This is a genomic window from Bacteroides sp. AM54-2NS, assembly GCF_003602935.1.
GTDB lineage: Bacteria > Bacteroidota > Bacteroidia > Bacteroidales > Bacteroidaceae > Bacteroides > Bacteroides xylanisolvens.
In genome coordinates, this window is record NZ_QTMZ01000040.1 from 1 (window position 1) to 54273 (window position 54273).

Genomic DNA, 54273 nt, shown 5'->3' on the forward strand with positions numbered 1-54273 from the left:
AATTATGCCCTTTCAGGGCGCAAATTCAGATTGTCGTTTTTACGTAGGGCGTTGCCCTACGCTATATAATTAAGCCCTTTCAGGGCACTCCGCAAAATTATCATTTACCTCATTCTTGTACAGCAACAATCTTCGAAAAAGAATGGGTAAGATAACATCCGTTCGATAAAAATCAGCAGATTTGTCAGCAATCAAACCTAATATGTCAGCAATCTGACCATCGTTTTAGCCGGATATTAGCATCTTTGCACCAAGCTCTACAAGTATAAAGCACATATTACGTTTAACCTTTAAAATGCTAAAACGATGAAAAAAGTAGCACTATTCCTATTTTTATCCGTTTGCTTCGCGCAACAATCCTGCTCGTCGGATTCTGTTGGAACGGAACCGGAAGAAAATCCACAAGACATTCTTTTTAAAGACGATTTCAACTTTTTCGACGAAAAGTATGGACGAAAGAAACTCATGAACCCGGTTGGACCAATCAAGAGCTACAGGCATACGATGCCGCTCATGTATCGGTAGGAAAAGACGGGGATAAATCGGTTCTGATTCTTACCGCCGAACGCAAAGGGAATAAAATCTATTCAGGCAGGATCAATTCAAAAGGGAAAAAGAGTTTCAAGTATCGCAAGATAGAAGCAAGTATCAAGCTTCCCAAGACTAACGGCGGACTATGGCCTGCTTTCTGGATGATGGGAGACAACGACAAACAGTGGCCGGCATGCGGGGAGATTGATATTATGGAAATGGGAGAACAGAGCGGAATGGCTGCGGGCGATTCGGAAAAACAAGTGAACACCGCCATTCACTATGGCCCTAGCGCAGCGGCTCACGAACAGCAATACTACAAAGCCAATGTTGCCAACAGCCTGCAAGACGGCAATTATCACACCTACTCTCTGGATTGGGATGAAAACAACCTGACAATATCCATCGACAACGTCAAGTTTCATACGTTCGACATTAGCTCGAACACCTACTTTCATGACAACTTCTACATCCTGTTCAACCTCGCCGTGGGAGGTGCGTTTACAGGAATTACCGATATTAATAAACTGACGGGCCTGAAAGACGGTCAGAAAGTGAAGATGTACATCGACTGGATGAAAATATTATAGGAATCTTAAATATATATGCTATGAATATGGAAAAATGTAAGTATCTACTGTTTTGCGGAACACTCGCTCTTTGGATGGCGGGAGGTTTCCAGCAAGTGTATGCAGCAACGGAACCAAGTTCCCAGGCTATTCAACAACAAAGCAACAAGGTAACCGGAAAAGTGAGCGATGCCACAGGTCCTATCATTGGGGCTTCCGTAGTGGAGAAAGGAACTGCCAACGGAACGATTACCGATCTGGATGGAAATTTCAGTTTGAATGTAAAAGCGGGAGCTACGCTCGTTGTCAGCTACGTGGGTTATAAATCCGAAGAAGTAAAAGCGGGAAGAGGTCCTTTGAACATCACCTTGAAAGAGGATGCCAAAGCATTGGATGAAGTGGTAGTCACCGCCCTTGGCATCAAGAGAGAGCGCAAAGCGTTGGGCTACGGCATTGATGAAGTGAAAGGTGAAGCCTTGACCAAAGCGAAAGAGACGAATCTTATCAACTCCATGGCAGGACGTGTGCCGGGCTTGGTAGTCAGCCAGACCGCCGGTGGTCCTTCCGGTTCTACGCGCGTTATTCTGCGAGGCAGTACCGAAATGACCGGCAATAACCAGCCTCTTTATGTAGTGGACGGTGTACCTTTGGACAACACTAATTTCGGCAGTGCCGGCACAAACGGAGGCTTCGACTTGGGCGACGGTATTTCGAGCATCAATGCCGATGACGTAGAAAACATGTCGGTATTGAAAGGCCCTGCGGCATCCGCACTTTATGGTAGCCGTGCCAGCCACGGTGTTATCTTGATTACAACCAAGCGAGCCAACAAGGATAAAATCAGCGTGGAATATAACGGAACACTGACTTTCGATACCCAACTTGCCAAATGGGACGAAGTTCAACAGATATACGGTATGGGAAGCAATGGTACTTATAGCTATGATGCCATATCCAACACAAACAAAAGTTGGGGCCCAAAAGCGGACGGTTCAAACATGCTGAAGTATTTCGACGGCGTGGAACGCCCTTTCCTCATTGTCCCCGACAATACGTCCAACTTCTTCCGCACGGGTATCACCGCCACCAACTCCGCCATCATAGGTGTGAACAGCGGAAAAACCGGAATTCGCTTTACCTATACGGATATGCGCAATAAAGACATTGTTCCCCAGACACACATGAGCCGTGACATTTTCAACCTGCGCGCCAATACGTCTGCAGGAAAGGTAGACTTGGATTTCAGCGTCAACTATACACGGGAAGACGTGAAGAACCGTCCGGCATTGGGCGACAGCAAGTCCAATATCGGTAAAAACCTGATGACCCTTGCCACCACCTACGACCAGGAATGGTTGCAAACCTATCAGACTGCCGACGGCGAATATTCCAACTGGAACGGCATGGATCCCTACAACGTGAATCCGTACTGGGATATCTATAAGAACTTCAATAAATCCAAGAAAGACTTGTTCCGCATGAACGGCAAGGCCGTATGGAACATCGACCCACATCTGAAACTTCAAGCAACGCTGGGTGCCGAACTCAACTGGTTCACGTTCGATGATTACAAAGCACCTACCACTCCCGGATTCGAAGCCGGAAGACTTCAAAACAGTGCTTTCCGCAACCGCATGTACAACTTTGAAGTGTTGGCTCTCTACAACAACCATTGGGGTGATTTCGATTTCAACGCTACGTTAGGCGGCAATGTATATAAGGTAAACAACCAGACCACCGTTACCACCGCTCAAGACATGAAGATACGCGATGTCCCTTCATTGACGAGCTTCAACGAGATCAGTGTAGTGCCCGGCAGTTACCGCAAGCAGATTAATTCGGTTTACGGAGCAGTGAACGTGGGATGGAAACACATGCTTTACCTCGATGCTACGTTGCGTGGCGACCAATCGTCTACCCTTCCCACTGGCAACAACATGTATGTGTATCCTTCTTTCTCCGGTAGCTTTGTATTCTCCGAGCTGACAAAACTGGGCGACCTCCTGCCTTACGGAAAGGTGCGTATGTCATGGGCCCAAGTAGGTAGCGATACCGATCCTTATCAATTGGGACTCGTCTATACGAAATCCAAATATGCTTATCCCGGATATACCATCGGATATATCGATAACGGAACCATCCCCAACAAAGACTTGAAACCAACCAAAACAAACTCCGTGGAAATGGGATTGGAATTGAAATTCCTGAAGAACCGTATCGGACTGGATTTCACCTACTATTCTCAAATCAGTAAAAACCAGATTATGGGAATGGCAAGTTCCTGGACAACCGGTTATAACTATCGCTTGATTAATGCCGGCAAGATAGAAAACAAAGGTATTGAGATTGCCCTTAGCACACGACCGATTCAAACACGCGATTTTTCCTGGGACATTAATCTGAACTTCTCCAAGAACAGCAACAAAGTAAAAGAACTGGATGGCGAATCGGATATGTTTGAACTGGAAAAAGCATCTTGGCTCGACGTTCAGGTGGCCGCTAAGGTAGGCGAGAACTTTGGTTCTATTGTAGGCCCGGACTTCCAACGGAACGAAAAGGGAGATATTCTGATTGACCCGCAAACCGGTCTGCCGCAATATGACAAGAGCAACCACGTATTGGGTAATGCCTCTTGGGACTGGACAGGTGGATTACTCACCAACTTTACCTACAAGAATCTTTCGCTGGTAGCGGTATTCGATGTGAAAGTAGGTGCCGACCTCTATTCGATGTCTGCCCGTGCTGCTTATGAATCGGGTAAAAGTCCGGAGACATTGGCAGGACGCGACGCCTGGTATCGCTCGGAAGAAGAAAGATTGGCAGCCGGCATTGCAAAAGGAGCCGATAACTGGAAGCCGACAGGCGGATTCGTTGCTCCGGGTGTCATCGACAACGGTGATGGAACGTATCGCCCCAACGACATCTACATCAATCCGGAAGACTACTGGATGAGCGTTTGCCGTAATGCACCTTCTATGTTTATTTACGACAACTCATACGTGAAATGCCGTGAGCTAACGTTGAGTTACAATGTACCCAAATCCTGGCTGAAGAATGTAATAAGCGGACTGACCGTTTCGTTCGTTGCCCGCAATCCGTTCATCGTATGGAAGAATATCCCGAATATCGACCCGGATTCCAACTACAACAATACCACCGGTATGGGACTTGAATACGGTTCGTTGCCTTCACGCAGAAGCTATGGTTTTAATGTAAATGTGAAATTCTAAAAAGATATATCATGAGACAATCTAAATACATCACAATCATCACGATGGCATGTGCCCTGTTTTTCGCTTCTTGCAGCGATGAATACATGGAAAACATGAATACCGACCCTTCCAAGGCCGCTACCATCGACCCGAATGCGCAGCTCACCACTGCCCAACTGCAAACGTACGGAGACCTTAGTATGATGGAAATCTACCGTAACTACCATTATGCATTCACCCAACAACTGATGGGATGTTGGAACACCACCAACTACGGCGGACGCCATACGCTAGACAATAATGAAATGAGCCGTATCTGGACATCGTTCTACACTCAATCCCTGAAGAATATCATTGATGCTCAATATCGCACAGCCGAAGATGCAGAGAAAGTGAACATCAACTCTGTGCTCCGCATTTATCGGGTTTATCTTATGTCTATCATCACCGACACTTACGGAGACGCTCCTTTCAGTGAAGCCGGCCTGGGATTCCTCGAAGGAAAGTTCAATCCGAAGTATGACAAACAGGAAGATATTTACAACGCTTTCTTTCTGGAGCTGGAAGATGCCGTCAATAAAATCGATCCGACCAAAGATAAAGTGACAGGTGACCTCATCTATGCCGGTGATGTAACTAAATGGCAACAACTGGCAAACTCGCTTCGCCTACGTTTTGCCATGCGAATCTCCAATGTCAATCCTACAAAGGCACAAACGGAATTTGAAAATGCTTTAGCTGCCAATGGGGGTGTGATAACGGACGCCTCAAGCGATGCGCTCATCAAATACATGACAATCGCATTTAGTTTCGGACAAGAAGCTTACTCTGATTATCGCGGAAATTCATTGTCACAGTTATTGTTCGGCAACGACCCCGCTAATAATCCAAGTTACCTCTGCTCCACTTTCTTTAATCAGCTACGCCAATCCGGTGACCCTCGTACATTCAAAATTTCCCGTTGTTATTATGACGGGCTGATGAGTGCCACCAGTCCCGACAATCGTGTCGACATCACCCAGGAGATGATTGAAAAAGGGATTGATTTCAGTCCGCGCAACCCGGGTGCCTACTCGTGGGAGCCATGGCCTACAGGATACGACAGCGATATTTGTAAGGAATTAGCCGTTAACAACCCTTCTGTTACAGCAACCATGCTCGTGAAGTGGAACCCAAACTTGCCAATAATTTCCTAAAAAGCGACAATCCGGGCGTAGTGATGACCTCTGCAGAAGTGAAGTTCCTGATGGCAGAAGCTACTGTGAAAAAATGGAATGTCGGCAGTGTGTCGGCAGAAGATCTTTACAAGCAAGGAGTGCGTGCAGCTATGGATTTCCTGACAGACAACTACGGTTGCACGGCTACTACTGATGCAGAGTTTGATGCATTCATTCAAGGTAGAGGGACGTTCGGACATACGGACAATCAGAAACTTGAAGCTATCAATACACAGGCCTGGATTCTTCACTTCACCAATCCTGCCGAATGTTGGGCAAACGTGCGTCGTTCCGGTTATCCGAAGTTGAAATCACCGGCAGAATATGGGTTCGGACAATATCTCACCGGTGGAACGGAAATTCCGGTACGTCTCTGCTATCCTGTATTGGAATCTTCCTATAATAAGAAAAGCTACAATGAAGCCATCGAGCGCATGGGAGGAACAGACAATTGGCACAGCCTTCTGTGGTGGGATACTGAAAACTAACTATTAAACAATCATCCATTATGAAAAAGATATATATTGCACTATTTGCCCTACTCGCTGTAGGCTCCACATTTACTGCATGCACCGAGGAAGAACCGTTCGCTACGGTGACGGAAAATGATGATCCGCATATCCTTGCTCCGGTATTCCCTGACAGGACGAACGGCCAATTGGCAACATTCGCCAACATCAGCCGGGATGCGAACTTATCCATCGCGCTGACCGTGACTCCGAAAGATTACACCACAGTAACCTGGTTCATTGATGGACAGGAAGTAGAATCGGGTACCGACTCCGACAAAGAAATCAACCGTAGTCTGAAAGCCGGTACGTATAATTTGAAAATAGAAGTGGAAACTGTGAAAGGGAAGAAGACTTCCCGTGAAGGATTAGTGGTGGTCAACCCATTGGCTGATGACCCTCAATCTAAAGAAGTAGCCTTTGAGAGAATTGTATCTCCCGGTAAGACTGCCCGTTTATATGGCAGTAATCTACAAAACGTAACAGCTATCCTCTTGGGAGGAAACACGATCACCGATCCTACTTATGTTGAATCGGAAGACGAGAACTATCTGGAATACATCGTTCCGACAGGCGTAAGCGAAGGCGATTACCGTATCGTTCTGCAAGATGCCGCCGGCAATGAATATGGAGCCGACATGGTGAAAGTGACCAATGCTTCCCTTGTCATTTCGGGGGCTAACCGGGCTACTGCCAACGTGGACTGGACCATTTCCGGTATCAATCTTGAAAATATCGCTTCTCTAACTATCGGCGGACAGACGGTGTCTCAATTCAGCAATCAATCTTCTACGGAAGTTACGCTGACTTGTCCGGAGTTGTCTGATGGAAGCTATACGATGACAGGCAAAACTCGTAGCGGAGAGGCTGTGCAGTTCTTAAACGATAATGCTACGACTACCGAGCAGACTGTTATTATATCTACTGAAATAACGCTTTGGTCAGGACATCATTACGTTTCATGGGATATGCCGGAAGGTGATCCCAACAGAACTTTTAATTTGATTCCGATGGATGCGTTTACCGGTATTACAGCCGGATCGACACTAAAAGTTGTCTACTCCATAGACCTACTGCCGAATATCATCAGATGCGACTTGCTACCGGCAATTGGTCGTACTTCACAGACCCGATAAACTTCTCGGAAAACGGTGAATACGCACTGACACTGACCCAAGACATGCTGAATATGATTCAAGCTGAAAACGGATTCATCTGTGTAGGACATGGCTATTATGTAGATTTGGTAACCGTGAAATAATGTTCCTAAGTAAGTTTAAAAATCATTCATACCATAAGTATCTGTCATTCTTCGGGTTAAATCCATCTGAATGACAGATTACATAAACGATGCTACTTAAAAACAAATCATAATGAAACTAAGAAATATTATATTAATGACCGCATCTATCGCAATGACTGCCTGTTCCAAACAGGCAGTTCCCACTGCCATTCCTGAAGACGCAAAAATAGAACAACAAGTGGAAGAGCTTCTATCAAAAATGGATCTTGACGCCAAGATAGGGCAAATGACCGAGCTTGCTATTGATGTATTAGGAGAGACGATAAATGGAGAATTCCAATTGGACGAGGCAAAACTCCACAAAGCGATTGCTGAATACAAGGTAGGTTCGTTTCTCAATGCTCCCGGCCCGGTAGCACAAAACCCTGAAAAGTGGAACGAGATTATCGGTCGAATACAAGAACTGTCGATGACGGAGATTGGTATTCCATGTATCTACGGCCTGGATCAGAATCATGGTACTACCTATACATTGGGCGGCACGCTCTTTCCTCAAAATATCAATATGGGTGCTGCCTTCAATCCGGATTTGACATACGAAGCGGCACGTGTAACAGCTTATGAGACAAGGGCTAGCAATTGTCCCTGGACATACTCCCCCACCGTCGATATGGCACGTGATCCCCGTTGGCCACGTGTATGGGAAAATTATGGAGAAGACTGTTTAGTCAATGCCATTATGGGCAGCACTGCTGTCCGAGGCTTCCAAGGAGATGATCCTAACCATATTCCCGCCGACCGAATCGCCACCTCCGTGAAACATTACATGGGATACAGCATGCCACGTACCGGTAAAGACCGCACACCGGCTTATATATCGGTTTCCGAACTGCGTGAGAAATGTTTTGCACCGTTCAAGGCTTGTGTGGAAGCAGGTGCACTGACTATAATGGTCAACAGTGGTTCCATCAACGGAAAGCCTGTGCACGCCGACCGCGAACTCCTTACACAATGGCTGAAAGAAGACTTAGGATGGGACGGAATGTTAATCACCGACTGGGCGGACATCAACAATCTTTATACCCGCGAACATGTGGCGGCGGACAAGAAAGAAGCCATCGAAATAGCAATCAATGCAGGTATAGACATGGCTATGGAACCGTATGATCTCAATTATTGTACACTACTAAAAGAGTTAGTGCAAGAGAAGAAAATACCCATGAGCCGTATTGACGATGCCGTCCGCCGGGTGCTTAGACTTAAATTCCGTCTGGGTCTGTTCGATCATCCGAACACTTTATTGAAAGATTATCCTCTCTTCGGCAGCAAGGAGCATGCACTTATCGCACTTCATGCAGCCGAAGAATCGGAAATATTGCTAAAAAATAAAGATAATATTCTTCCGCTTCCTCAAGGAAAAAAGATATTGGTAACCGGTCCGAACGCCAACTCCATGCGTTGCTTGAACGGCGGTTGGAGCTATTCGTGGCAAGGACATCTGACCGATAGATTTGCCGACAAATATAACACCATTTACGAAGCAATCTGCAACAAATTCGGAGCCGATCATGTCCGTTTGGAACAAGGCGTAACCTACAAACCCGAAGGGGCTTACATGGAAGAAAATGAACCGGAGATTGAGAAAGCTGTGACCGCCGCCCGCAACGTGGATATTATTATCGCCTGCATCGGTGAAAATTCGTATTGCGAAACACCCGGTAATCTTTCAGAACTTGCTATCTCCGCCAACCAAAGCAAACTGGTAAAGGCACTTTCCGCTACGGGAAAACCGATCATCCTGATACTCAATGAGGGTCGTCCCCGCATTATCAACGACTTGGAGCCATTGGCTGATGCTATTATTGACATTCTATTACCCGGAAACTATGGTGGTGATGCATTAGCGAACATTCTGGCAGGAGACGTGAACCCCAGTGCCAAGATGCCTTACACATATCCGCGACACGAAGCAGCACTGACTACCTACGATTATCGGGTGAGTGAAGAGATGGACAAAATGGAAGGAGCTTATGACTACAATGCAGTAGTCTCCGTTCAATGGCCTTTCGGATACGGATTGAGCTACACCACTTTCGAATACAGCAACTTCCAAACGGACAAATCTTCGTTTACCACAGGAGATGATTTGCACTTTTCCATAGACGTAACCAATACCGGTAAATATGCCGGAAAAGAAGTTGTCATGCTATTCAGCAGTGATCTTGTGGCCTCGCTTACTCCCGAAAACCGCCGGTTACGAGCCTTCAAAAAGGTGGAACTGCAACCGGGCGAAACCCAAACTGTCACTCTATCCGTCAAAGGCAGTGACTTGGCTTTTGTCAATTCCGACGGGCAATGGGTACTGGAACAAGGAGATTTCCGTATGCAATGCGGAAATCAAGTATTGACTATTACTTATAAGTAGGTATTTATAAATAAATGCGCATTATTAATGCATACACTCCCGACAATAACTCTATGAGACACTGCGTTACTTTGTGGTGAACTCAAATTATCATCTAACCGGCTGAACAGCCTCAAACGGCTGTTCAACCAAACTTAAACAACCGCTCCTCTTGATCCAAACGACCGTATGTCTACAACAAAAAGACAAACGTTTGAGTCCAAAGGAGCGGTTGTTTTTATCTGGAGGAAAGCGGCATTATTACAAAGGATATTCCTCAAAAGCATACAAAATGGTAGATAAATAACGTTCGCCTGTATCGGGTAATAATGCAACAATCATTTTCCCGGCATTTTCCGGTCGCTTCGCCAGTTCCGTAGCAGCATATACAGCCGCTCCTGAAGATATGCCTACCAACAAACCTTCCTGTTTGGCTAATTCACGACTCGTACGAATGGCATCGTCATTCTGCACCTGAATAATCTCATCTACGATAGAAGCCTTGTACGTTTTAGGAACAAACCCTGCACCGATTCCCTGAATCTTATGCGGACCTGGTTTACCTCCCGATAGTACCGGAGAATCAGAAGGTTCTACTGCCACAATCTTTATACTCGGATCACGCATCTTCAGCGCTTCACCTACACCGCTAACTGTCCCGCCAGTACCTACTCCGGCCACAAAGATATCGACTTTCCCCTCGGTATCTCTCCATATTTCCAGACCAGTAGTCCGTAAATGCATGGCGGGGTTAGCAGGATTCTCAAATTGTTGTAAGATGACAGCTCCCGGAGTGACCGCTTTCAGTTCTTCAGCTTTGGCAATGGCTCCTTTCATACCATCTGCACCAGGAGTCAATACTAATTCCGCACCTAAAGCTTTCAGAAGATTACGCCGTTCGATACTCATGGTATCGGGCATCGTCAGAATCAGTTTATAGCCTTTAGCTGCCGAAACAAAAGCCAATCCCACGCCGGTATTCCCGCTGGTCGGTTCAATGATAGTCGCTCCGGGATGCAAAATTCCTTTCGTTTCTGCATCCTCAATCATAGCCAATGCTATGCGGTCCTTCACGCTTCCTGCCGGATTGAAAGATTCAATCTTTACAATCAGACGAGCTTTCAGGTCGTTACTTGTATTATAGTTACTAAGTTCCAATAACGGAGTATTACCTACCAAATCCGTCAATTTTCTTGCTATCTTTTCCATATATATCTGTTTTAAATTTCTCTTGTTTTAATATATGACAAAGATAGTGCGGATTCTGTTCAGGGTAAATACCATATATGTGGTAAATTCATACCACATATATCTGACTTCTTGCCAGAACAATATATCATTTGAATCTCTTCACATAATCTGCAATCAGACAACATGCCGGACCGAGTACCTGACCATGATCGAATCCTTGCATTTCATACAAAGTCACCTTCTTGTTACCTATACTTTTCAAGACAGCTTCCAGCAACGCATTTTCTTCATATCTTGCCGCCATCTCCAGATGCTTGTCCCCCGTAATCAACACGAGAGGAGCAGTTTCCTTGCGGGCCTTATTTACCGGAGCATACTCATCAACCACCGGAATACCGTCAGGCAAACCGCGTTCCTTACGAATAGTGAAATGTGTCACCGTCTGACCACTCACCGGAAGATAAGCAGCTACACTATCGGCATCTGCTCCGTATGCTGCCAAGTACTTTTTATCCATTGCCAGAATCAATGAAAGATAACCTCCCGCAGAATGACCGGAAACGAAAATGTAATCCTTACGACCGCCATACTTCTCAATATTCTTGAAAACCCATGCCACAGCTTCAGCCGCATCTTCGATGTAAGCCGGATTCTTTACTTTCGGACTCAAACGGTAATTCACCGCCACTACTGCAAACCCTTGTTCTCTCAATTCTTTGGGAATAAATTTATTTCCACCTTCCATACCACCGCCATGAAACCAAACGATAGTTGAGAAATCCTTCTTGTTTTCAGGATAATAAATATCCAGTTTACAACGCTCCTGACGATAGGTGTCCGTTTCGGAACCAGAGACATAAGATATATCTTTATCGGTGCGATAAACATTTTGTGCTTGAGCAATGCAAGTAACAAGCAAAAAGAGAAGAGAAAAAATCTTTTTCATGGTTTTATTTATTTTATATTCATCTATTAGTACTATTCTTAAAAATTACTTTAGAGTTAATGATGTCATGTTCATCAATATATAATTCAGGATTCTCACCCGAGCTTTCCACCAAAGCTTCAATTGTGATACACTCATCCGGCAACCACTGTTTAAAATGTAACATATTATCTCTCAACTCTACCATATTATTGTCCGTAGCTGATAATTGAATCATCTTTTTTACATTTTTCGTATATAATGGAAGTCCGCCCCCTTTAGCCACTAAAGAAGATTGGGCACCTTCACCAATAATATTTCTATTTCCCGTATTCTCTAACGTATAACATATTCTCCAAAGATTTTCAACCGGTATCGTATCTTCATACTGTACAAAGACAGTAATTCCAGGTATTTTAGGTTTTTGCGTCAGCAATGTACTCTCTGTACAGCAGATTGTCACTCTGACTTTTTCCTTCGAGAAATATGAAAGCAAAGTAACTACTCCTCCTAAAATTGTGACTATTGTAACTATAACTTCTATCATACACCTGTGTCTTTTTTTTCATAATTACTATTCTTTAGTCAGCTCCCTCAATCGCCATGCACAATCTTTAAATTGCTTATCAATACACTTTAACCGCTCTTCCAATTCATCTATTCTTTGTAAAGCAACTTTTACATCAATCTCCTTTCTCTCAATCTTATCCTCTACATACTTAATTACTTTCAAATCGTACTTGTTATGCCGTATCTCATCCTGCGTAGCGATATAGAACGAACAACCTTTTTTTTCTCTCCCCATCTCTTCTCCGGCAAGAAACTTTTTATATGTATTCGAAAGCTGTTCCAGCATTTTATCAGAAAGTTTACAAAGTCCTTTATTCGAAATATACCCCTTCCGTGCGTCAACAAATAAAGTTTGCGTCCTCATTCTTTCCTTTCTGAATACAAGAATTGCCGTAGAGATAGCCGCTCCATAAAATAGATTCGGCGGCAATTCAATAACTGCCTCAAGTAAATTATGTTCAATAATCTGCTCTCGTATCTTACTTTCAGTATTTCGGAACAAAACGCCTACCGGTACTACTACAACAGCTTGTCCGTCATTCCGCAAACTTGCCAAAATATGACTTATATACGCCCATGTAACCTGACTTTTAGGAGGAATGCCATATTTAAAGCGTTTGTAAAAATCACTATAAGCCTCTTCGGCTGCCCACTTATCCGCAAATGGAGGCACAGAGACAACAATATCAAACTTTCTTAGCCCTCCATGATCCAACAATTTAGGATTACTAAGACTATCTCCCCAAAGAAAAGTCGCACCCTTGAAGCCATTCAGCATCAGATTCATTTTTGTCAATGCATACAAATTCCAATTCACTTCTTGCCCATAGAGCTCAGTACCTCTGATCCCCATTTTTTTACCGACCTCAACCAACAGAGTACCACTACCGGATGCCGGATCGCACAAACAAGCATTTTTTCTATCGCCATCTATTAGTTTCGTGATCAAACTAACTACCTCTGTAGGAGTAAGCACATTATTTATCTTTTTACCTGCTTCTTCAGCAAATATATATAACAACTGATTATATAAATCACCAACGTCTATCAACTGCCCGGTAGCATTAGTCAGCCTGATTTCTTGAAAAAGCAAAAGAAGCTCACGCAACTTGATCGATCTCGCGTTCATATCTCCTAATATATTACTTTCGAAATCAATAGCTTTATTGATTTCATAACCTTCAGTAACCAAAGCGTTCACCTGCTCCAGTTCATAAAGAGCCATATTTATCAATCTGCCAAGTTCCGGTGAATCAAGTTCTTTACATAGATAATCGAAAGAACTGCGCTCGGACACTAACAAACGTAAAGCAGGGCTATTATCATCTTGTTGAAAAGAATTATTTGATTTATAGTACTCACTTGCAGATTTCAAAAATAGCAGAGCCAATACATAATCCCTGCACTGATCGGCAGAAATCGTTCCACCCAAAATTTGCCGTGCTTTACTTACGATATAATATGCTTTCTCTTTCATAATACAATCATTTTAAAGAATCCATCAACAACTGATCTTGCAAACTCTGTTTAAGTATATCAATTTCACTACGAATACATTCACCTTCTTTTCTCAACCGATCCATTTCTACAACAAGCTTTTGTACTTCTATAGATGGTATATCAAGCTGTATTTCCCCCATTACCGATTGAGGAATCACCTGAATACCTGTACCTACTGCTGCATTCTTCAACATACCAAGAATGGACGATGTATTTAAAAAACAACAAAGGAATTCCGGTAATATGTTACTAATGACGGGACGTATGATAATAAAAGATGAAGATGCTATAGTACTTCGTTCTGTCCCTTCATACTGTATGCAATAATTGGAGCCTCCTTTAGCCGCAAACAACAAATCTCCGTTTTTCAACCAATGCTTATCATTTATTCCTGTATTTATTACCGTAGCTATTTGAGTATAATCAAGTTTATTCTCCGAATTAACATCCTTTACCTGCAAATACCTGACCTCACCTTGTGAATCAGTTTTCATGTATATGCCGGATTGCATTATAGCTATATCCTTTAATGTTACTTTCTTATTCATTACCTTACCATTTCAAATAAAGACTCTACTTAAACAATCTGCCATGAATATCAGTAATACTATTTCTTGGCTATTACCTCAATTTTATAGATTGACCGCACAAATATATAGCTTTTTCTGATATTACCAAGCAATAGAAAGAAAATAAATCATAATCGACAAAACATATCTTACCTCCTCCATCTTTTCAGGTTTCGTCAAGTAGAAATCCTACTAAATACAAATCACGCAACTTGATATAAAATCAGAAGAACATAAATTACCTGCTTTTGACAAAACATACATCAATACCCCATTCAAATATCCCACCGTCTTCCCCTAGCATATTTAGTTTTAATATGCCTATAATAAACGACAATCTCCCACCCGAAAATATACCTCAAAGTATATTCCGGACAGGAGACCACCATAATAGACAAAACGAACTGTTTGTCCTTTTCTAAGGTTTTCTTTAAAATCCCTCTCTAAAGTTTCTTGATAGAGAAATCGGCAAAACGAATTTCTTCGTCACGCAACTGGTCTTGCCAGGTCCTATCTTCACCCAAATAGCGGTAGATACCCCATTTGGGACGAAGTCCCGTACAATCCGTACGCCACATATCCATCTTTTCAGAACTAAATTCCAAGAGAACTTTTCCGTCTTTTATGCGTGTGATGACTACTTCATACGAACCGTTCTCACCGAAACAGGCTTTTTCTTCTACTTCCACCCAGTTGCCGAGGAAGCCAGCAAGGTCTGTACTGGCAAGGGTAGTAGTGCTTCCGCCACGTTTGTCATAACGTACGCGCAGTTGTTGACCGCCTTTACTGCCGCTGTTGGAATAAGCAGTCAGGGTAATGAGTGGAGAACCGACGTCTGCCGTGCCCGATGAATTATCAATACCCTTCAACTGGTGGAGATGGGAGAATTTGGCTGTCGTCTGGAATCCTGTCGGCAAACAGAATTTCCAGCGAAACACCATAGTCTCTCCCTTTTGTCCGACAAGGCTTTTCGGAGACTTATTATCCGTCTTTATCTCATTACGCTGGCGGTCGGTGATGTTTGTCAGTCCGCGGTCATCATCTATCTCGGCATGAATAAAGAAAGCAAATACGTACTTATTTAGCTGGTTGTCATGCACCTGCTGAATATGTTGGAAGTGCTCTGTCTTATGTTCGCGCGAGGAGTCGGGAGCTTCGTGGTTATAGCCCGAACGTTTAATCAAGTCATACGTTTTTGCGCTATTACCGTCAGCGGTTAATGTGCCATCCACCGGTTGTTCCGGTTTCAGTTGTTCTTTCTCATCTATCACTTCCGACGAACTGTTGGAGCAGGCGATAAAGGCGAAAAGAGCTAAGAATAAAATTCCTTTTCTCATTTGGATTTATTTAATATGGTTAGTCAGGAAATCTACCGACTTGAAGAAAATCTCTTCCATCTTGTCCGAAGTCTTCGAACTTACGTTATGGTCATAGTATTCATACTTCAACAAGTCGCAGACTCCCCCTCTTTTCTTTAAAGCCGATGCGAACATTTCGCTCTGTTCACACTCTACCGTAACATCACACGTGCCACATACCAGCATGGAAGCAGGAACGTCCTTCTTTGGAATCAGATTTATGGGAGAGGCTTCACGAAGCACTTTCGGCTCTCTGTCACAGAAGTATGCAATACGCTGAGGGTCTTTTGTTTTCATGGTGATGGCAGCCTTTTCCAAGTTATATATTCCGGAATAGCCTACGAAAGCCTTTGTACCGGGAACAGTCATCGCAGCTACTGCTGCCAAGTGCGCACCGGCAGAAGTACCCAGGAAACCGAAGCAATCAGGGTTAATGTTCAGTTCTGCGGCATGCTCCTGTACATACTTCACTGCGTCCAGAATATCCTGGATAGAGACTTTCACCGTTGCATCGGATTGAGGTGCCAATGTATAAGAGACACGTACGCCTGTTATGCCTTTCTGTTTCGCCAAGTATTGGGATAAAGACCGGGACGAGCCGTTATTACCGCGCGCCCATCCACCACCGTGGATATAAACGACAAACGGGGCAGGCTTCTCTGTCTCAGCAAAGTCTACCGTGAGTATCAATTCGTAATCCTTATGTTTCTTGTAGACGATGTCCTTTGTAGTCACTCCTTTATAATCCTTGCTTTTCAAGCGGTCTGCCTGATAGGTATAGGGAACCATCACATCGGGAATGGTGTTCACATCAATAAACTTCGCATATTTCTTTGCATACAACAAGGCATAAGAACCGTCGTCGTTCCGCGTCATCTTCATGCCATAGCGGTTGGAGAACTGCTGTGGTTGAGATTCCTGCGCAAGGCAGAGAAGCGGCAGCATACACAAACAAAAAATCAGTTTCAGTTTCATGTTATCACTTTATATTAGGTACAGATAATCTTATTTCTTCTTCAAATTTTATTTCTTCTTTAAAACCAGATAAGGTATTGTTTCCACATCGGACGTACTGTATTTCAAACCGATGCGCTTTGCCGTATCGACATACTTCTGATTACCCAATGCCGTTCCCGCTTCATAAAGAAGAATGGCGGCACGGGACTGGTCGAAAGGTTTAATCTGTTTAAATTTCCAGTCTTCGGGATTCAGATAAAACGGATACAGATAATCTACCGCCTGCGAAGCCACTTTTCCGTTGGAAGCAGGGGTACTCCATAGATTGATGCCTATCTGGCTGGTAATTTGGTTGGCTTCCATTAAGGCTTCCAGAGCGAAAGTGGAATAATGCAGGGAGAGAGTCCGTTTCAGTTCCTGGGGTAACGAGCCGTCGTCGGCAATCTGTGCACCCATCTTGGGGAGAATACTTTGTTCCGCCACTTCGCGGATACGGTCGGTACGGTCCAAGTAAGCCAGTACCATCAAGTGGATGGCTTCGTACCACAAGCCATGATTGTTGGCGGCATGAGATTCCCTTTGCCCTTGCGTGCTGTTCTCCATCCAGTAACAGAAGGCGGTAGCCCAATCATCGAGTTTTTTCTTATCCGAGGGAGTCCAGCTTTTCGAGCCTTCTATCAGTTTGGCAACACCCAACGCACGGCTGAAACGGCGCGAGTCTATGAAGCCCGAACCTCTCATTTTCTTCATACCCGGCACGGCTTGGGCATAAGTCATATTCGGGTTCATACCCAGTTTCGGGTCTGTGAACCATGTCCGCAAGTGGTTGGCGCATGCTTTGGCGTAGACTTCTTTTCCTGTGATATAATAGAGTACTCCCAGGCAGTAAGCGGCATCACCGAAACGGTTGGCATTCTCACGTTCGGGGTATTCGTAGACTTCGGGATTTCGTTCACCGTCTTTCCGGATATAGGGAAGTCCGTCTATTTTTGTAGAATCAGGCCACCAATAGGGAGATAAGGTCATATAATCCCTGGGATCTTTACTGGGGGGAAGTTTTTTCTTGGCAGTCACCGATAGAGGAGTCATCTTTATATATTTCTCTGCCACCTTTTCCTGAAGTTCAATGTATCGGGTGACTTCCTTCTCACCTTTCTGATAGTCGTTTTTTAGCTGTTCAAGCAAAGTCGCATTAAACGGGCCTAAGGGGGCGGCATTCAGTATCCCCCAACAGAGGCATACAGCCCATATAGCAAAGATTCGTCTCATAAATATTTTCTTTAAAGTAGGTAAGTATGTCATTCGGAGCGAAGCGGAGAACCTGCTTCTGGTATCTGCCAAGGGGCAGGTTCTTCACTACGTTCGGAATGACGGTATCAGCTTTCTTCTTTAAGAGAAGAAACAGCCACCGTTAATGTCAATGTTCGTACCTGTCAGGTAAGAAGATTCGGAGCAAGCGAGGAAGCAAACCAGGTCGGCAACTTCATCGGCAGTTCCTTCACGACGCAATGCGTAGGAAGCCTTCATACGTTCGCGGTTTTCCGGCGTATTGAAACGGTCGTGGAAAGAAGTGGCAATCGTGCCTGGACAGATAGCGTTGCAACGGATTCCCTGAGGGCCGAGTTCCTTCGCCATGGAACGGGTAAATGTCATTACCGCACCTTTCGCGGTTGCATACATGGAAGCTCCATTGCCACCGCCGTCGCGGGCAGCCAATGAAGAGAAGTTGACGATAGAACCGCCTGCCGGCATCATCGGAACCACTTCACGGGTACAGAGGAATACGGAACGCATATTGACATCCATCAGGAAGTCATACCAGTCTTCGTCCTGTTCGGTGATTTTCTTACGGCCTACAATGCCGCCTACTACATTCACCAATACATCTACCTTGTCGCCGAATGCCTTGTTACACTCTGCAAAAAGATTCTTTACCGCAGCAGCCTTTGTCATATCACCCTGAACTGCGATTGCTTCGCCACCGACATTTTTAATCAGTGCCAATGTTTCCTGTGCATCGGCTTCATTGTCGAAATAGTTCAGGCAAACTTTTGCACCTTCTGCTGCCAATTTCACTGATATTGCACGACCAAGGTCGCGTGCGCCACCTGTTACGATAGCTACTTTTCCTTCTAATTTCATAATTGTCTTGTTTTTAAAATACGTTTATTTTTTTATTTGTTTAATCTCTCCTACTGTCAGGAAGATGGAACACAGCGATAGCGGCACCAAAGCTCCCAACAGACTGAATAATAATATCCAATTCGTAATATAACTGGCAAAAAGGATTGCCAGGATAGTACCTAATACGGCCGAAGCACCGCCCAGTCCTGCCAGCGAGCCGACAGATTTGCCGCTGTGCAGGTCGCTCGGGATAGTCTGCAAGTTCGTCATAAAGAACTGGAATCCACCCAGTACCAATGCCATGAAAACGATAGCGACCGGAGCCGTAGTAGACATGATAGCTGCCAAGATAGACGGGATGATGATAATCCCACCAAGCAGCATTGCCGCCTTACGGGCATAGTTCACCGTATGTCCCCGGTTTATCAGCCAACCGGAATACCAGCCGCCGGCAATACTTCCCAATGCCGCACCTACATACGGAACCCAAGCGGAGAATGCCACCTCTTTGATATTCAAGTGGAACACATCTGCCAGATATAACGGCAGGAATGTCACGAACATCCACCAGATAGGGTCGAGGAAGAACCGTCCCAAAATGACAGACCAGTTCTTTTTCACCCGGAGCAGTTCGCCCCAGCTTTTTCCTTTATCCTCGGTTTTCAGCTCCTGTTCGGGCTGACCGCTCAAGATATAGGTACGTTCTTCTTCTGTAATCCAGGGATGCTTCTTCGGCCCTTCCTTATTGATAATCAACCAGGGAATCAACCAAATCAGTCCTAATCCGCCGACTACAATAAAAGTCAGTTTCCAGCCGAAAGCAATGAAGAGCATCAGGATAATAATCGGTGCAAGGATTGAACCGATGGATGCTGCCGCCCCGAACAAACCCTGTGCGAAAGCGCGTTCCTTCTGCGGGAACCATTCGGCGTTGCTTTTCGTCGTACCGGGCCACGGACCGGCTTCCCCCAATCCGAGCATCATCCGGAAGAAGGTCAGCGAGAAGATTCCCCGTGAAAGGGATGCTAATGCATCTGCCGCCCCCCAGACGAGCACGCTCCAGAAGAAACCTTTCCGGCATCCAATCTTGTCGTACAGTTTCCCGGAGACAAGCTGGCTGATACCGTATGCTATCATAAAGAAGATAGTTATCAGACCAAGAATATCTTTCGCTTTCTGCGAAGCATCCGGGTCGTTGCGGTCTATCAAGCCGAGGTCGATAGCGATACCTTCGCGATTGGTTACGAACGTAACGCCGTTCTTCTCCTTCATCTGTACGTTGGCTACGCTGACAGAATCCCGGTTGCCATTAGCGGCTGTCAGGATATACTGCTCTCCTGCCAGGACGGCATGATTACCTTTATCTGCCGACGCATCCGCTTCGGAAACCAAGTGATAGTCGATATTAGCCACCCACATATAGTTGAGCGTACCTCTATCCAAATAGTTGATGATGGTTATCAGCATAATTAACCCGATAACCATCCATCGGAGTCCTTTTACCTTCATACGTTTACAGGTTTAAGAAGTCTGCACGCACAGGGCTGAACGTATCAATCAGGATACCGGCTTCGAGGCAAACACAACCATGCAGCTCGTCGGGCGCTACATAGTAGCCGTCTCCGGCAGAAAGGATTTCTTTCTTATCGCCAATGGTTAGTTCAAACTTGCCACTTACTACGTAAGTCGCCTGGCTGTGGTAGTGCTCATGCATACTCCCTACTGCACCTTTGTCAAATTTCACTTTGACCATCATCAACTGACCGTCATACGCCATAATCTGGCGATTTACACCCGGAGCAGGATTTTCCCACTTCAAATCTTTCTCAAACTGATAAGTTTCACTACATGTTTTCATATTTCTGTCTATTAATGGTTTATTATATTCTCGATTCATTTATAACTCATCTTTCATTAGTTATCTCATCCCATATTAACATCCTGTAATCAAGTTGTTAATTCACTGTATTTCAGAAGTTAATTCACCGTTCGTCAAGTGTTAACTGTTAAGTTGTCAAGTGTTAACAGTTGAGCCGATAAGTATTAATACTTGAGAAGACAGGTATTAATACCTGAGAAACGGAAAACTAATCATCATTTCATAAATACTCCGCAACGACCGTTCCAAGCATACATAGTGCCTTCGACCGTCAGGCGGTGCCCTTTCTCTTTGTCGGCATCGGTATTGCTCAAGCAAAGCATTACGGAATGCCCGCCTTTATAGGTTGCTTTCACCACTGTATAGGAAGCCGTATCCATCACGACTTTCACCTCTTCGCAAGATGAGGTCAGGTTACTGGAAGTTTCCATTACCACATCATATTCTCCATGCGTTTCGATGGAAGTGGCGAATGTATGGTTCTTCCGTGCTTTTTCCCTTATCAGGAAAGCGGTTTCGTTTCTCAAGTTGAAATCAGGGTCATTGGCACCCAGACGAAGCATCTTCATCTCTGTTTGCGCAGTAGTAGCTATACTAATAGTATAGAAACGATCCTTATTAACAAAGGTGAAGCTTGATGTATTTCGGCTCTTGTTCTGTCCCCAGGCTTCCAGCCAAAGATGCTGATAGCCGTCTTTCGTGCCAAGAGTTTTCAGTTCGTTAGTTGCTTTGGCGTAAGGGAAGTTCAGGGAAACGAAGTGCCCGTTATACCAGATAGGGTAATCGTATTGGTGCTCTTTGTCCGCATTTGCTTGCAGCACATCCAAGATTAACGGGAATTGCAGGAAAGGGGTAGTCACGTAAGCCAGTGTACGTTTCATCTCTATTCCGGGATAGGCATTGGTGTCTTTCGCCACCATTACCTGAAAATGTCCGCCGTTGAAATCATGGTAAATAATATCTGAATGATAACGGGAAGAGACTTTTATATCTCCGGCAAAGTGGGATGTTTCGTCCACGACCAATGTATTGTGCGCAATAGTCTGTTTGGCAAACGATTGGTTTTCACGGGTATAATGACCTTTGTACTTGGCTTCGATATTCAAGAAGCGGGAAGCACCGTAGTCGGGCAGAATCTCGTTCCCATTGTCGTAATAAGCCATTGTCAGTTTATCAAAATGTCCATGGCTCAAGCCGTGTGAGGTAGCTTTCAGTGTCAAGGCGCTGTTCAGATTAGAATCTGTGGAGCGGATTACGGCTACACCGCCTTCATCCCCCTTGCGCCCGTCACGAAATACACTGCTACGATAGATAATCGGAGCAGCTTCTCCGCGGGCAATATCACGGGCTACTTTAAAACCGCCGCTAGTAGGGAGATAAGTATGCTGGTACTTATTTGCAACGGACAGCAGTGATTTGTCCGAAGGATTAACATTATACAATATGTCTACCGCATATACCAGTTCCTGTGCGGAAAGCCCTTTCAGCAAGGCATCATTAATATGGAAGAATTCGCCTTCATAAGAAAGTTGTATCAATGTGGAGAGGGCTTTTGAAAGAATGCTATCCCGGTAATTGAAGATTTTCAAGTCCGGCAGTTTATTCTCGATGCATTGGGCGAAGATGACGAAAGGCCAGATGGCATAACGTTGATAGTAGGCTCCTTCCGTGAAGTAACCGTCGGGAGAGAACAGGTAATCCATCTGGCGGATAAAGCCGCCCCGTTTGCCTGTTCCGTCAGAACCGTAAAGTGCCTTCTTTACGTAATCTTCACGATTCATCGCAAAGCCAATCATACCGACGGCGGCCGTAGCCCATGTAGCATGGTTGTGCATTTTATTGAATGTCTTGTTATTTGCATGGTTGTCTCCCATACCGTCCATGATGAAGTCCGCCATCGGAACGAAAAGATTCTTCTCGATAGTGGCACGCTGTTTGGATGAGAGTGTGTTATAGATACAGTCATAAGCAACCGCTGTATGCACCAGCCATACACTTTCATTCAGTGTCTGCCAAAACAGACGTCCCGGGACGGGGGAAAGTTGCAGGGGGTGGAACCCTAAAGTAGGGTATAGTTTTGCATAGGCTTCCAACATATCGCCCACGTAGGCGGCATATTTCTTATCCCCTGTCAACTGATAGGCAACTCCACAATGGAACATGGCATAGTAATTGGATTTATGCTGTTCGTGTACCACACCGCCACCGCCATCTACGGGAACCGGTACGGAAACAGGAGAGTTTACTGCTGCATCGGCTGCGGCCAACACTTCCGAAAGAGATTTGTCGAATGCGGGTACTGTCCCCTTTCCTGCCCTCATCTCGTTCACTTCTTCCTGTGTGAAAAGAAGGGACGGATGTTGGGCAAATGAAAAGAGGTATCCACCTAAAACCATGAATATGCAAATAATAAGTTTTCTCATCTTACATCATTTTCTATTTCAATAATAGTATCGTATGACAACTGTTCTACTTCTTTTTCAAGCCGATAGAGAGTTTTTCCAGTTCGCTACCCTCAACCGGAGTATAATCGTATGCTTCGGCATTGATATATGCGGGACGGAAATTGTACATCTTTCCCTGTATTGCCTGGGAAGTGGTAGTCATCATTCTACCGGAATTCCACAGATTACAGTTTGCAATGCGTACTTTCTCCCAGGTCGCCTCATCCAGGCGGATAGTTGCCCCGCCGCGTCCGCTATTATCAAAATTGCAGTTCTCTACTGTCAGTACTTGCGGGCCAATCAGGCGCATGACACTTCCACGTTCTTTGTTGCAACAGTCTACAAAGGTACAATGTCTGATAGTAATATAAGGGCCTGCCGTACTTTCATCGCTTCCGCCACGATAAATATTAATAGGTAAACCCAACAGACGGTAGAAGGAACAGTTTTCAATCAACATGTCGTCGGCATTATAGCGACCTATATCATCTTTCTCTGCCGCATAGTTGATAGCATCTCCTGATAAATCGCGGAAAAGACAGTTGCGGATGGTAACGCTTTCGGCAAAAGTAGCTTTTGTTCCTTTAATGGCAAAGAATCCGCCTTCTCCGAAGTTCTGGAATTCGCAGCGTCTACTATCAGTGTATAAGGTTGTATCATATCAAAGGCAGTAGAAATTCCTGCTTTAGCCAAAGCCTTTCCGGGCTCTAATACGCCATCGAATGTTATATTCTCAATGACCATTTTGCCGCCATCGGCAATAGTTACCATATTATCCGGCTTATCTCCGTTGAAACGGACAAGCGGCTTGTTGGCTGCATCGGCTGCACGGATAGTCAACGGTTTGTCAATGAACATAGCACGTTGGATAGGATATGTGCCTTTCGCCAAAATAATGACGCCACCCGGTTCTGCCGAATGAATGACTTCGGACAAGTTCGTTCCCGGAGACACATTGTATTCCTTATGAACATTCGCTGCTGGGTGTGCCACTTGGTTCTTAAACCAGGAAGCGCCTTTATCCTTACGTATCGCAGCATCGTCGGGCAACTGGGGAGCTTTTACTTTTTCCGTAGTAAATCCCGGAGCCGAGTAGTTCTTTGCCAATTGCACTTTGTTATCTTTGAACTGGATACCCGCTACGTCGTCAACGGCTATATAAGGCTGGTCGAGTCCTTTATTGATGATGATATTATCCGTGAATGAGACTTTTTCCGGTGCAAGAGTACGTTCCATATCCTTGCCTGTACCAAATTCTATATTCGTGCAATCTACGAATGTGTTACGGTACATCTTGACATCAACAACTTGACAATATCTATTAGGTAACGAATTGGGTACGGCATCCATAACTCCCAAAGCTGAGAAGAAACGGGTACCTGCCAAGCCGACCAATACATTATCGTAAATCTGATGTCCGGCATTGACGACACGGATACCGCCGGTATTACGACGTCCGTTACCGATAAACAAGTTATCATTCACAGTATTACGGTCACCATGACGCAGTGCTACCACTCCTTCACATTCCAACAGCGTATTGTTGCGGATGATGTTATCACTGGATTTAATAGAAATTACTTCCACTTCACCGGAGCAACGTTCGAACAAGTTGTTCTCAATCACCGTATTTGAAGAACTGTAAGCTTGCTGGGAAGTTCCTACGCGCATTGTTTCGGCACCGTTCGAGCCATACACGGGTCTTTCTCCAAAGTAGTTATGGTCAATCCGGTGATGATTCTCCAGACAACGTTCGTCGTTGAGGATGACAATCAGTGTCACCCCCAAGTTAAGTTTTCCTGTCAACGAACAATGGTCTACTCTGTTGTGACGACCATAAAGCAATATATAGCTGTAAGCCTGGTCCCGGCGGGACGGATTAAATTTGTCTATCACACAATTCGTCAGACGACAGTGATTAGCCAGTTCTTGTCCGTTACGGAATTCTATTACGGAACCTTTGGGAGCATATCCGTCAGTGAAATGCAATCCGCTGACAGATAGCCACTCGCCCGCTATCCGCAAGATGGAGCCACCTTCTATCTTTACTTTTCCGGGGTTCAGGGCTTCTATCGTAATAGGAGATTTCTCCGTTCCTTTGCCTATCCATTTCAACTGCATATCTTTGTATTGGCCGTCCTTGATGTAAATCCGGTCGCCGGGTTGGGCAGTTTTTAAATAGGAAGCTACTTCGGGAAGCGCTACATCGTATCTTTTTGCAAAAGTGATTGACGGTAGCCCGACAAGTAGGAGCGCTATAATTGCCTTATGTATATTTCGTGTCATCATTAATTATTGAACTTTTGAGTAATCGTAATCTTGTTTCTGCCAGTACATATCGAATTCAATAGAACTGGACGAAGGTGCATTCGTGTTATTATACAACTTAAAGTCAACTGTTTTTATGTGTAAAACTCCGATACGTTTTATATTATCAGCAACATTATCGACTGATCCTTTTACATTATAATAGAATACAAGCAAAACAGCATCTACATTGGCAACCTTTTCTTCACCTACCTTAAATATATCTGGTGCCCAAACATCTGTATTAGGCGAAGCTTTGCACTTGCAATACTAAAACCACGACAAGTTTTAGCTTCCACATCTATTGGGAAAGTAGTCTCATCAATCTTTGATAATGTACCGTTCTTCACTTCATCAATCAGAGTTTTATAGCCTGATTTAGATGGGTCAAGCCATAAGAAAGTTAATGCCGGTGTACCATAACAATCTATTTTTCCTCCTGTCACTTGCGAACTGGAATTTGTTGTAGAATAGAAGTTTCTCAATTGTGTTTTTGAGTTTGCCGGACTATTAATCTGTAATTGCCCTGCAGAAGCTCCTGAGAAGAAAAAATAGGGATTTACTGAATTATATTCGCTCTCTGAAACCGCCGGTTTATTATTAGCAGAACAAGTAGCAGCTTTATATTTCATAGAAACCGGATCTACTACAGTACTCCAATCACTATTTGCATAGACCAATCCCGTTTCTGGAGAGAAGAAAGAAGATAGCTGTCCCTCAATACGTCCCTGACCATATACTTTTCTATTCTCCCAGAAATAAATGAAAGGCACTTTCACCACAAACACATCCGTCAAGGTGTGCACTTCGCGTCCGTCGAAATAGGAAATCTTCAGTACCACCGTATTATCTCCATCTACATAATTCTCAGATGAAGGTACAACAAACTTTAATTCAGTTTCAGTCTGCAACGTAATAGTACACTCAATATCACCTAACAGCACTTTATCAATCTTATTTAGATATGCTCCCTCCAGCACTACCATATCTCCCACGTTGATTGGTTCAAATACAGTAGTTGTAACCTCCGGCTGATAACGTTTCACCGTGAACTTGGGTGCAGACGAACTTGACGTCTCCACTTCTTTTGTTCCATTAAAATATTTAAATGTTACAATAGCCTTGTCGCTTTCCACATAAGGAACCTTTACTACTATCTCATTCTCACTTTGTGAGATGATCTCTGCCTCATTTCCTTCTGTCCCCCCTTCGGCAGTGAAAAGAACAGCACTCACCACATTCATGGAACTACCGGAAAGCAACAAATTATTGCCCATTTCAACTTCTGAGGCATTCCCGCCTGTGAAACGACAGGAGCCGGATATTCAAGGATAAAATCTCCTTCGGACACACCCTCACCTATCGAATTTACCAATACAATTTTACCACTGCGTGCCTGATTTGTCACTTTCAAGGACAAACGCCGGTTGGACACTTTCTGTAGGATAACGGCTTTTCCACCACCGATAGTAGCACTTACCACATCATCCAAATATTCTCCGGTAACAACAATCTCACTACCTATGCTTCCACTCTCGGGCGAGAAAGAAAGAATTTCCGGTGAACTAACCGCCACATCCTTCATCGATGTAGAATCACAACCACACAAAAAGAATAAACAGACAAACAATGATGCCAGACTCCATTTTCTATATTGTTTCATATTCGTAAGCATTTAAAAGATTAATAACCCGTATTCTGTGCTATCTCTGGATTAATGTCAATCACACTCACCGGAATAGGCAGAAATGTTTGCCAATCTTCTATATCATTCACCGTATAAGAATATTCCGTATAAAGAAGCTCGCTGTTCAAGTAGTTGTTTACTGTCTGAGTAGCGATACCCCAACGAAGAAGATCAAACCAACGCTGGTTCTCAAAAGCCAGTTCAAGCCTGCGCTCATTACGTACAGCCTTTCTAAAATCATAAAGACCTGGCAGGTCGGTCAGTGTATATGTAGAAACACCGGCACGTTCACAAACCATATTCAAATACTTCAGATTGTCTGCCGAAGGCCCCGAGATTTCATTTGTCAATTCAGCATAAAGTAAAGCAATATCAGCCACACGAATCACAGGCCAGTCACTTTCGCCATCATACTGTGTAGTTACAGGATTTACATACTTCTTACAGTAACGGCAATTACCTTCCGTCACCCACGTCTGAGTAGTTGTATTGAAATATTTCTGGGCGATATTCACATCCAGACGTTTATCAGCACCCGCACCTCTTTGCTCGTAAGCTGCAATAATATTGTCAGTAGGAGTATTATAACCGGAAGAAGTACCGATAATCACATTTGCACCATTATTGACCGGAGCAAACATATTGCCGAACGGCGAACCGATACCGGCATTTCCCGAAAGGTAACGAACTGCAAAGATTATCTCCTTATTCATCTCATTGCCAATATCAAAAACCTTATCATAAGCCACAAGATCACTACCCGATTGCGGATTTCCCACAGATTCACTTTCGAGTACTTCCTTACACAGTCGGGCGGCACGGGCATATTTCTCGTCACCCGCCCGGTAGTGCGTAGCATATACTTTGGCAAGCAACGCTTTTGCCGCGTTCAGGTCAGCACGTCCCAAGTCACCGTCCGCCATCTTACCGGGCAACAGTTCATTATTGACAATATTCTCCAAATCTCCTTCAATAAGCGCATATACTTCATCCACCGTAGAGCGTTGCATATCACGGGCCACTTCAGAAGGAACCTTGGAAGTAACGATAAATACCGGCCCCCATAAACGGACCAGATTGAAATACTCCAATGAACGAAGAAAAAGTACTTCTCCCTCATATTGGTTCCGCAATGTCTCGTCCGTCACTACATCAAGGTAAGATATAACATTGTTTACCCGTGCAATTGTGGCATAACAGGCATTCCAGTACGTTTCCACCCATTCGTTTTCCGGTACGATAGTACCCTGGTCGAGCTGTTCCACCAGTCGTGTAGTATTCGAAGAAGAACCTGCAGCATACATACGTCCGTTATCCGAGCGCAATTCTGTCATGGCCCATTCGTAATACATCACATCATGCAGGGAATTATAACAACCCAGCACCAGATTATTTACCGACGAAGCATCTTTCACATACTTATCTGCCGCCACTTCCGAATAAGGATATTGATCCAAATCACAAGCGGAAAATACCATGACGATTAACAATAATCCTATATAATTTATTTTTTTCATCGTTTTCCTCCATTAAAAATTAATATCAAAACCGGCAGAAATGGTAGAAGTCAACGGGAACCCACCACGCTGATACCCCGAAATCATTGCACTGGAATAATTACCGGATGTCATACGCGACTCCGGATTAATGCCTTTGTAGCCACTTCCCCAAATATAGAGCAAGTTACTGCCCGACACATAAAAACGTACACCTGATAACTTAATCTTACGGGCAGCAGTTGCCGGCAAGGTATATCCCACTGTAAAGTTACGCAGACAAGCATAAGAAGCATTTTGCAAAGGATAATCAGTAAGCATGAGGTCATGTCCCGTTTTCACATTCTGATAAGGCGTTTTTCCGTCACCCGGATGTTCTGCGCTTACCCAACGGTTCTTTGTGTACTTCTTGTTCCACTTCTTTGTTTCATTATAATATACATCACCATTAAGCACTGTGATGCCCTGTACACCCTGAATAAGGAATGAGATGTCGAAATCTTTAATTTGGAAAGTATTGGTGATGCCCCATGTGAAATCCGGGTAAGGAGTGCCCAACGCAACCCGGTCTTCAGGAGTCAAAGAGCCGTCATTATTGGTATCGACAATGCGTATCCCCCCCGGTGCATCGTCTGAAAAATGAAGATTAGCTGCAATCTCTTCCGCACTATTCCATACACCACACGTTTTGTATCCATAGAATTGAATCAACGGCTCACCCACTTTAGCAAGATAACCCTCATTTCTTTCACCCAAAGAAATCATTTGTTGTTCACCGCCTAACTCCAATAATTTATTACGCGAAAGTGAGAAATTTATATTAGTATCCCATGAAAACTTACGGCTTTTCATATTATGCGTATCAAGCTGGATTTCCAAACCTGAGTTACGGACTTTTCCTATATTATTCCAATAGTGTGTGTAACCGGTAAACGATTGCGTCGGTTGTTCGAACAATAACGCACGCGTCACTGAATAGTAAGCATCTATCGCCAGATTGATACGGTTGTTGAAAAGTCCCAAATCCAGACCATAGTTAAACTCATCAGTCTGCTCCCATGTTATATTAGAATTAGCCAGCGAAGAAGAGATATTCGCAGAACCATTAACCAATGAACCCGTACCTTTGCCGGTCACGTAATTCGCACTGTTCAATACCTCGAGGGCTGCATTATAACTGATACGGTTATTTCCTGTCACACCATACGATGCACGAAGTTTCAAGTTAGAAATAGCCTTGATACCCTTCATGAATTTCTCTTCACTCACGCGCCAACCCAGTGATACGGAAGGGAACCAGGCATTACGGTTTCCTTTGGAAAAGAGCGATGAACGGTCCAGACGTAGAGAGGTAGACAACAAATAGCGCCCCAGATAACTATAATTGACACGTCCCAGATAAGATTCCAATACAACATCCGGATATCTGAAAGTTCCCGTACCCGCCGTATTTCCATTACCCTCACTAGCCAACTCGTAAACAGTGGCGGCATTCAAAGTATGAATGTCATCCGTAGCAAATCCCGTCGCAGCCATAGCCACCCGCTGATTCCGTGTCTTTTCTACAGTATATCCCAATAAAGCGTCAAGACTATGGTCTTTATTCTTTCCAAAGTCCAAATGGTAACTCAAGGTATTCTCACTCAACAAATCAATATAAAGTGCACTGGAATAAGTAGCGCGGCTTGCTTCCTTGTCTTTCGTAGCGTCCTTATTTGCATAATAATAAGAAGGGGCAAAACGAACATTCAAGCCGTTGGATGTCTTAAACTGTAATCCTTTACAAAGATCAAGCGTGAGATACATGCTGGCCAATCCTTGCATAGTCTCGCTCCAACGAAAAGTATTAGTCATTACGCTCGCCGGATTATTATTGGCAGAGCTAAATGGAGACGATTTTTCCAATACCCGGTTACCGTCGGCATCCAACAACGGATTTCCATCGGCATCCACGGCAGTCGGTGTCATAATATTGTTAAAATGGCTACCTCTTGCAAATCCGGTATATCCGGTCAGGTCTGTACTATACGCATTGTGATAGACCGGTAAAAAAGAGGGAGTACGATAGAAATCAATAAAGTTATTTTTCGGACGTTCCGTCTTGCTATATGTACCGGATATATTAACACCCACCGTAGCTATCTTTGAGAGTTTGGTATCCACTTTAGTACGGAAATTCAGTTTGTCCAGTGAATTGTTGAGCATCACCCCCTGGTCTTTAGTATAGGCCGCTGAAATAAAATATTTCGTCTCTTTGCGTCCGCCCGAAACACTCATCTGCACATTCGTGATACCTGCCATATCACGCAAGCCCTCTTTCTGCCAGTCGGTAGTCCCCATCTGGCTTTCCAAATAAGCAGCCCCGCGAGCAGCACTCGGTACTTTCGGACCACCTAAGGCAGCTTCTTCTTCCAATAAGCCCAACCATTCGGAAGAAGTCATCATATCATGCAACTGATAAGCGTATTTAAATCCCTGATAGAACTTAAAAGAATATTTCGGTTTGTCCGGCGTACCGCTCTTTGTCGTCACCATAATCACTCCATTGGCAGCACGTGAACCATAAATAGCAGCCGAAGCCGCATCTTTCAAAATTTCAATAGACTTCACATCCGCAGCATTGATAGACGACAAACCACCGGATACGGGAAATCCATCTATGATAACCAACGGTTCACTATCTGCGGAAATGGAACCCGTACCGCGTACCCGGATAGAAGGAGTCACACCCACTTCCGATGTCTCATTAGAAACCGTCAATCCAGTCATAGCACCTTGCAAGGCAGTAGTGACATCACTCACCGGAGCATTAATCAGCTTCTCACCTTCCAACTTTGAAATCGAACCTGTCAAATGAGATTTCGCCTGTGTACCGTAACCGATTACCACAACATCATCCAACATCTTCGAATCTTCTTCCAACGTCACATTCACAACTGTACGTTTGCCAACCGCTTCCGCCTTATCAACGTAACCGATATACGAATAAACCAAAATTGTCTTGGAATTAGGAACCTTAATGGAGTATTTACCTTCAGCGTCCGTCACAGTACCGGTAGGAACGGCAGCGTCTTTCACTGTCACCGAAGCTCCAATCAACGGACCCTGTTCATCTATCACCTTACCAGTAACTACATGCTGGGAGTAAACGTTCAATGTCCCTACCAACAACAGGAACATCATCACGACTTTTTTAAAAATACAGGAGTTGTTCATAGATTAGTGTTTTAATTTCTGTGACAAACGTAACGATTAAAATTGGTAAACCAAAATTTTGGTCTACCAATTAATATTATTAATAATTAGATATAAGCCGCTTATAAATAACACGTTACGCGTACCTCTATATAAAAGGACAGGAGAATATTTTTACTAGAAAGCTTTACTTTGAAAGATAATATTTGTACTTTTACAGCCGAAACGGAAAAGGTCATCTTTTTAAAATATTTATATCTTATGAAAGACGAAATCAATTCGCAACCAGTTAAGCATGTAATAGAACACATAAAAAAACAAATATCAGAACGTCAGATTTTACCGGGAGAGCGTCTCCCTTCTGAGCGTAAATTATCCGAACTTTTGAAAGTCAGTCGGTCACATGTTCGCGAGGCATTGCAGAAACTGGAATTATACGGTATTGTAAAAACATATCCTCAGAGTGGAACAGTGGTATCCGAATTCTCCAAAGACCAGTTGGATACTATGATTACCGATGCATTGAAAATCAGCAGATATGATTTTTCAAGCTTGGTTTATGTACGTGTACTTCTGGAAATAGAGGTCTGCAAATTATGCGCAGTAAACCGCACAGAAGAGGATTTGAAGAATATCGAAAACACGCTTGTCGAACTGGAAGAAAAGTTTGATACAGACCTTCGTGTCGAAAAAGATTTTGCCTTTCACCAGGCCATTGCGCAAGGCGGACATAATCCGGTTATCAGTTCACTCCTGCTTATTATTACTCCCGATATTTTAAAATATTATCAAAAATACAAAGTTTGTGCTGTTCCTCAAAAAACGGTTCATGCAGAACATAGGGAAATGTTACAGAAGATAAAAGATAGGGACAAAGAAGGAATGAAAGAACTGGTGATCCGCCACTTGGCCAATCTGATTGATTTTGCTAAAATGTCCGCGAAAGGCGATATCCCGGAATTCGAATACGGACATATCTAAGATACGTAAAAGAATAGATTTAATTAGCTGTATGCGAGAAACTATCCAGTCTCTTGTATACAGCTAATCCTATTTAATAAGCAATGTTCTATTTTTAATATTATACAAGGAAATGGCCAATTAGAAAATAACGAACCGGAAAATAAACTGCATAAATAAATGCATGAGCATACAAAAAGATGCCTAATATTGCATAAAAGCAAACAGGATATGCATCTTTCTCTATTCAGAAACCGCTCATTGCTTTAAAACCAACGAAGTGTTCCTCGGTGTGCATCGACTTGTTCCTCACCGAGGAAGCTATCGTTCCCCGGTGAAGAAGATAAAAATGAACTATTAAGAAACATTTTTTCTCTAGTTTACCATAATATATCGGAAAGGAAAAAACAATAAAATGATTAGTTATTCGGGCATCTGTTCTCCAAATAACAAAAATAATTAAAAATCTATCGCAGCTTGATAGCCATATTTTCGAAACAGCAGAAATAGAGAATCGCGTAATTACAAATGCAGGACATTTTCCTGCTTTTCTTTACCAAACTGCAATTCACGTCCTTCTTCCAATGATTAAATATTCCTTTTTTAAGAATCATCGTTTTTTAAGAGGCTACTGATTCCTTCAGAAGGCTCTTTCAACTTTTATCCTTCAATAGCTCTTTTGTCTTATCCGCCAAAAACAGGGGGATATTAATCAAATTACCATCTTGTTTCAAATTCAGCATTGAATAGCGAATCAGGTAAGCGGGTTGGAAAAGCTTCTCATAATGAATCACACTTTTGATATCAGAAATGTGATAACTTACACATTTCTGATATGAGTTTCGTGCGAATCTACACATTATCCATATAAAACGAAAGAAAAACTCTGAATATTAGCTTGCCAACAGCTCCCTGTTTATTTAAAAGTAATCATCAACTGTTCATCAACACCTTTATCAGGTATTCTCACACTACAGACACCAGTTTCTTTATCCCAACTCCATAATACAGATTCCGTGTCATTCTCTAAATCTTCTTCCAAGCGTTCCGGTTTAGTTTTCTTTATCTTCTTTCCTTTGACAGTTATCTCTTTCGGAGCTTTCGCAGAATAAATACGGAACAACAGATTTCTCGGACCGGGAACAGTGTATCCTTTTCCTTCACGGGCAGAGACTGTCAGTTCATATCCATTTGCCAGAGTGCTGCAAATAATCGGTGTTTTGACAAATTCATCACGCTGATATCCTAAGTCTTCTCCTTCATCTTCGTAAAGAGTAAAGGCTGCCTGTGCATCTTCCTGTGCGGGGAAGATTTCAAAAGTAAGTGGATATACCGGTTTCTCATGGGTGTAGTTCATCACCGGCATGGTGGGGATGATGGAACCTTGCTTCACAAACATGGGAATAGAGGACAAGGGAGCGTCAACGGTAGTCCATTGCTCTCCGGTGTAGACCGTCTGCTTGTTGTTGTAGTCTATCCATGTGCCTTCGGGAAGGTATACGTTCTTTGTGCGGACACCTTTCTTCACCACGGGAGCTACCAGTAATTCACGACCGAACATGAATTGGGCATCCGTAGAAAAAGTTTCCATATCCATTGGATATTCCAGAAACAGAGGCCGCATGATAGGCAATCCTGTATCATACGCTTCGCGGGCGTAAGTGTAGATATACGGTAACAAACGATATTTCAGTTCGATAGCCGCTTTCGCGTTCTTTTCCGCTTCCGGCCCGAAAAGCCACGGTTCCACCGGGTTATCTCCCTCATGGTGGATACGGCTCAAAGGATTAAATGCTCCGAATTGAATCCAACGGGTATAGAGTTCCGCCATAGCCGGATAATCCTCAATGTCTCCACAGTAACCGGTAATATCACAAGAAGAAAACGGGATTAATCCCAATCCGGCGGAAAGCATTACGGGAATCTGATTGGCTAATTGCCCCCAACCTTGCAGTACATCGTCTCCGTTTCCGCTATCACCCGTCCAGCCAAACGTATAACGTTGCAATCCGGCATAAGCAGCACGAGTCATTTGAAAAACACGACGGTCCGGATTCCTCTTTTCAAATTGCTCCTTTACCACTTTGTCCCAGGTCAGACCATAGACGTTATGGATTTCATCGTGCATACCGAGATGGTGCTTCATCACCAGGCGCTCCGTCTGCTCTTCGTTACTCCAGGCAGGTTCGCCCATGTCTGTCCAGAAGCCGGAGACACCATCGTCAATAGGTTTCTGCTGATAAGTTCCCCACCAGTCGGCTACGGTAGGCAGGGTGAAATCTACCACTCCGCAGTTCCCACCCCACGGCCAGGCATATCGTAGCTTTTACCGTTCGTATTGTCCTTTACAAAATAGCCCAGACGGTCTGCTTCTTCCCATTGTTTTTTGTTGGCTTGTGCAATTACCGGGTCTTGAGATACGACTACCTTAAAACCCATCTCTTTCAAATCCGAAAGCATCTTTTTGGGGTTTTCATAGTTTCCTTTGCGCCATTCGAAATCCTGCAAATATTCTGTCCAGCCGATATCCTGATAGATAATATCACAAGGGATTCCCCGTTTCCGGTAGCCTTCGGCTATCTCACGACTTAGCTTTTCACTTGTCAACAGACCGCGGCATTGAGCAAAACCCAACGCCCATTTCGGCGGCATGATAGGTTTTCCAGTCAGTCCGACGTATTGGCTGATGATTTCTTTATAGTCTTTACCGAAGATAAAGTAATATACCATTTCCCCGTTCGGAGCTTCAAAGCTGTAATAATCACGGCTCTCTGTTCCGAATTTGAATTCCGTCTTATAGGTGTTATCAAGGAAAATACCATACCGGTAATTGCTCATAAAGAAAGGAATACTCTTGTAAAGAGGATCTTCTACCACACTATAACAAGGTTTGTCACTATTCCACATCTTATAAGACTCGCCACGACGGTCCATCTTTCCCGCTTTCTCACCAAGTCCGAAGAAGTGCTCGTCACGACGAAGCACTTTATATTCCACCTTCTTCGTTCCTTCACTGACATGGCCTTTATCGGCATAATCACTAAACAGGAGTTTCTGATATTTATCGAATATCTGAAGACTCATCGGAGATTTATTCACCCGGATACGCAACTTCGGAGTAAATATCTCATAACAGGCCGCCTGTTCATCCACATGAATAGTTCCTACCTCTTCCAGTTCTTCATTAATCACTGCAAACGAAGTATTTCTTCGTTGCAATTGCCCATCGGGTGAGAACCAGATTTTCACGACGGAAGAGCTGCAAAGTTGCAATTGCAAGGCGGCACTGTCCGCCAGGTGAAAAGTCACCTGACGTCCCTGCTGTGTAAAAGAAGTGCATGTACGTGTCGTATTTTCCGCCCAAACCCATGTTGGAAATACCAAGCACAATACCCATAATCTATATCTAATCATCATACCTATCATTTTAGTTATTCTGTAGCAACCGCTTTATTCAGCCACAATCATCGTCCAATATTTCAGGGAAGGCAATGTAAATGAGACGACCCCGTTCTCCTGTGTAAAGGCCAATTCCTGCAAAGCTCCTCCGTGTACATCCGGCGACGCTACCCACAGCTTATTCACCTTTGCCGACAGATTCATTTGCAAAGCTGCTTTTGTAATCAGAGCCGGTTCCGGCATCGTACCGTCCACATCTCTCCAGCTAAGACTGTTCGCTTGCGAGAAATTAAGAAGATGTATCACTTGCTTGCCACCTACCTGCTTGGCATAAGTAGTAACTGATCCCTGTTGAGGAGGCCAACTATTTAATCTCATTGCGCCATTGGTACAATTCATGGAAACACTATTCTCCGTACCACCGTCACGAAGCAGGTTTTGATAAGAAGTCAGGAAGTCATAGTAACGAACCATCGCTGTTTTCAATTCTTCGCTCATTGTCAGGTTCTCATTCGGAAAGTACTCTTTGCACAACATGTGATCGCCTCCCAACTCCAGGTGCGAACCACCCAAAGCAAACATGACAGCATCTGTCAATAAGATACCCGGCGTATTAAATTCTCCCCGGTTATCCGCTTTATTATAATTCATATAAGCTGCAAAAACCGTATTCAACTCATAATTGCCATAGACTCCATTTTCATAAAGAATGGCTTTCAGATTGGTAAAATCAGCCTCATCCGCCCACACCTCATTATAGAAGAAATCAACTTTACCTGTCTCCCCTATCTGACGGGCACCGTAACGGCTGACCGCATTCATCACCAAACTCTTGTCCGGATGAGCCTGCTTCGTCGCTTCAATAAAAGAAGCATATCCCTCACGCAGATTGACCGGAATACCGTTGTAATTGTAAAGCGTGCTGCGTCGTCCCAACTGGTCTATCTGATAGCCGTCGAAGGCAAAGTTCGCGTATACATCATCATTCCTTTCGTTCAAATATTTCTGCCATTCCTTATTAGAAGGGTCGACCAGATAAATATTACTTTTCCATCCGCCCGGCAAATCATGACTGTCTTTAGTAGTATGAGAAGCATCCTTAAACAAATACCATTCCTCCTTCACCCCGTCCGTAGCAGCATCCTTCAACGCCCCGAAACAAAGATTGTAAAACATAGACTTCATACCGAAACGATGCTGCGCTTCAATGTAATTTTTCACCGAACTTGTATAAACCTCCCGGTTAGCGATGTCCATATATACTTCGTCCAACTGTGTGCGTGTACCGCCCAACGGCCAGTGATGTTTATTATGCCAGTCCTGAAACTGTACCCAATTGATGTGATGACGATTCAGATACGCCATCTCTTCCTGTGTCTTTTCAGCCGTCTTCTCCTGACTGAAATCAGCGACAAAACCATAACGCGGAAAACGTGACGGATCACTGGATACATCTACCGCAATCGTACCGACAATCACATCCGTACCATTCTCCTGACGGTACAGTTCCGCCATATATCCTTTGAAATCAGTAGTAGGCGGTTGCCATGTCCAACTGGTACCATTTACCGACTTTTCTCCGACAACCTCCCCTAAAAGACGATAACGAACTTTAGTTCCGGCAGGCAACGCATCTTCTGCTGTAAACACCACTTTCTCCCCCGGTTTATAGAAAGCCTTATCTGTAGACAGTTCCACACTTAAATCCGATGTTACCGGAGTCACTTCGGTGACACCGCCCGAAGCTCCTCCATTTTCTTGGTTCGCCCCATGATCGTCACTGCAAGCCATACACAGGAAAGCAGCCACCAAATATATTATTTTCTTCATCTTGAATTCTTGTTTTATTGTTTCACAATCGAAATCGTCTCTTTCAACTGGTCAATCGTAATCCGATAAGAACCGGCTTCCTGAATATTCCACTTATTATCCAAACTACCCAAATCTGCATCCGGATACATACTGCTCAACTCCGCATCCGACTTGGTAACGAACAATGCCGTCTCTACTTCACCCGTCGGAGCCTTATTGCTCTTATCCGCCATAAACCAGTCTCCATTCCAGTCTGACTGTTTATCGCAGGATATCTTCATCTCACCTGCCTTCAGCGTGCCACTCCAGGTAAATATATAAGGATTGTCGGCACTCTTAGTCATCGGAGTAGCATTGTCCAGACTCCATCCGTTCGGAGTTGCCTCACCCACCAGATACAATCCTTCATAAGGAGTGAACAGACGCATCAACATCTTTTCTTTTCCCTTTCCTGTGTAGAACCATACTTTATAAGGCTTGCCACATTCGGCTTCCTTCATCTGCCATTTATTATCCTCACCTCCAAGCACTACTGATGTCGAAGTGTACGGAGCATTAGCCATGGTAGGATGGAAGAAAGCATCCGCCTGACCGAAATCCGTCACAGAAGCGAACTTAAAATCTCCGTCTGCTTTCCAGGGAATCACGGCTCCATAATGGAACAGATCCATCTGGACAGCATCTTTAGACAATGCCTCAAATCCCCAACCACCATTACCGGTAAACGAACCGACAATGAAAAATTCTTCAAATCTCCAGCCAATATCTTCTGTTTCGGTAAGTGTTAATGTCAGGTCGAGCAGGTTTGCTTTTACGATATAAGTTGCTTTTTCACTGATTGTGAACTGTTCGTCCGGTTGGTCATCCGATGTACGGTAGGTCAGTTTGAATCCTTCTTCGGCTGTAGCATCGCGGTTGTACGATGGCAGGAATTCTCCTAAGGTCGTTATAAACTTAAACGATCCGGCATTCAGCTTTCCCATCCATGTAAATTGTCCGTTATCCGTACGTTCCATTGCCGTTGCGTTATCGGCGCTCCATCCGTTCGGAGCAGCATCACCAATCAGGTAAAGCGTGGTAGTAACCGGCTGGTAGGTAGTCACTGTAAAGGCAGTCGTCGCAATCTGCTTCTGATCTTCCATTCCGGCAACGACGGCTGTGATACGTGCTTCCAACTCCGCTTTCACGGCATAACCGATACCGAACTGCGTATGCAGAAATTGGTTAAGTTCTTCCACTTTCTTAGTCCATTGATACGTTCCCGTACCCAAATCTACCGAATAAGGATTCGCAAAGTCCGTTCCGGCTTTCGCCAGTTCCAGCGTATAAGAGATACGGTTACCGCTTCCATAATTCGTTCCGGTAGTCCATGAAAGCGCCAGCGCCTCCTGACTATGGTTCTTTTCGTTCAACACCAACTCCTGCTGATTCACCGAAAGGGTGAGGGTATCATGTCCTTTATCTGTCTCCATATAATCCTCGGTACAAGCAACCATCGTTCCACCGATGAAAAGAGAGCATAACAACTGATATATATATTTCTTCATCATATTATTTGTCTAAATGAATGATTATAAAACGGATTAATAACCGGGATTTTGAGTCATCAGGTGATTGGAGTCCATCTCCGTCTGCGGAATAGGCAACAGGAGACGTTCTTTGGTCACATTATTCTTACCGATAGATTTCAGGAATGTCAATGCATAATTTCCATTATCAACCCGGATCATATCGAACCAGCGATGTCCCTCAAAAGCAAGTTCCATCCGACGTTCGTGAATAATCTTTTCTCTCATTTCGGTCTGCGTCAGAGTAGTCGGCAGCTCTGTCAGTCCGGCACGCTTACGAACGATATTCAATGGTTCGGCAGCCTGATCCGGATGTCCCTGCTCATTCAAAGCTTCCGCTTTCTTCAGTAAGACATCCGCATAACGGTATACTACAAAGTTGTTGGGGTTGGTATTATACTCCGGAGAGACGGTTTTCGACACAAGGAACTTACGTACGTTATAACCCGTATTCGACCAGGAACGTCTGTATTCCATACCGTCAAAAGCAGGACAACCCTGATACAACACAGTGATGTCTTTCCGCAAATCACCGTCTTCGTATTGCTTGAAGAACTCTTCCGTAGGCAGGTTCCATCCATAAGCACCGGCTACCATACCCGAATTACGAGGCCCCATGAAGGTAGACAGCCAGGATGACTGGTTATCACCGCCCCAGAAGTCATATTCCGTACTACCGGAGTATTGCACTTCGAAGAGAGATTCTGCACCATTATTGATCGTAGCATTAAAGTTATCGGCATAATTGCATTGAGTCAGATCATATCCCATTGCAGCAATGTTATTGCACAAGGTCACTACTTCATTGTAATAGTCACGATGATTAGGAGCCAGTGTCAGGTAAATATCCGCCAGCATAGCCATTGCAGCCTCTTTGCAGGCACGTCCCCTGTTGGCATCTCCATAACTGCTTTTCGGAGGAAGCATAGTCACTGCATTCTTGCAGTCGGAAAGGATTTGAGCATATACCTCATCTACCGTATTACGGGCAATATCCGCAGATTCTCCCGGTTCAAACGGTTCCAAGCGCAAAGGCACCCCTCCGTACAAACGAACCAGAATATAATAATAATGTGCACGCAGGAAATAAGCCTCACCCATGCACCGGGTCTTTATCTCATCGGAGATAGATGCTGAAGGCAGATTGGAAAGCACGATGTTGCAACGTCCGATCCCAACCCACGGAGAACGCCATACATACAAAGCAAAGCCGTTGTCGCTCTGGGCTATGAAGTTGGAAGCCTGAACAGTCTCCAAACCGTCAGTACCTCCTCCGGCTCCTACTTCACTGTTGCCTGCGATGATGTCGAGGCTCCAAATACGCTGGTTATACATATTAGATGACTGAAGAGTCTTGTAGCAGGCAGTAGTCAATGCCACAGCAATCTCGTTCGTCACTTCCGATTCGGGATCGACGCCATATTTGGGATATTTATCCAAGAAATCGTTGCACGATGTCAATGCCAGCACGGCAGACATAAATACCAAAGTTATTATCTTTTTCATATTCTTTCTCCTGATTTAAAAGTTAAAGTTCAAGCCCATACTGAAGGTACGTGAAATCGGGTAACGGCTGCTGTCGATGCCATTAATATCAACTTCCGGGTCGAAGCCGGAATATCCGGTGATAGTTGCCACATTCTCGCAAGAGAAAGAGATGCGGGCATTTTCCAGTTGAATCTTTTGCATCCACTTTTTGGGCAGTGTATACGAAAGCGTGATGTTCTTCAGACGGAGATAGGAACCGTTTTCCACAAACCTGTCGGATACACGGCAGTTCTGGTTCGGGTCTCCCCAAATGGCGCGGGGCATAGAGTTGCTGGTTCCTTCACCCGTCCAGCGGTTCAATACGGCTGTGGTCTGGTTGTAAGCGGCTGCCATTCCTTCGTTGTCAACATTGTTGGCGTTATAAATCTTGTTTCCCGATACGCCTTGCAGGAAAACGGAGAGTTCCCATCCCTTATAAGAGAAATTATTGCTTAAAGAGAAGAACCAGTTCGGATTCGGGTTACCGATAACGGTACGGTCTTCATCGTTGATGACTCCATCGTTATTCAAATCCCGGAAACGGATATCCCCCGGAGCGGCTCCCGGTTGGGTGGCGTGGCGGTTTACTTCCTCCCAGTTTTGGAAAAGCCCGTCGGTCACGTATCCGTAGAATACATTGATCGGATAACCGGCTCTAAGCATAGTCACGTATGAGTTACCCATCTGATTGATAAACATCGGAGTTTCGCTGTTCAGGTCCAGAATTTCATTCTTGTTATAGGTAGCCGTTAAAGCAGATTCCCAAGAAAAAAGACCTTTCAGGTTGATGGTGCGCAGGGTCATTTCCACCCCTTTGTTGCGCATCTTGCCGGCATTGGTAAAGGTTTCAGTAGTATCTTCAAAACCGGAGGTGATAGGGATGGAAGCTTTCACCAACATGTCTGCCGTCTTTTTGATGTAGGCATCCAGCGAAAGGTTGACACGTGAATTGAACAGGCTCATATCCACACCGAAGTTGGTCTGGCGTACTTCTTCCCAATGAATATTCGGATTGGAAAGGGTGGTAGATACCAAAGCGGTGGAGTTGTTGTTGCCGAAAGGATAGACTCCTGTATTATAGGAAGCCACAAAACCGTAGTTACCAATTTCCTGATTACCGGTCACACCGTATCCGATACGCAGTTTGAGGTCATTCACCGGAGAGTTGTCTTTCGGGAACCATTCTTCCTGCGAAATACGCCATGCCAGAGAAACGGAAGGGAATGTTCCCCAACGGTTGTTCTTACCGAAGCGGGAAGAACCGTCACGGCGCACAGTGGCTGTAAGCAGGTATTTATCTTCGTAAGAATAGTTGAGACGTGCCATCAGAGAAAGCAGTGCCCAGTCGCTCTGGCTGCCACCGATGCTGTACATCTTCTCGCCGTTGTCCATCTCATGGATATTATCAAACATGAAGATATTCTTTTGAGCATTCAGGTAATCATAGTTGTTCCACTGGGCGGAAGAACCTGCCATCACCCCTACACGATGTTTTTGGGCGAAAGTATGGTCGAATACAAAATAATTATCCCACAGGTAGGTAAATGATTTGTTGTCACTCTTATAGCGGGAAGATTCTTCTACCGGATTCGGTTTCCAGTCGTAAGCCGGAGTAAAGTTGTCTACAAACCAGAATTTGGCGTCATAACCGAAGGTGCTTTTCAACTTCAACCATTTGGTAAAGGCAATCTCTCCGGTGATATTTGCCAGAAAGTTATATCCTTTCGTCTCGTTCGTCATCATGTACAACGTACCGATCGGATTGCGGACACTTCCATACCATTGCGCTTCCTGTCCGGGACCGCTCCAGCTACCGTCTTCATTCTTCACCGGCTGGGTGGGGAGTGCTTTCATCGCATCTCCGATGCTGTAAGTTCCTCCTTCTTTCACGTCCGTACTGAATGTCAGATTAGTAGTGAACTTCAACCATTTATTGACCTGGGCATCACTATTTGCCTGAAAGTTGAAACGACGGTAATTAACGCTTTCCACGATACCGGACTGGTCGAGGAAACCACCGGATACATAGTAATGTGCCTTTTCCGTACCACCGGAATAGCTAACCGAATAACTTTGTTTCACTCCCGTACGTAGCATCTCATCCAGCCAGTTCGTTCCTGTTCCCAATAAAGAAGGGTCTGCCCAATAAGGGTTTGTATTATCATCATTATTAGACAGCATATCATTGCTCAAAGCGGCATATTGCGCAGCATTCAGCATATCGGGTACTTTAGTAGCGTTCTGAATAGCCCAGTTTGCGTTTACCGTTACTTTTCCGGCACCTTCGGCACCACGTTTGCTGGTAATCATCACCACACCGTTGGCACCACGCGAACCATAGATAGCTGTTGCCGAAGCATCTTTCAATACGTCTACCCGTTCCACATCAGCCATATTTAAGGAAGACAATCCCAAGTCGGTAGGAATTCCGTCAATGACAATCAGCGGGTTACTGTTATTGATCGTACCCAAACCACGGATTTTAATGGTGACATTATCACCCGGCTTACCGGCATCGATTATCTGCACGCCGGATACTTTTCCCTGCATTGCCTGACCGATATTAGCTACCGGAGAGTCTTTGATGTCCTTCACTCCGACAGAAGATACGGCACCAGTCAAATCGCTCTTTTTCATTGTTCCGTAACCTACTACAACAACTTCGTCCAATACTTCCGTATCTTCCTGCAAGGTTACTTTCAACGAGTTTTTCCCGTTCACCGGAACAGTCTGCGTTTTATAGCCGACAAAAGAGATAGTCAGCGTGCTGTTAGCCGGAACGCTTAATGAGAAATTACCGTCTACATCGGTTATCGTACCATTCGTTGTACGTCCTTCCACCACACTGGCACCGATCACCGGTTCACCTGTGGCATCTACTACATGTCCTTTTATTGAAATCTGTTGTGCGAATGCACTAAGAGATAGGAACAAGCCCCACATTATTAATAAGAGGCGGCGTTCAAAGCCTTTCGACTTCATACTCTGTTTCATGTACATTAATTTAAAGTTAATATTAGGGTTACTTTTGTTTTCGTTCTCTGTGTCATTGCTGAAATGACCGTGAAACAAAAGTATCCACATTTCATACTGCTTCTTTGAGCAGATAGCAAAAATATAGTGATTTACACAGTATCTCACAGCATAAACCACTAAATATAAGAACGTTATAAAATAGAAGTCAGACTAAAAAAGTAGTGGTTTTCTTATTCTTCCACCTTCCCTATTTGCATTACTTTAGTCTCAAATTCATCTCTTTCTCCCAAAGCTTTGTTACGGACACGGGTCCGGTAATTATAAATGGTAGTCACGGAATAACGGAGGAATTGCGCTATCTTGGTACTGTCCGTAATCCCCAGCCGGATAAGGGCAAAGATACGGAGTTCGGTGTTCAACAGTTCTCCCGGTTTGGGTTGCATGGGTTCTGTGAGCAGCGCATTAAATTCCTCCACAAAATTGGGGAAGAGTTGCAGGAAAGTCATGTCGAAGTTTGCATAAAACTCTTTCAGTTCTTCGTCAAGGAATTGAGAAGATTTAATGGCTTTATATAGTTCTTCCACTCTTCCGGCAGCAGCAATTTTATTCAGGGAACGACGGTATAAATCCATCTTGTCGAGATAGGTGGAGCATTGATCCATGTATCGGCCGATATATTCCTCCTTGATATAATTGGCTTCCGAAAGCGTATGGTTCATCTCTTTCAGTTGCGAGTTAGAATCGTGAAGTTCTTCGTTCAGTTCTTGCAACAACGTATTGGTATCAACCACTTCGCGACGTGCGGCAGCAACCTTTTTCATCTGCTTGTAAACGAAGAAAATGGCAACCAACAAAAATACGGAAAGCAAACTGATACAAATCAATGATACTTTCATCTCCTGTTGCTGCCGTTTGGTTTTCAATTGGTAAGCCTGGTCAATGATAGGAAAGACTTGCGAGATTTCTAACGTACGAAGGCGGGCATTACAAAGAGTGGCATCCTCTAAGGAGCATTTCAGGTAATTGTAAGCACGGTCAATATCCCCTTCATCGTAGACAAGGGAAGCGAGTTTGCGCAAAGATACATATTCCTTTACCGCCGATTTCAGGTCGGCAATGGCCGAAAGGGCCAGGTAATGTTTTTGCCCCTGCTTGTCGCCTTTCAACCGGTAACCCTCGGAGAGAGTATAAGTAAGCATTGCTTTTGAATGGTCATCCAAAGAAGGTTTGTTGTAATATTCCATCAGCATACGGATGGCTTCATCGTATTGAGCATGTACGATGCACTTATCCGCCATCACCAATACGTGTCCCAAAGAGTCGGAAGCGTTGACCTGCAGAAGAGAGTCACGATACAGATCCGTCATTCGATAATACTCTTTCTTGACTTTCTCCGTAACGGCATAATCTCCCATCAATCCATAAATAGTGCGATACAGATGATAATAGTAACCATAGAGATAATCGGGCAGCGTTTTCTTATCAATCTGCCCCAATAGTTCCAACGCTTCTTTATACATTCCGGTAGTTCCCATCACTTCCGCCATATTCATGGCAGCATCATCCAGATAATCCAGTTTATCCATGCGATGCGCCAGTTCCTCTTTCCGTTGAGCATAGACAAAAGACGAATCCAGATTATAAGCCCGGTATTCATCGAAAAGACGTCCGCAAAAACCATATCGTTGTTCATCGGAAGTAGCCTCCGCCAACAATTTCTTCAGGTCAGCGATACGCGCCTCCTTTTCCGCTCCATAGGTCTGACGATTTTTAATGATACCATCAATCTCACGAAGTAACGCATCGGTACTCTTATTATCTTTTGCATAAAGCAGACCGGAAAGGACGATTGTCACAAAAATCAGAATCACTTTTTTCATAGTGCCGTATGTATTATAGTTGCAAAGATAAAAGTCTTTCAGAAACTTCCGGCTTTCAGGAGAAAATTACTGCAGACGGAATGAACAATCTTGTATTAAAACAGGAAGCATTACAAATTTATTATGAACATAATTTTTATATTTATAATAATGTTATCGTTGGAACAACCATCAATATACAGATAAATTCAAAAGTATGTATTCACAGCAAATTCAAACTGTTCTATAAATATTTTCTTAAATGGATATATATTATTTTGTTCATAGAAAACTAACATAGCTTTCTTATAGTCGATAGAATCAACTGAACGAAATGATAAAGGACAATAACCGTTGGCTATAAGTATTGCATTACTTGTTATACGGGCAGTACGTTTATTACCATCAGCAAATGGCTGAATGTAAGATAACAGAACTAAAGCTAGGAAAGCTTTATCAAAGATACTCTGCTTATTATTAATTAATTGACAAGTGTCTTCCATAGCTTCTCTTATTTGATATTCATTATCAAGTGGACGATAATTCGTACCCGTAATACCAACACGCCGAGAACGAATATGACGCTCAACTCCCAGTTCTTTAATAAGGATACTATGAATGTCTTCAATCTTTCTTATTGATAAATACTGAAGATAATCAGGATTATCTAAAATAAAATCAAGAGCTTCCTTGTGATTTAGTGACTTATTAGTTGTCAATAAGCTGCAACGAGTTCCTGCCGAACTTAATGATGCGGGCGTAAACCGCGGAGTAAACTATGAAAACCAGATGGTTTGCATGGAATGGGACAAAGCGACGGGCAAACTAATGTTACGCCAACAACGTCCATTACCTCTGGCCCCCCAAACGGACGCTATCTTCCGTTCGGTAAAGGATAATTTTATCTCTCCGCTGATTGCCGCATTCAAGATCGAAGCAGTCAATGCAGATTCTACGGCATTAGTAATCAAGGTGAATGATATTTATGATGGTACGGAAACCAGTATCAATAACGTATTTACCAATATTAATCTGGGTACTTCGGCTATCAAGAATTTATCACGTATTCTATCCATCAAATCCTTTTCAAACAATGTCGTGGCAACTTCCGAGTTGACTACCCGGGTAACGGAAGGTACTACTACTGTTTATGTAACGGTGGAAGTTAGTTCTTCTATTCTCTTATTGCCCGAGAAGCCGATGATGGGACGATTCGACAATCAGAAGGTCGGTTATTTCACGAATCCGTTATTAAGTTTCAGTGATGCGCAGCAGCGTACGGATAAGACACAGTATATCACCCGCTGGCGTATGGAACCCAAACCGGAAGATCGGGAGGCTTATCTGAAAGGTCAGATGGTGGAACCTGCCAAACCGATTGTCTTCTACATTGATAATTCAACTCCTTACCAATGGCGTTCGTACATTAAGAAAGGTATCGAGGACTGGCAGATTGCCTTTGAAAAGGCTGGTTTCAAGAATGCGATTATCGCCAAAGAAATCACGGACAGTATGCATGTAGACATGGATGATGTCAACTACTCCGTACTGACTTATGCTGCTTCGGAAAAGAAAAATGCAATGGGACCTTCTCTGTTAGATCCCCGTTCCGGAGAAATCCTGGAAGCTGATATTATGTGGTGGCACAATGTGCTTTCTATGGTACGTGAATGGATTACTGTCCAGACCGGAACAGTGTGTCCGGAAGCACGTAATGTACAATTGCCTGATGCTTTGATGGGAGATGCCATTCGATTCGTCGCCTGTCATGAGGTAGGCCACTCTTTAGGACTCCGCCACAATATGATGGGTTCATGGGCTTTCCCGACAGATTCATTACGTTCCGAAGCATTCACTTCCAGAATGAACTCAACCGCTTCATCCATCATGGATTATGCACGATTCAATTATATCGCACAGCCTGGAGATGGCGTGAAAGTTCTTTCTCCGCATATCGGTCCATACGATATGTTTGCTATCGAATATGGATATCGTTGGTACGGAAAGAGTACTCCGGAAGAAGAAAAGGATATTTTATTCGATTTCTTGAGCAAACATACTGATCGGCTTTATAAATATAGTGAAGCACAGGATGTCCGCGATGCGGTAGATCCACGTGCACAGAACGAAGATTTAGGTGATGATCCGGTTCGCTCTTCTTTACTTGGCATTGAGAATCTGAAACGTATCGTTCCACAAATTCTTCAATGGACTACTACCGGTGAGAAGGGACAAACTTATGAAGAAGCATCTCGCCTCTACTACGCTGTAATCAACCAATGGAACAACTATTTATATCATGTCCTTGCCAATATTGGTGGCATCTACATTGAAAATACAATTGTAGGAGACGGCGTTAAAACTTATACATTCGTAGAGAAAGAGAAACAACAAGCTTCACTGAAATTTCTGATGGATGAAGTTTTGACATACCCTAAATGGCTGTTTGACACGGAAGTGGGGCAATATACTTATCTACTTCGCAATACCCCCATCGGAAAACAGGAAAATGCTCCTACACAAATCTTAAAGAACGCCCAAGCCTATATCCTTTGGGATTTACTTGGCAATACTCGTTTGATGCGTATGATAGAGAATGAATCTGTCAACGGAAAGAAGGCCTTTACAGTAGTGGAACTTATGGACGGACTTCATAAGAACATTTTCGGTGTTACCGAACGCGGTGGTATCCCTAATGTTATGGAACGTTCTTTGCAGAAAAACTTCCTCGATGCATTACTTACAGCCGCTGCAGAACCTGAAGCCGTTAAAATCAACAAGAAGATTGCCAACGAGCATTTCTTGCTTGACCACGCTACTCCTTTCTGTAGCTGTTACGCTGCCGAACAACGTGCACTTCGTCAGGAAGACCGGATGGGTGCTCCACGTGTGCTCAATTTCTATGGCAGCCAGCTCAACCGTATTTCAGATGCTATCTCTGTGAAACGCGGTGAATTACTACGTATCAAGAAGTTGTTGCAGAACCGTCTCGGAACTTCCGATACTGCTGCACGCTATCATTATGAGGACATGATTCTGCGTATTAATACTGCTTTAGGAATCAAATAAAACCACTTATTACTTTAACTATCTACATTAATGAGAAAAAAATACTTGTGCATTCTTATATGCCTCTTTGCAAATGCGCTGGCCTTTGCCAGCGCTGCTAATCGTACAATCACCGGAGTCGTTATATCCGGTGAAGATAATGAACCTCTGATCGGCGCTTCCGTATATGTTAACGCAGATGACTTAAAAAAGGCCGGAGCATCACAGACTTCTCTAGGTACTATCACTGATATGGATGGTAAATTCTCCATTTCCATTCCGGAAAAGGTGACTAGGTTACATTGTAGTTATATCGGATTTGAAGAACAAGACATCGTTTTGCAAGCAGGAAAAGATACTTATCGTATTGTACTTCAAGCTTCTGCACACACATTGGGAGACGTCGTAGTAACCGGTTATCAAGAACTGGAACGTCGTAAACTGACTGCTGCCATTGCCAAAGTAGATGTAACAGATGGAATGGTAGGTGCTGCAAAAAGTATCGACCAGGCATTAGCGGGACAAATCGCCGGTGTGGCTGTAACGACAACTTCCGGTGCACCGGGAGCTCCAGCACGTATTCGTATTCGTGGCACGGCTTCACTGAATGGAACACAAGACCCGTTGTGGGTATTGGATGGGATACCTTTGGAAGGGACTGATATTCCAGAAATCAACAAAGATAACGATAATGACATCGTAAATATGTCACAATCTTCTATCGCAGGTTTAAGTCCAAACGACATTGAAAGCATTACGATATTAAAAGATGCAGCTGCTACTGCTATCTATGGTGCACGTGCTGCAAATGGCGTAATTGTGGTAACAACCAAAAGAGGAAAAACCGGAAAACCTGTTATTAACTTCAATACTAAATTGACTTATACTCCAAATCTCAATACTTCACGACTCAACTTACTAAACTCGGAAGAGAAAGTCGATTTGGAACTTCAATTGTTAAAAGAAGCACGGTTTGACATATTATGGGGATTAACAGATCCGATACCGGTATTTCCTGAAAAAGGAAAAGTTGCTGCTATCATGAAACAATATAACTTAATAGACATCTATAAAGAACAGGGGTGGAACGGACTGACACCTGAAGCCCAAAATGCTATAAACAAACTGAAAACAATCAATACAGACTGGAATGATATATTATTCAGAGATGCTTTCACGCAAGAATATAACTTTAGCATTTCCGGTGGTAGCGAAAAGGTTACTTATTACAACTCACTTGGTTATGTCAAAGAAAACGGAAATGTACCAGGTGTAAGCATGAGCCGTTTTAATCTGACCAGTAAAACGTCTTACCAAATCAACAAAATATTAAAAATTGGAATGTCTATTTTTGCCAACAGACGCAAGAATAACACATTTATGACTGATACTTACGGACTTATTAACCCTATATATTATTCACGTATCGCCAACCCTTACTTTGCTCCGTTTGACGAACAAGGAAACTACCTTTACGATTACGACGTAGTCAGAAGTAATGAAACAGATGAAAAGCAAGGCTTTAATATATTCGAAGAACGAGCAAACACCAATAAAGAATCTGTCACCACAGCCATCAATTCTATCTTTGATGTTCAGCTACGTTTTAACGATCAGTGGAAAGTTTATTCACAGATTGGTGTGCAATGGGATCAATTGTCGCAAGAAGAATATGCCGGGATAAATTCATATAATATTAGGAATATACGTGAAACCAATAAATATTGGAAAAATGGTGTACAAACCTATCTTATACCAGAAGGAGGCATGCTTAAAACAACTAATAGTACAACCTCACAACTCACATGGAAAATCCAAGGAGAATACAAAAACACATTTGGGATATACATGATATACAAATAATGGCTGGTTCGGAAATTCGCAAAAACTGGGCAGACAACCAAGCCTCAACCGGATACGGATATGATCCCAAGAAACTAACATTCCAGAATCTCATATTTAAAGATGAAGCACAAGCCAATGATTGGAATCTAAAAACTAAATCGTACAAGGAAAACGCTTTTGCTTCTTTCTTTGCCAATGGTTCATATACTTTAATGAATCGTTATACATTGGGAGGAAGTGTGCGCATGGATGGTTCTGATTTATTCGGAGTAGATAAGAAATACCGTTTCTTACCAATCTATTCGGTAAGTGGTCTATGGCGTTTATCAAATGAGTCGTTCATTAGACAATACAAATGGGTTGATAATTTAGCTCTTCGCCTTTCTTATGGCTTACAAGGAAATATTGATAAGGGAACCTCTCCATTCCTAGTCGGAAAATATGATAATGTGAATATTTTACCAGGTTACAGTGAAGAAAATATTATTATCAATAGTGCTCCCAACAGTAAATTACGCTGGGAAAAAACAGCATCTTACAATCTAGGAATAGATTTTTCTGTACTCAATCAAGCCATCAATCTTAGTGTAGATTACTACTATAGAAAAGGAACAGACTTAATTGGTTCTAAAGCATTAGCTTTAGAAAATGGATTCACTAATATGTCTATAAACTGGGCTAGTATGGAAAATAAAGGTGTAGAAATAAACCTGCAGACACGTAATATCACCACTAAACTTCTCTTGGTACACTACTTTCAACTTCGCATATAATCAAAATAAAGTACTAAAAGTACTTACAGATAAAAGCCAAGTGACTCCTAGTCTGGAAGGATATCCCGTAGGTGCAATCTTTGCACTAAAAACAAAAGGTATAAATCCTGATACAGGACAAATCTATCTTGAGAATAAAGAGGGAAAAGCTGTCACTGTAGAAGAGTTATTCAGAATGACATCGAATGAAGATGGTCTTGGCACTTACCAAATAGGACCAAGTACTGAAGAACAAAGAGACTTTTACAGCTATGTTGGAACGTCAGATGCTCCTACACGGGCGGTTTTCTAAATACGTTCAATTACCGAAATTGGGAACTGAATCTGAATTTTTCATATAATTTTGGAGCACACGTAAAAACAACTCCAAGTTATAATGTATCTGACTTAGACCCAGGGCGCAATATGAATAGAGACATACTGGATAGATGGACACCGGAAAATACAACAGGAAAGTTCCCTGCATTAGCAACGTACAATTACAATCCGGCCGACTACTACTTGTTCAGTACTCGAAATGACATTTACAGATCACTGGATATCTGGGTAAAAAAGCTAAGCTTTGTACGTCTACAAAATATACGTCTTGCTTACCGGGTTCCATCCGAATGGCTTCATAAACTAAGTATCGGCGGAGCAACTGTAGGATTAGAGGCTCGTAACCTATTCGTTATCAGCTCTAATTATGATAATTATATGGATCCGGAATCAATGGGCAACCTATACTCTACCCCAGTTCCCAAATCCATTACCTTCAATCTAAGTCTTAACTTTTAAAAAATATATTATGACAAAGAAAATATATTATATATTCACATTAATAGGAAGCCTGTTATTATCTTCCTGTGATAGTTATTTGGACATACAACCAGTAGGCCAAGTAATTCCCAATACGCTAGCTGAATACAGAGCTTTATTCACAACAGCTTACAATACAGCACTCAATGACAGAGGAATATGCGAAATCAGAACAGATATCGCAACCATATTACAGTCTGATGCCACTTCCAAAAATTCTTTAGGAGATGTTGAAAAATGGAATGATGTTAATCCGAATGCAAGTACGAGACAATTTGGATGGGCGGCCTATTATACCAATATCTATTATGCCAACGCAATCATCGATAAAAAAGATGAAATATCAGAAGGAAGCCAAGAAGATATTAATCAATTAGTTGGAGAAGCTTACCTCATGAGAGCATATATGCATTTCATATTGGTCAATCTTTATGGACAACCTTATACAGCTACCGGAGCATTAGAAACCAAAGCAGTTCCTCTAAAACTCAATACTGATTTAGAAGAAATACCATCAAGAAATACTGTAAAGGAAATATATACCTCTATTTTATCTGATATAGAAACAGCACGGAAACTGATTAATAAAAAAGAATGGGAAATTCAATATTCATACCGTTTTTCAACATTATCAGTAGATGCTATGGAATCACGGGTATATTTATACATGGGTGAATGGAGCAAATCTTATGAAGCTTCGGAACGTGTATTAGCCGGAAAATCGACATTGGTAAACCTAAATGATGAAGGAGGCAAACTTCCTAATGAATTTACATCTGTAGAAATGATCACTGCCTATGAAGTTTTTCCAAATAGCGATTATGCCGGATCACTCTTACTTTACCCTTCATTTTTACAAGAATATGAGGAAGGAAAAGATCTACGTCCAAACAAGTATTATCAAGCAAATAAAAATGGAAATTATACTTCCATCAAAAGTGGTGAATCTAAATTCAAATGTACTTTCCGCACCGGAGAGCTTTATTTAAATTCAGCAGAAGCTGCTGCACATTTAAATAAATTACCTGAAGCACGTACCCGGCTCTTGAAACTAATAGAGAATCGTTATACATCAGAAGGTTATGAGCAGAAAAAGAATGAAATAAATGCGATGAGCCAAGAAAAGCTAGTCACAGAAATTCTGAAAGAACGTGCTCGCGAGCTTGCTTTTGAAGGCCATCGTTGGTTTGATTTACGCCGAACTACCCGACCGGAAATCAAAAAAGAAATTGAAGATGTAACCTACACACTTGTACAAGATGATTCCCGTTACACATTGCGTATTCCACAAGATGCAATTGATGCTAATCCCGGACTTTTAAACTAATAACCAAGCATTTTTCATAGAAACAAACCGCCTGACATCATAGACTAAAAAGCTCCCTTTACCTAAAGCGTAAAAGGAGCTTTTTTTAATCTATCTATTAGCCATTTCTCATTTTGTACACCTACCTCATTCACCATTAAATCTTTATCCCCTAAAAGCATTGTTCTTTAACAAGAAATCCGTATCTTTGTAGCGACTTATTACGATTAATAACGTAGAAGCGTTTAGAATATTATCTCTATTCAGAATCTGGTAAATTCTTTAATTGGGGAGATAATGGCAACTAAGCGTTCACGTCTTTGTTATATGCAAGGGCGTGGACTCTGTTGTTCATTTCCCAATAGGTTTACCAGAGCCTTGAATAGAATGAACTAACGACGTCCACGTATTCTATGCTAATATCCTAATCTCTTATTCCGTTTAACAATAAATTAACTTCTCGTTCTTTTTCCTTTCTATAACTTCTCGTTCTTCATAATATTTGTATGTATTTT

Annotated in this window: 28 protein-coding genes and 7 pseudogenes; 9 read left to right on the forward strand and 26 right to left on the reverse strand. The window is 43.3% G+C overall.

The features are described from left to right. The first annotated feature begins 306 nt into the window (after nucleotides 1-306). The 5 genes and pseudogenes from DXA05_RS19810 to DXA05_RS19830 all read left to right on the forward strand — a co-directional run bounded on the left by DXA05_RS19810 (nucleotide 307) and on the right by DXA05_RS19830 (nucleotide 9706). Nucleotides 307-1121, forward strand: a pseudogene (locus DXA05_RS19810) (glycoside hydrolase family 16 protein). Nucleotides 1122-1141: 20 nt separating this feature from the next. Continuing rightward, complete coding sequence (locus tag DXA05_RS19815; protein WP_128859537.1) at nucleotides 1142-4330, forward strand: SusC/RagA family TonB-linked outer membrane protein; 3189 nt, start codon at nucleotides 1142-1144, stop codon at nucleotides 4328-4330. A gap of 11 nt (nucleotides 4331-4341) precedes the next feature. Beyond that, nucleotides 4342-6017, forward strand: a pseudogene (locus DXA05_RS19820) (SusD/RagB family nutrient-binding outer membrane lipoprotein). Between the two features lie 20 nt (nucleotides 6018-6037). Continuing rightward, nucleotides 6038-7299: pseudogene (locus tag DXA05_RS19825) on the forward strand (hypothetical protein). Between the two features lie 112 nt (nucleotides 7300-7411). Beyond that, a complete protein-coding gene (locus DXA05_RS19830) occupies nucleotides 7412-9706 on the forward strand; it encodes a glycoside hydrolase family 3 N-terminal domain-containing protein (protein ID WP_049701397.1) in 2295 nt (764 codons plus the stop codon). A gap of 240 nt (nucleotides 9707-9946) precedes the next feature. Here DXA05_RS19830 and cysK read toward each other — a convergent pair whose 3' ends face one another. The 18 genes from cysK to DXA05_RS19910 form a co-directional block, all read right to left on the reverse strand. Then, entirely contained in the window at nucleotides 9947-10894 is a 948-nt protein-coding gene (cysK, locus tag DXA05_RS19835; RefSeq protein ID WP_004317446.1) for a cysteine synthase A, read from the reverse strand. A 127-nt stretch (nucleotides 10895-11021) separates the two neighbouring features. Beyond that, complete coding sequence (locus DXA05_RS19840) at nucleotides 11022-11822, reverse strand: alpha/beta hydrolase (RefSeq protein ID WP_008775292.1); 801 nt, start codon at nucleotides 11820-11822, stop codon at nucleotides 11022-11024. A gap of 19 nt (nucleotides 11823-11841) precedes the next feature. Continuing rightward, on the reverse strand, nucleotides 11842-12348 hold the full coding sequence (locus tag DXA05_RS19845) for a hypothetical protein (RefSeq protein WP_008641340.1): 507 nt from the start codon (nucleotides 12346-12348) through the stop codon (nucleotides 11842-11844). Nucleotides 12349-12375: 27 nt separating this feature from the next. Further along, nucleotides 12376-13848, reverse strand: a complete 1473-nt coding sequence (locus DXA05_RS19850) for an N-6 DNA methylase (RefSeq protein ID WP_008641342.1) — start codon at nucleotides 13846-13848, stop codon at nucleotides 12376-12378. 7 nt (nucleotides 13849-13855) lie between these two features. Beyond that, the gene (locus DXA05_RS19855) at nucleotides 13856-14419 is read right to left on the reverse strand and encodes a restriction endonuclease subunit S (protein ID WP_087323549.1); all 564 of its coding nucleotides are present in this window, start codon (nucleotides 14417-14419) and stop codon (nucleotides 13856-13858) included. A 464-nt stretch (nucleotides 14420-14883) separates the two neighbouring features. Next, complete coding sequence (locus DXA05_RS19860; RefSeq protein WP_008641345.1) at nucleotides 14884-15777, reverse strand: heparin lyase I family protein; 894 nt, start codon at nucleotides 15775-15777, stop codon at nucleotides 14884-14886. Between the two features lie 6 nt (nucleotides 15778-15783). Continuing rightward, nucleotides 15784-16773, reverse strand: coding sequence for an alpha/beta hydrolase (locus DXA05_RS19865; protein WP_008641346.1), 990 nt, complete (start codon nucleotides 16771-16773; stop codon nucleotides 15784-15786). A 48-nt stretch (nucleotides 16774-16821) separates the two neighbouring features. Next, entirely contained in the window at nucleotides 16822-18024 is a 1203-nt protein-coding gene (locus tag DXA05_RS19870; RefSeq protein ID WP_008641348.1) for an alginate lyase family protein, read from the reverse strand. A 120-nt stretch (nucleotides 18025-18144) separates the two neighbouring features. Next, a complete protein-coding gene (locus DXA05_RS19875) occupies nucleotides 18145-18897 on the reverse strand; it encodes a glucose 1-dehydrogenase (RefSeq protein ID WP_008641349.1) in 753 nt (250 codons plus the stop codon). Between the two features lie 24 nt (nucleotides 18898-18921). Then, a complete protein-coding gene (locus tag DXA05_RS19880; protein WP_008641350.1) occupies nucleotides 18922-20388 on the reverse strand; it encodes an MFS transporter in 1467 nt (488 codons plus the stop codon). Nucleotides 20389-20392: 4 nt separating this feature from the next. Then, nucleotides 20393-20737, reverse strand: coding sequence for a cupin domain-containing protein (locus tag DXA05_RS19885; RefSeq protein ID WP_008641351.1), 345 nt, complete (start codon nucleotides 20735-20737; stop codon nucleotides 20393-20395). Between the two features lie 236 nt (nucleotides 20738-20973). Then, nucleotides 20974-23181, reverse strand: coding sequence for a heparinase II/III family protein (locus DXA05_RS19890; RefSeq protein WP_008641352.1), 2208 nt, complete (start codon nucleotides 23179-23181; stop codon nucleotides 20974-20976). 46 nt (nucleotides 23182-23227) lie between these two features. Further along, nucleotides 23228-23791 (reverse strand): right-handed parallel beta-helix repeat-containing protein, encoded by a 564-nt coding sequence (locus DXA05_RS27935; RefSeq protein ID WP_284515634.1) that lies wholly within the window; start codon nucleotides 23789-23791, stop codon nucleotides 23228-23230. Beyond that, nucleotides 23683-25491: a chondroitinase-B domain-containing protein gene (locus DXA05_RS19895; RefSeq protein WP_284515630.1), complete on the reverse strand. Its 1809-nt coding sequence runs from the start codon at nucleotides 25489-25491 to the stop codon at nucleotides 23683-23685. The genes DXA05_RS27935 and DXA05_RS19895 overlap by 109 nt, the downstream gene beginning before the upstream one ends. A 227-nt stretch (nucleotides 25492-25718) precedes the next feature. Continuing rightward, complete coding sequence (locus DXA05_RS27940; RefSeq protein ID WP_284515631.1) at nucleotides 25719-26786, reverse strand: hypothetical protein; 1068 nt, start codon at nucleotides 26784-26786, stop codon at nucleotides 25719-25721. Continuing rightward, nucleotides 26750-27172 (reverse strand): IPT/TIG domain-containing protein, encoded by a 423-nt coding sequence (locus DXA05_RS27945; RefSeq protein WP_284515632.1) that lies wholly within the window; start codon nucleotides 27170-27172, stop codon nucleotides 26750-26752. Before DXA05_RS27945 ends, DXA05_RS27940 begins: the two co-directional genes overlap by 37 nt. A 20-nt stretch (nucleotides 27173-27192) precedes the next feature. Then, nucleotides 27193-28713, reverse strand: coding sequence for a RagB/SusD family nutrient uptake outer membrane protein (locus DXA05_RS19905; protein ID WP_087318735.1), 1521 nt, complete (start codon nucleotides 28711-28713; stop codon nucleotides 27193-27195). Nucleotides 28714-28725: 12 nt separating this feature from the next. Further along, a complete protein-coding gene (locus DXA05_RS19910; protein ID WP_128859538.1) occupies nucleotides 28726-31908 on the reverse strand; it encodes a TonB-dependent receptor in 3183 nt (1060 codons plus the stop codon). A 240-nt stretch (nucleotides 31909-32148) separates the two neighbouring features. On the opposite strand from DXA05_RS19910, the gene DXA05_RS19915 reads away from it, so the two are divergent. Beyond that, nucleotides 32149-32868, forward strand: coding sequence for a FadR/GntR family transcriptional regulator (locus DXA05_RS19915; protein ID WP_087318745.1), 720 nt, complete (start codon nucleotides 32149-32151; stop codon nucleotides 32866-32868). A 632-nt stretch (nucleotides 32869-33500) separates the two neighbouring features. Here the strand turns inward: DXA05_RS19915 and DXA05_RS19930 are convergent. From DXA05_RS19930 to DXA05_RS19970, 8 genes and pseudogenes are all read right to left on the reverse strand, one after another. After that, nucleotides 33501-33641, reverse strand: a complete 141-nt coding sequence (locus DXA05_RS19930; protein WP_284515633.1) for a hypothetical protein — start codon at nucleotides 33639-33641, stop codon at nucleotides 33501-33503. A gap of 122 nt (nucleotides 33642-33763) precedes the next feature. Continuing rightward, a pseudogene (locus DXA05_RS19935) lies at nucleotides 33764-36261 on the reverse strand (TIM-barrel domain-containing protein). 36 nt (nucleotides 36262-36297) lie between these two features. Next, nucleotides 36298-38076, reverse strand: coding sequence for a glycoside hydrolase family 66 protein (locus tag DXA05_RS19940; RefSeq protein ID WP_128859539.1), 1779 nt, complete (start codon nucleotides 38074-38076; stop codon nucleotides 36298-36300). Between the two features lie 14 nt (nucleotides 38077-38090). Next, nucleotides 38091-39605, reverse strand: coding sequence for a SusF/SusE family outer membrane protein (locus DXA05_RS19945; protein ID WP_128859542.1), 1515 nt, complete (start codon nucleotides 39603-39605; stop codon nucleotides 38091-38093). Between the two features lie 36 nt (nucleotides 39606-39641). Next, the gene (locus DXA05_RS19950; RefSeq protein ID WP_128859540.1) at nucleotides 39642-41132 is read right to left on the reverse strand and encodes a RagB/SusD family nutrient uptake outer membrane protein; all 1491 of its coding nucleotides are present in this window, start codon (nucleotides 41130-41132) and stop codon (nucleotides 39642-39644) included. 15 nt (nucleotides 41133-41147) lie between these two features. After that, nucleotides 41148-44147 carry a TonB-dependent receptor gene (locus DXA05_RS19955; protein WP_117512489.1) on the reverse strand — a complete coding sequence of 1000 codons (3000 nt, stop codon included), beginning with the start codon at nucleotides 44145-44147 and terminating at the stop codon, nucleotides 41148-41150. A 212-nt stretch (nucleotides 44148-44359) separates the two neighbouring features. After that, the gene (locus tag DXA05_RS19960) at nucleotides 44360-46009 is read right to left on the reverse strand and encodes a DUF6377 domain-containing protein (protein WP_004298604.1); all 1650 of its coding nucleotides are present in this window, start codon (nucleotides 46007-46009) and stop codon (nucleotides 44360-44362) included. Between the two features lie 188 nt (nucleotides 46010-46197). Then, a pseudogene (locus DXA05_RS19970) lies at nucleotides 46198-46689 on the reverse strand (Fic family protein); the annotation flags it as partial. Nucleotide 46690: 1 nt separating this feature from the next. Between DXA05_RS19970 and DXA05_RS19975 the strand changes: the two are divergent. From DXA05_RS19975 to DXA05_RS19985, 3 genes and pseudogenes are all read left to right on the forward strand, one after another. Next, a pseudogene (locus DXA05_RS19975) lies at nucleotides 46691-49057 on the forward strand (zinc-dependent metalloprotease); the annotation flags it as partial. Between the two features lie 30 nt (nucleotides 49058-49087). Next, nucleotides 49088-52431 (forward strand): annotated as a pseudogene (locus DXA05_RS19980) (SusC/RagA family TonB-linked outer membrane protein). Between the two features lie 10 nt (nucleotides 52432-52441). Next, nucleotides 52442-53779, forward strand: a complete 1338-nt coding sequence (locus tag DXA05_RS19985) for a RagB/SusD family nutrient uptake outer membrane protein (protein WP_004304248.1) — start codon at nucleotides 52442-52444, stop codon at nucleotides 53777-53779. Nucleotides 53780-54273 lie beyond the last annotated feature (494 nt).

What these genes read in the sequence shown, in the direction of transcription:
- DXA05_RS19855 (WP_087323549.1), bottom strand. Translation starts at nt 14,419, where the DNA reads ATGAATAAGAAAGTAACATTAAAGGATATAGCTATAATGCAATCCGGC.
- DXA05_RS19840 (WP_008775292.1), bottom strand. Translation starts at nt 11,822, where the DNA reads ATGAAAAAGATTTTTTCTCTTCTCTTTTTGCTTGTTACTTGCATTGCT.
- DXA05_RS19910 (WP_128859538.1), bottom strand. Translation starts at nt 31,908, where the DNA reads ATGAACAACTCCTGTATTTTTAAAAAAGTCGTGATGATGTTCCTGTTG.
- DXA05_RS19870 (WP_008641348.1), bottom strand. Translation starts at nt 18,024, where the DNA reads ATGAGACGAATCTTTGCTATATGGGCTGTATGCCTCTGTTGGGGGATA.
- DXA05_RS27945 (WP_284515632.1), bottom strand. Translation starts at nt 27,172, where the DNA reads ATGAAACAATATAGAAAATGGAGTCTGGCATCATTGTTTGTCTGTTTA.
- DXA05_RS19880 (WP_008641350.1), bottom strand. Translation starts at nt 20,388, where the DNA reads ATGAAGGTAAAAGGACTCCGATGGATGGTTATCGGGTTAATTATGCTG.
- DXA05_RS19915 (WP_087318745.1), top strand. Translation starts at nt 32,149, where the DNA reads ATGAAAGACGAAATCAATTCGCAACCAGTTAAGCATGTAATAGAACAC.
- DXA05_RS19960 (WP_004298604.1), bottom strand. Translation starts at nt 46,009, where the DNA reads ATGAAAAAAGTGATTCTGATTTTTGTGACAATCGTCCTTTCCGGTCTG.
- DXA05_RS19830 (WP_049701397.1), top strand. Translation starts at nt 7,412, where the DNA reads ATGAAACTAAGAAATATTATATTAATGACCGCATCTATCGCAATGACT.
- DXA05_RS19940 (WP_128859539.1), bottom strand. Translation starts at nt 38,076, where the DNA reads ATGAAGAAAATAATATATTTGGTGGCTGCTTTCCTGTGTATGGCTTGC.
- DXA05_RS19885 (WP_008641351.1), bottom strand. Translation starts at nt 20,737, where the DNA reads ATGAAAACATGTAGTGAAACTTATCAGTTTGAGAAAGATTTGAAGTGG.
- DXA05_RS19860 (WP_008641345.1), bottom strand. Translation starts at nt 15,777, where the DNA reads ATGAGAAAAGGAATTTTATTCTTAGCTCTTTTCGCCTTTATCGCCTGC.
- DXA05_RS19945 (WP_128859542.1), bottom strand. Translation starts at nt 39,605, where the DNA reads ATGAAGAAATATATATATCAGTTGTTATGCTCTCTTTTCATCGGTGGA.
- DXA05_RS19985 (WP_004304248.1), top strand. Translation starts at nt 52,442, where the DNA reads ATGACAAAGAAAATATATTATATATTCACATTAATAGGAAGCCTGTTA.
- DXA05_RS19955 (WP_117512489.1), bottom strand. Translation starts at nt 44,147, where the DNA reads ATGAAACAGAGTATGAAGTCGAAAGGCTTTGAACGCCGCCTCTTATTA.
- DXA05_RS19950 (WP_128859540.1), bottom strand. Translation starts at nt 41,132, where the DNA reads ATGAAAAAGATAATAACTTTGGTATTTATGTCTGCCGTGCTGGCATTG.
- DXA05_RS19845 (WP_008641340.1), bottom strand. Translation starts at nt 12,348, where the DNA reads ATGATAGAAGTTATAGTTACAATAGTCACAATTTTAGGAGGAGTAGTT.
- cysK (WP_004317446.1), bottom strand. Translation starts at nt 10,894, where the DNA reads ATGGAAAAGATAGCAAGAAAATTGACGGATTTGGTAGGTAATACTCCG.
- DXA05_RS19890 (WP_008641352.1), bottom strand. Translation starts at nt 23,181, where the DNA reads ATGAGAAAACTTATTATTTGCATATTCATGGTTTTAGGTGGATACCTC.
- DXA05_RS19850 (WP_008641342.1), bottom strand. Translation starts at nt 13,848, where the DNA reads ATGAAAGAGAAAGCATATTATATCGTAAGTAAAGCACGGCAAATTTTG.
- DXA05_RS19815 (WP_128859537.1), top strand. Translation starts at nt 1,142, where the DNA reads ATGAATATGGAAAAATGTAAGTATCTACTGTTTTGCGGAACACTCGCT.
- DXA05_RS19875 (WP_008641349.1), bottom strand. Translation starts at nt 18,897, where the DNA reads ATGAAATTAGAAGGAAAAGTAGCTATCGTAACAGGTGGCGCACGCGAC.
- DXA05_RS27940 (WP_284515631.1), bottom strand. Translation starts at nt 26,786, where the DNA reads ATGGGCAATAATTTGTTGCTTTCCGGTAGTTCCATGAATGTGGTGAGT.
- DXA05_RS19895 (WP_284515630.1), bottom strand. Translation starts at nt 25,491, where the DNA reads ATGATGACACGAAATATACATAAGGCAATTATAGCGCTCCTACTTGTC.
- DXA05_RS19865 (WP_008641346.1), bottom strand. Translation starts at nt 16,773, where the DNA reads ATGAAACTGAAACTGATTTTTTGTTTGTGTATGCTGCCGCTTCTCTGC.
- DXA05_RS19905 (WP_087318735.1), bottom strand. Translation starts at nt 28,713, where the DNA reads ATGAAAAAAATAAATTATATAGGATTATTGTTAATCGTCATGGTATTT.